The following is a 57,671-nucleotide window of genomic DNA, read 5'->3' as shown; positions in this document are numbered from 1 at the left end:
GCGCACGTCCTTTATACTCCGGTGCGACGAGAGCCGAGCCCATGGAAAGCGACAGAGCGATCACGAGTGCCCCACTGGCCGCTTCCAGCGCGCGGGCAGCCAGCAGCATTTCATAACTCGGACTGAACACAGCAAGAACATTACCGATCAGAAAGACGAATAACGCCCCGATATACAGACGCTTCCGCTCCCACTTTGCTGTTGCGGCTAACAAGACCGGAGCGGCGATAGCAAAAATAAGTGAAAAAACGGAGATTAACTGGCCCGCTGCACTAACCGAAACCTGCAGGTCCGCAGCAACCAGATGCAAAATCCCGCCAATAATTAATTCTACGGTTCCGACGACAAATGCCGAAATCGCAAGCATGTAAATTCTACGATCCATAGCAATCCCCCTAAAAAGTTACTACTATTATAGTAACCTTACAGAAAGATGACAAGAAAAATTTATTCACTTTCGTTCAAAGAAGAATACAAATGGTACCATTAATAGATTTATCGCCATAAAAAAAGATCCCCGCTCATGAAGCGAGGATACATTCACAGAATCACTCAGGATCGGATGTTGAATCATCCTTCTCTGGCCTGTCGTCATCTACATCATCGTCGCTATGATCGTCAGGATCGTTAGGATCATCGTCGTTCTCATCATCATGTTTCTTCCAAACGGTAGATGTAACAATGCCGCTATTGCTCTGCACATAGACATTGGCCGTTTCTTTTTTCCCGTTCACTGTCACTATATAATGCAAGCCCTTTTCGGTGGATACGGTGGAGATGTTTGTAATTTGACCATCGAGCTGCTTTAGGGCGATTGCCTTTGCTTCCTGCTTAGTAAGCGGAACCGCAGTGACACCGTTGTTCGTCAAATCATCTGTTATCGTATGCTTCTGTCCCGTCCTGCCAACCGCCTCCTCCAGCGTTAGAGGAGTGTCTTTTCTTTTGATCAGTTTTATATCGTAGATTTTCTCCGTATTGGCATCTACATGCAGTTCATACAATCCCCGGTCATTTTCTAAGGATATTTGATAATCGGCCTTGTTGGCTCTCGTTTCTAGTACTTTTCCTCCGTACAGTTTTGTGGCCACCGCTTCCGCCTTTTTGGCTGTAATGAACGTTGGATGCTCATTATAAACCATCTCAAACAATAGGAAAGCTACGCCCACTATACTAAGAACAAGAAGTGTAACCTTCACTTTCATTTATAGCGCCTCCAGCTTCGGAAAGATGACGGTAAACGTAGACCCCTTGCCTTCCACGCTCTCCAAAAGGATGTCACCATGGTGTTGTTCGACAATTCGCTTCGCAATGGAGAGGCCCAGGCCCGAGCCTCCCGTTTTACGGCTTCTTGCTTTATCTACACGATACATTCTGTCAAAAACGTGGGCTCCAGCCTCCAACGGAATGCCGATCCCATAATCCTTCACAGTAAGATGTACCATTTGCTCTTGCTCTTTTAGCCCTACCTCGATTCGGGAACGTCCGTACTTCTTGGCGTTGTCTATTAAGATGATGAGTACTTGAACAAAGCTTTGCTCATGAACTTCGATAAAAAAGTCCTGCTTCTCATGATGAAACTCGATCGTGTGGTCATACGTCCGCTGCAATCGTTGAATCGTCTTTTCAACGATCGGTACGATATTTACCACTTCTTTATAATCATGGATCATCTCTTCCGGTTTTGCCAATTCTAGTAATTGCTCTGTTACATATTTCATCCGGCTTGCTTCCGACCCGATCGCTTCGATCGCTTCCTCCAATACATCCGGCCGCTCTTTTCCCCACCGCTGCAAGAGTTTAATATAGCTGTCAATTACGGTTAACGGTGTTTTCAATTCATGAGAAGCATCCGAAACAAATCGTTCCTGCTTCGCGTAGCTTTCCTCAAGCTTTGCTATCATGCGATTAAACGTCATCGCCATTTCATGAATTTCATCCTTCTCTTGATTTGTAATATCAATTTGATCATACGTTTTCTTTTCTTCAATCGTCTTCATCGTTTGCGTCAGGCGCTGTATCGGTGACGAAATAACCTGACCTAAAAAACGACCTGTCACAAATAAAATTATAATGACGCTCATCGTTGCGAACACGATGACCCATTTTAAATCATTAATATTTTCATAGAGAGCGTTCGCGTTCTCAAAAACTTGTAAGTTAACGATCTCTCCATTTTCATAAATCGTAGGAACCGAAGCCATAATAAAGGTAGAGCCTTTATACACCACAACACCTTCAAACTGACCATTTTTGAACGTCCCCGGTATATTTCGGTATTCCTTGGATTCATTTGTTGTCTTCTGAATGAGCGGTACAGCCTTCGAATTAATGATATGGATCACCCCATCGCTCATTACATACGTCTGCAATATCTGCTCCATGCTTGTCTTCTTGTTCGTATTCAGCTCCTTAACAATGTTGCCTGCTGTTTGAGCGAGACGGCTTTGTTCAGAAGACACCACCACATTTTTAAATATAAAATAAATAGCGGTATTGGCAATCAGCAGCAGAACGATAGAAACAACCGTTGTGGATAACTGGATTCGGGCTTGTAATCTCATACCCTCATTCCTTTATCATATATCCGACACTGCGGACCGTTTGGATCAAGTGCTCTTCCTTTGAATCGGCTAATTTTTTTCGTAAATAACGGATATACACATCGACCACATTCGTCTCTCCATAATAATCCATGCCCCATACCTCGGTTAAGATTTGCTCCCGTTCAAGCGCCCTGTTTTTATTGTTCACTAAATAACGGAGCAAATCATATTCTCTTGGCGTTAATTCAATAAGCTGGTCATTTTTATACACTTCTCTCGTATGTATATGAATCGTAAGCGAACGGATTCTGAGGATATCCGATTCTCCCGCAGAAAGAACGTTCTCCTTCATGCGCAGGTGCGCTCGGATTCTGGCCAATAGCTCTTCAATTTCGAAAGGCTTGGTCATATAATCGTTCGCACCTGCATCAAGCCCATTCACTTTATCATATACAGAATTGCGTGCCGTCAGCATAATGACAATCGTCTCGTTGTCCTCCTGACGCATCCTGCGCAGTACTTCCATACCGTTCAACTCAGGAATCATTACATCTAAGATAACCAGGTCGATTTTCTCCTTAGCCAGAATAGCCATTCCCTCGCGTCCTGCATAGGCGATGCTGACTTCATACCCTTCATACTCCAGCTCCAGTTGAATCACCCGGGCAATTTTCTCATCATCCTCAACGAGTAAAATATGCTTTTTCACCTTGTCACCTCATGTGTAAGTCCATCCCCGTCCACTTCCAAAATGCGAAGTAAAAAACCATCATCACAATAATGTAGAGGGGCATTAGGACCGCACTTACTTTTATTAGCTGTTTTGCATCATAAGAAATGTTCCCGTCCTCATAAAATAGCAGCAAGGCCTTTGAACTGACAGGAAACGTTATGCAATAGTTCATCCCCAGTAAGCTTAAGAATACAACCGCCGCAGGATCAGCACCAACCGTCTTTCCAAAAATCAATAAGCTCGGGATAAAGACGACAGCACGTGTCGTATGGGAGGTAATGTATAAATGACTTGTGACTGTGATCAGCAGGATCACGAGGACCGTTAACCATTCCGGAGGATGAACGAATACATGCAGCGCACCAAACATTTCTGTTTCCATCCATTTAACAACTCCGGTATCAACCAGCACCTTGCCAAGTGCCGTTGCCGCCGCAACAAATACGATTAAATTCCAGGAAACCGACTGCAGTCCCTTTTTCCAGCTAATCACTCCATATGTGGGCAGCATCATCAAGATCGCCCCGCCCATTGTGACTAGCGCGGTATCATATCCGTGTATCCCTTCCGTCACCCAACCAATCATTAAAACGGAGATTAATCCGAGCGTTTTCTTTTCCTGCACATGAAAAGGCTGAGGGGATTGGGCCTCTGCTTTTCCCCTTAGATGTTCGATCTCTTCCGCTCCGTCCTTTGGCCACAGCATCTTTTTTATTATAACAAAGGTAAGCGCCGTAATGACAACAGCAAACGGCGCTCCCCACATCATCCACTGTAAAAAAGAAACCGATTGACCCGCCGTCTTTTCCAGTATCCCGATGCCAACAATGTGAGCCCCAGCACCAATTAACGTGGCGGATGTGCTCATTAAAATGATGACAGGCACCATAACGGCCAGCGCCCTTTTTTCTTCACCTGTAAAGGTTTGAGCCAACTGCTTGATGATCGGCATGGATAAAGCAGCCCTTCCCGATGTAGACGGGATAAAAAAAGCGGAAGCAACCAAGACGGAGGCAGTCCCAAAAAGCACCTGGCTCTTTTTCGTGGATCTACTCATGATAGATCGGCTGAACCGCTCGGCCAACCCTGACTGCTTCACAGCTTCTCCCATGATAAACGCGCCAATCATCAGCCAAACAACCTCTTCAGCAAGGGCATCGTACAGCAGCTCCGCCTCCGCCGCCCGCATAAAAACGATGAACACGAGAAGGCCAACAGCCACAAATCCAGCGGGAATCTTCGTACCCACCCACAGGGTCATAGCAGAAAGGAACGCGAATAAAGAAACCTTGGCCCGATAGTCCAAACCATCCGTCCACATGATCAGCAACAAGAACAGCACATGGACGCTGATGAGAAGAGCCATCTTAACCGCCGTTTGATCGAGCAGCGAATACATACGCTGCGTTTTCTGGACATTGCTGTGCATGCCTGTCCTCATTTTTGATAAACCTCTTGCTGACTGATATTTCGCTTCGCAACCTCTAAACCAATGAATACTTGCCGCAGGACGGATTCTATACTTTCCTCAATCCAGAGCGGAGCATTTTTCATCGCTGTTTCCAGCGTGGTTGGTTTTTGAATAATGCTGGCATATGCATCGATCCCGGCAAGATAATTTAACTCAGCCCCCTTGCCAATGGTGCCGGTTATGGCGATGACCGGAATGTTATTTTTTTTCGCAATCCGAGCGACCTCTGAAGGAACCTTCTCATTTGGTGTTTGAAAATCCAGAGCCCCCTCTGCTGTTATGACAATATCTGCTGCCGCAATTCTTTCTTCTATGTTAATGTAGTCGATAATAAGATGAAAACGCGGGTGTAAGGAGGCGCCTGCAAAAGCGATCAATCCTGCACCCAATCCACCGGAGGCACCACTGCCGGGTAAAAATCGGACATCAAGCGATACCGCTTCTTGAATTAGAGACGCATAATGCTCGAATGCCGCCGAGAGTTGCTCTACCTGCTCCGGCGTTGCTCCCTTCTGCGGACCGAACACTCGAGCTACCCCTTTATCGCCGCATAACACATTCGTCCAGTTGCATGCCACATTGATTACAGCCTGGCGTAAGCGTGGGTCCAGCTGCGTCGTGTCGATAAAGTCAACCTGTAATAAATCGCCTCCACCTTCAATATCCACGATGCGACGTTTCTTATCATAGAATCGTACCCCCAGGGCCTGGGCCATTCCTGCTCCTCCGTCTGATGTGCCTGAATCCCCGCAGCCGATTAAAATATGGTCAACCCCTAGATCAAGCGCAGAGAGAATCAGCTCTCCTACCCCATAGGTTGACGTTTTCAATGGGTTTCTTTGCTCACGGGGCACAAGCTTTAATCCTGCAACTGCTGCCATTTCAATCACGGCTGTTCGTTTATTTTTTTCTTCAAAAATACCAAAGTAGCTCACGATTTCCTTCCCGACCGGACCTGTTACCTCCCTGTAAATCAACTGTCCCCCCTTCAATTTCACGATCGATTTGGCAAACCCTTCTCCGCCATCCATCATCGGAATGACATCGAGTTCAATCGACGGGTCAAAGCGCCTTACTCCCCGTTCCATCGCTAACGCTACTTCCTCTGCGTCCAGGCATTCTTTAAATCCTGACGGTGCAATCACAATTTTCATTCTTAATCACTCCTCAAAACCTTCTAGTATTTTCTAGTAGAATAGCTTTACAAAACTAAAATCGGTTTAAAGAAACATTAAGAATTGATTAGAAACCACGGCCTATAGATCGCTAGAAGACACCGTAATGATAAAAGAATCCCCCGCCAGGACGTCTATAGTCCATCTGCAGGGGATTCATAAAACATCATTATATTATATTCAATGCAGGATGCTCAGCAGAATGGTAAGCGTGACAAAGCTTAACAGCGTCGTCACAAGCGTGCTGCTGGATACAAACTGCGGCTTGGCGTTAAACTGAATCGCATACATCGTCGTTGTTGCTGCGCACGGCATCGCAGCAGTGGTCACCAGTACGTTCTGAAGAAGCGGATCAAGCGGGAAGAACTGGCAGATTCCATAGGCAAGCGCAGGAGAAGCCACGAGGCGAATAATGCTCGCCAGGCTGATCCCCTTCCACTCAATGTAGGAGGTAGACACATTGGCAAGCTGCATCCCCAGGATCAGCATCACGACTGGGATCGCGGCCTCGGCCACCATATCAATCGTTTGATAGAAATTAATTGGAATCTCAATATGAAGCTGCTGCAGCAATACCGCCAAAACAACCGCATAGTTCGCAGGCATTCTAAGCACCGTCTTGATCGCGGCCTGCATGCCGCTTTGGCCTCGGGCGGCAAAATACACACCAAATATACTCATGATGATCGAATGAAACACCATCAGCGGTATTGAATAGGCAAAGCCCGCTTCCCCAAAAGCAAAAAGAATAATCGGCGCGCCGTAATTTCCGCTGTTCATAAAAGCGGTGGAAAGCATCAGAGCGCTTTCCTTCTGCTTATCGTATTTGAATATCTTGGCTGTCAGCATCGTCAAAAGTATGAGGCTCAGAAGCAGAAGAAGGGAAATAACCACGATGTAAAAAAGATTCTTATTTAACGGTGTGGTATAAAAGGTTCGAAATATGAGTGCCGGCGTCAAAATATAAATCGCCATGGCAGAGATCGGCTTTAAATCAAGATGAAAGACGCGCTGTAGTATATAGCCGCTTAAAAAAATAAGAATTACGGGCAAAATGACAGTAACAAAAATCATACGACCTCTCCCACCTATCTCATCCTATTCATACATGCATATGCCATTACGCCCCTGCTCTTTCACCTTATACAAGCATGTATCCGCCACCAAAACAGCTCGCTTCAGATCAAAGGGAGGAAGCAATTTTGCAGCTCCAATCGATACGGTTATCCGCGGCAGAACCACTCCATCCTCTGCTAGAAAAGTTGTGCTTTCAACCTCTTGACGCACATTCTCAAGAAAACAGGACACGTTCCTATCGTTGGGGGTGGATATGTACAAAATAAACTCTTCTCCCCCGTAACGCCCGACGAAGACAGGACATGCATCTCTATCAATCTCTTTGCATCGTTCACGAAGAATTGCGGCAAGCTGCTTTAATACAATATCGCCTGTGAGGTGACCGTATGTATCATTGATGTTCTTGAAATAGTCAACATCAAGCAGCACGATATAACCAGGTACTGCTGACTGTGATGCTTGTTGTGCACATTCGAAGAACTTGCGCACATTATACAGTTCCGTAAGCGGGTCCCGCTCAGCAAGGAACAGCAGCCGCTCCTGCATCTTCTGTTGTCGACATGAACTACGAATAAAAACATAAAGAATATACGCCGCCAGAAGAAATGATAGATATCGCACAGGAAAAATCGTCAGGAAAGCCCGCCATCCATCCGGAACGATAAAGATGATTGGCACATCAGAAATGGCCCAAACGGAACTAAAAAGCACAAACCTGCGCGCAGCGTTGAATCGTAGTGAAAATAATGTAGGGAGCACCATTCCAAACAGCACTCCCGGCACTGCCCCCTCGCCTCCCATCCCGAATCGCCAAGCAGAGACAAGAATAAGGGCAGGCAGCGCTTCCTTGCCACCGCGCAGAGACGCGAGAAAGACAAGGGGGATCGCACGCAGGTCAAAGCGATAGCCATTGTAGGTAATAGGAAGATACAGCATGGCGATGGAAGCGGCTGAAACGATCGCAACGATTCCTATACTCACCTGTATCGGCTTACTCCTTCTATTTCTGGCATACGCCTTGTAATTTTCAATACAAAAGTGCATGAGTAAAATAACAGCTATATTTGATAGTACGGATTGAATCATGACGCTACTCTTCCCCCGAATGGATGCGAAATACCGTTCGCCCGCACCCTCTCTTTCTCTTATTCTAATGCTCCATATTTATCTTTGAGATGTTGGGGAGACATTCGTACAATGCGCTGTAAGACAAAGGTTAGAACCGCCAGATCATCAACAATGCCAAAAAACGTTAAAAAATCTGGGATCAGATCAAACGGAAACACGATATAGCCAGCCAGAAGCAAAACAGAGACAACCTTTTTCTTTATCGGCACCTCACGCGAGGTAAAAAACGCACCCAGAAACGGGATAAAGCGTCGTACGTTCAAAATAAAGCGCAGTCTATTAATAAATTTCCTCAAGGGTAATTCCTCCTATAAAAGTAAATCATCTGCCGTCCATTACCACATATACAAAAAACCTTTACCTGTGATTGGCAAAGGTTTCTATACAGTAAAAACCTTTACCCTGTGGCAAAGGTCTCGCTAACAACAATCATGCTGCCAACCAAGCCGGAGATACAGATCCCGAGATGACGACTTGGCTGTCCTAGCTACTCCCCTTTGGAGAAAGCACAAATTTTATTGTGTACATCATAATGAATATTATACATCAAGTCAAGGGATACGCTGATCGTTCCTGAGGCTGCACTTTTTTCCGTCTACAGCCTGATTTTTCACTCGTCTCCCTTTTATACTAAGCAAAAGTATGATAAAAAGAGACAAGCATACAAAAAGGAGAGACTACGCATGAGAGCAACTCCCGTTTCCGGACACAGCCGTATTGTATCGTTAGATATTATCAGGGGTTTCGCCCTGTTTGGTATTCTGCTGGTTAACATGCCTGCCTTCCATTCTCCTGCTTTTATCCGGCAGATCTATACTTTGCCGCAGCATCTGTCTCCGCTCGATAATGGCATCCGCATATTTTTTGATATGTTTGTGCAGACAAAATTTTATACGATGTTCTCCTTTCTATTCGGACTCGGATTTTATATTTTTATGCGCCGGGCTGAACAAAAAAACATAAAGAGCGCTGGTTTGTTTGCACGACGACTGCTTATACTGCTTGTTTTTGGCTTATTGCATCTGATCTTCTTATGGTTTGGCGATATTCTACATACATACGCGCTGGTCGGTTTTCTCCTTCTTCTCTTCTATAAGCGCAGCAATACGGCGCTGATCGGCTGGGGCTTAGGGCTGCTGTGCAGCTATTATGCGCTGCTGGCCCTTCAATTGGTAGTTGAGCCTACTTCCTCGTATGCTGCGCAGCAGCAGGTCATCAGTGCAGCTAAACTAGAAGAAGCCGTACGGATGTATCAGGATGCTTCGTATACTGAATGGCTTGCGTATCGGCTTCAGGCAGAGGTAACTCTTATTTTAAGCAATGCTCCATTCTTGATACCGGCCATCCTTCCCTTGTTTTTGTTCGGTCTGTATGCCGGACGCCGCGGCATCTTCCAGCACCCGGAGCAGCATAGAACATTTGTTACACGCGTCTGGATAATAAGTCTGCTGATAAGCGCACCGCTTGTTGCAGCCGTCGCCCTGGTTCATATGGATATTCTTGCATTCGATGCCAATAAACCGCTGGCCATCCAGTTGTTTGTTACCATGAGCGGCGCGCCTTTGTGTCTGTTCTATATCTCATCTTTTGTATTACTGCTTCAAAAGCAAAGCTGGCAAAAGCGGCTGCGTCCGCTCGGCTTTGTCGGACAGATGGCGCTGACCAACTATATCATGCAGACCGCTCTGAGCCTTGCCGTTATTTATGGCTTTGATCTGTTCAATCGGATGAGCCTCGCCTTTGGCACCTTTCTCTGCGTAGGAATATATGGTCTGCAGATTGTGTACAGCCGTTTCTGGCTTACGCGCTACCGTTTCGGTCCGCTCGAATGGCTCTGGCGCTCGTTGACATACGGATATTTCCAGCCACTGCGCAGAGAGCACATTCGCTCAGCAAAATAAGATTCTGAAGAAAAAAGGGCTTTTGCTTTCTGTGATAAGAAAGCAAAAGCCTTTTTTGTAGAAGTACTATCGCATATCTTTTTTTATCAGTTCGTTTGAAGGAGAAGAGAGCTTTTCTAGAAAACAATTCAGCAAAGCGAAAGCGCGCTCCTTATCACACTCTCCCATAAAGGAGAACTGCATCCAGTTTCTCTCCAGCAAATAAGCACTGCGGTAGCTCACTATGTATCCCTCTTCTTCTAATTGCTCCCCCAATGTCCGCGAACACACAGAGGGAGGCAACTCAATCGTGAAGACTGCTGAAGAATTCTGTTCATCTGCACACAGGCTCCGTACGCCGCATGCGCAAAGATGCGAATGAAACCAAGCTGCAAATTGGGCGATGCGTACGAACGGTTCCTCCGTACGATAACGCACAAGCGCTTCTTTTAATGCGTACATGAGGTTTGAGGACTGCGTGAACGGAATACCATTATATGCCGCATACACGCCAAGGTCCATATACCTCGGCAGCATATCCGGCGCGGGGTGAACATCGTGATGATAGAATACCATGCATAGACCCGGATACCCTCCGAGCCCCTTGCCACTTACCGATGATGCTATATATACACCGCGTAGATCAACAGGCACTACACCAAGAGAGCTGATGCAATCCAAACATAACCGTATGTCGTATGTGGCACACAGTCGCTTCAGCATTGTGATATCGTTCATCATACCCGTCGAAGTCTCACAGTGCACCGCCCATATCCAATCAATGCTTGCATCACGTAGAAGCAACTCCTCAATCTCTTCGGCCACGAAAGCCTCCCCCCACGGCATATGCCATGTCTGAAAGGAAAGTCGCAGTCCTTCGGCATGCTTGATCAATCTTGCACCGAATTCACCATTACATAAAATCAGTCCCCGCTTCCCCAACCGTGAAAGCTGCCCGGCAACTACATCGTTGGCAAGCGTTCCGCTCCCAAGCATCATCTCTACATGCCGGGCATTCGTCAATTGGCATAACGAGCGTTTTACCTGCTGAACATCATGGACAAACTGTGCCGAGCGATGAGAGATTGCCGACTGCTCAAATGCTGTCCGCACCCGTTCCTCCACCTGAACCGGCCCCGGAAGAAAGCTGATTGGCGGCACTGCTGAATCTGATGCTTCTTTAGTAAGAACAGCAATGTTCTTCATCAACATCTCTCGTGTAGCATACATAGGCTGATACTGCGCCTCCCTCGTACCAACAAGGGAAGCAAATGGGACAAAACCCAGATGCCGATAAAGCTTCTGCTGTCGAACGGTGCCTGAGATCAGCGCCAGTTCATATCCCTCCTCTGTACAGTATGCAAGCAGTCGCTGTACCAGCCCGACAAAAACACGACCACTTCGATACATTCTCCTAACAGAGAGCAAGCGTATCTCACACATACGATATCCACGAGGCAGGTATGTGTCCAATGCTTCAAGTTTTCGGTCCAGCGAAAACGGTCTGCTTCCCCGCACCGCAATCATACCAGCCAATTCGCTGCCGCACAGAGCAATCATATACGTATTCTCCTCATGAAAAGCATCCACCAACCGCTCTCTATCATTTTCCGCGTGTTGAGGAATCTCTTTTACGAAGGTTTCATAGTTTAGCTTATGAATCTCGTTGAATTCCCACTCTTCCGTCGCTAATTTGAATGTATAGCGCGACACTGCCTATCCCCTCCTGTTCTTTTTTCTCTTATTAAGATCCGCCGCGATATCCCTGCGATGCGCAAAGACAACGACAACTGCGATGACAAGCAAGCTAACCGCCTGCACGTCATCCATTTGCCATATAAAGACGGCGAGCGGCATAAGAAGAAAACTCAGCAGGCCGCTTATCGTAAAATTGCGTACAAGCGGATACGATACAACACATAAAGCAAGCATGTACAGCAGAGCAACAGGATCATACATAGCAATGACACCGAGCGCGGTGGCCACACCTTTGCCCCCGCAAAACCTAAGCTGCACCGGCCAAATATGCCCACTGATAACTGCCAGCATCGAAAGCAGCATTCCCCAATCATCCATCCCTATTGATGATGCGAGCCATACGACAACCGCACCCTTAGCAAAGTCCAATAAAAAGATAACAGTAAACCAGCCAAAGCCAAACATTCTTCCTGCATTACGGGCTCCGGCATTTCCGCTGCCTACCGTGCGGATGTCACGGTGAAAGAGCAGACGGATCACATAGTATGCGGCTGAAAAGCAGCCGATTATGTATGCAGCGACTAGCATGAAGAGGTTCTGTATGAGCATCCGCCTCCTCCTTCCTTCTGCACCTTTCAATGCTTTGCGCAGGAAGTATACTCCTATATTGTAAACCATCCACCGTCATCCCGTATGAAAATCACTTCAAATTTGTAGTTGATTAAAACACAGCATGGCATTACAATCATTTTTATAGGTTCATTATACTAGTATTAATTACCCAAAAACTAAGGGGATAACGTATGAGCAAACAGCATTTACACCTTGAAATAACCGGCTATGCTTACCTGTCCATGCTGGAATTATTTCGCCAAGTTTGCCGATGTACCCTGCACAGTCTCATGCCCGAGAGGAGCGACAAAGTGCTCTTGGCCGTACATGAGCTTCTAATCAATTCAATCGAGGCATCCAAGCGTCTGTATGGAGCAGAGCATATGATGCCGTTGACACTGCGTATGATGCATATCGAGAAGGGACTAGAGATTACCGTGCAGGATCAAGCAGGAGGCATACCGCCGGAGAAGATTGAGGCCATGACACACACTACATTCGAAGAGATTATCTGGAATGAACGTGGACGCGGGCTGCTCCTTGTACAGGCCTTAGTCGACGAATGGGAATATACCAGACTTCCGGGGGGCGGCAGCAGCTTTACTATTCGAGTGAGGGAGGAAATGGAATGAACTTCTCTAAGCCAAATGAGACATCCATCCAAATCAAAACAGAGATGATAGGAGAGTTTCAAAAAATAGCGTTTATCGGAAAGCTTCTATACGGGCAGACGGAAAAAGCGAAAGCGCTCATTCTTGAACACATCACCCAGGCTCCCGGCTATATTTTCGATACACGGGATATGGAGGCGATCGACAGCACCGGTTTCGGCCTGCTCATTACGATCACAAAGCAAATCCAGACAGCACCCGGCTCGGTCGTAATCATCGTAGAATCTGCAAGCCTTCTTGAATATTTCACTATTGCTAAATTTGATCTGATCTTTCCGCTTGTCGACACTGAATTGCAGGCCGTTGCCTTACTTAAGAATAAACCAGAAACAACGCTGTTGCTTGAAGAATACTAGAACGGAGAGCTGAAGATATGAGCATTGTCATTGCTGAGCGTGATGAACACAGCCGTGGGGAACTAATTGGCATACTGCACGAAGCCGGGTATTCCAATATCGTTACATTTTATAATGCGGCACATGCTTGGACACACCTACAGCACATCGCTTCTACCGGAAGCTTAGCAGAGATTACACTCATTCTCCTTGATACGTCTTCCTTACAGGCAGCCCTAGAACACGGTTTGATCTCTGTTTCCGATGATTTACTGTTTTCTGATCTTCCTATTCTCATAATGGGAAAAGGAGATACCATGGACATTATCTACAGGTTTTCACCCAACCAAATCGTCGATTACATTCAGAAGCCGATCCATCCACTTGAGCTGCAAATGCGGGTATGTGCTCTATATAAAACAAGGCAATACATTCAACAACAAAAACAAAATCAGATGAAGCTCGAAGCATTGATAGAAGAACATCAAAGTCAGCTTGCGATCGCCAAAAAAGTACAGCGCAGCGTTCTGAGCGAGCCAATGCAAGGCAAAGATATCGCCATTTCGGCACTCTATCAGCCTTCTGAAGACTTATCAGGTGATATGTACTGCTGGTACGAAATCGGGCGGGGGCGCTACGGTATTATCTTAATCGATGTCGTGGGACACGGGGTGTCAGCCTCCCTTGTCAGCATGTCGCTGCGCGCACTGCTTCGCGGATTGATTGTTCGGGTAACCGATCCAGTTAAAGTCATTCATGAACTGAACCGGCATATTCATCATATTTTTCATGGGGAAGCCAGCCTTTGGTATTTTACCGCCTTCTACATGATTATCGATACGGAGAAACGCAGGATCGAATATACGAACGCCGGCCACCCTCCCGCCTTTCTTAAGCATGGAGATGGCAGCATACAAAAGCTTCGGAAGGGCTGCTGTCCGGTCGGCATTATTATGGATATGCCTGTGGAAAAAGAGGTGCTCTCCTTTAAGAAAAATACGGAGATTCTGCTGTATACTGACGGTTTGTTTAATCTCTTCGGCTCTCCTGAGCACACATACCGATACATTGAGGAGCAGATGACTTCCCGCTCGCAGATTTCTTTGCAAGAAAGACTTGCGAAACGAATCAAAACAGAAGAAGGAGTAGAATGCAGCGATGATATTTGTATCATCAGCATTCAATTATAGATAGAAAAAGGAGAGAGACGATTGAAAAGCATTCGCACAAAGCTATTGCTTTCTTTTACGGTTATTTTCTTGTTATTTGCCATGGTGGGCGGCTTTACCATTTTTGAGATTGAACGAAGCAAACAAAAAATTGAAGAGATGGAGAGCAAAGTGCTCCCGCTGGCTATGCATGCCAATGAAATGAAGCTTGATGTAATCCAGGTTCAACAATGGCTGACCGATATTAGTGCTACACGTGCGGCCAAAGGATTTGACGATGGGTTCAGCAAGGCGGAAGAATACGCCAAATCATTTGCAGCTACCGTCGAAAAAACCAAAACCATCTATCCTGAAAACCAGCAAAAATTACAGGAGCTGCAAACCGCCTTTGATGCCTATTATGCAATCGGTAAAAAGATGGCTGGTGAATATATTCAAGGCGGCCCGGAAAAGGGAAATAAAATGATGGGTGAATTTGACACGTATGCAGAAACGATCAACAAGCAAGTCGATTCGTTCCGTACCAAAGCTCTTGACGATATTCATCAAATCTCAAAGCAGGTCAGCGATGAAATCAAGCTTTTAAAGGAAACGCTGCTGATCTCCTTCCTTGTCGTCCTGCTTCTTGCGCTCGGCATCGCCTTAAAGATCAGTCGGGCTATCACGCTGCCGCTCTCCCAGCTTGCCAAAGAATCGCAGCGTATTGCTTCTGGAGACTTGACGCATGAAGTAGCAATCACAGCCACAGACGAGATCGGTCAGCTTGGACACTCTTTTGAACAGATGCGGCAAGAACTTACATCGCTCGTTCAAAATATGCAGCATCTTTCACACAGCCTGCGTGAAAGTAGCCATGATGTATCGATGTCAGCCTCCCAAACAGGAGAAGCTTCGCAGCAAATCGCCATCACAATTAACGAAGTGGCTGAAGGCACCGGCAGACAAGCAGATGCTACTTCAATGATCCTTGAAAAGATGGGGCAGGCCATGAATGAAACCAACGAAGGCGCCTCTCACGTACAGACGACCATGCAGCATGCCCTAGAAGCAACAGAAGCAGCACGCAACGGCAGCCAGTCCGTTAATGAAGCGATTGGTCACCTCGCCATGGTGAGCCGTACGGTTTCATTCGCCACGGACTCTATTCAAAAACTCGGACACCGCTCAGAAGAGATTGGCGGAATTATTACGACGATGACGGATATCTCCAATCAGACCAATCTGCTGGCACTCAATGCCGCCATTGAAGCAGCCCGCGCAGGCGAACACGGAAAGGGATTTGCAGTCGTAGCAGATGAAGTACGCAAACTTGCTGAAGCATCCAACATATCCGCCAAGAAAATTACCGAGATGATTCTTGATATTCAAGCTGAGACGGCCGTAACCGTACGGACAATGGAGAGCAATCTTGAAGCGGTCGAAAAGCAAGTGAGCATTATCGAGCATGGCGGAAGATCACTTGAGACAATCGTTACCAAGACGGAAGCGACAGAACATCAGGTGCGAAAAATTCAAGATATCTTCCATACAATCGAACAGAACGCACAAGAGATACTGCAGGAATTACAAGAGATCGCAAATATCACGGAAGAATCGGCTGCGGCAACGCAGCAGGTATCAGCCTCCACGCAGGAACAGAGCGCAACAGTAGAAGAGTTGGCCGCCAGCTCTTCCGAATTAGCTCATCTCTCTGAAACACTTCAACAGGAAATGAATCGATTTAAAGTGTCGAATATGTAGATTATGTACAATGCTGACGCCCCTTTCGTCTATACTGGTAGAGATACCAATTTATGAGAGGGGCGTTGTATGATGAAAAAAACTGCACTCTGCTTCATGTCGTTGGCAGCACTTACAGGATGCACAACTAGTCTGCCCGCTTCGTCTCCTGCACCGCCGCTGCCTACTTTGACGGTTGAGGATAGACCTGTATCCGCATTTCAAAGCAGCTATTGCTGGAGCAGTGACGGCAAAGACTCATGTGTTGACTTTATCCCGCCTGTTTTGCAAGTACGAACAGAGACCCCTACCGTTGTGCCGTCGCAGGCTACACTGAACATTCGATTTGCTACTCCGCCTAAGCCCGGTACACTGCATGTATACGAATGGATTGGTGATAACGAGACAAAGCCGGTTGAAGTACATGATTCCGCCTTCACCCTATCTAAAAACAAAGGTCTCCATATTTATTCGTTTTCCGCTGAATGGGAGGAAGGGTCGGCCTACTATGTTTGCAAAGTATACACACAATGATTGCCTATTCTATCTACACATACAAAAGGACGGTATGCTTCTACGTAAAGATAAGCACCCGTCCTTTTTTTATTTATCCAATAAACAAGCAAGCGATTAGGATAGTGTCTGCAGCGCCGCTTTCAGCGTATCGGCAATGAACGCCACATCCTCATCTGTTGCAGACAGCGGCGGAGACAAGGTCAGCACATTATTGAAGCCTCCTACGGTATCGCCGTTTTTGCCAATGATCAGCCCGTTGGCCTTGCATGCGGCAATCACCTGCCCTACCTTTTCAACCGATGCCGGTTCCTTGGTCACTTTATCCTCTACCAGCTCAATTCCAAGCAGGAAGCCGAAGCTGCGAATATCACCAACCATTGGATGGGCTTCCATCTCCTTCATATCGGCATACAGACGCTCTCCTAATATCCGTGCGCGCTCTACAAGCTGCTCACGCTCTAAAATCTCAATATTCTTAAGCGCCAGCGCACAGGCGGCGGGGTTGCCCCCGAACGTATTCACATGCCGCAGGTGGCTTTGGTCTTCTCCGCTTTTGAACGCTTCATATATTTCTTTGCGCACCGCCGTAGCTGACAGCGGCAGGTAACCGCTTGTAATGCCTTTGGCCATCGTCACAATATCCGGCTGTACATCAAAATGCATATGTCCAAACGGCTTGCCTGTACGCCCGAAGCCGCAGATGACCTCATCAATGATCAGGAGTACGCCATGCTTTTTGCAGATTTCCTGCACTTTCTGCATGTAGATCGGATGCGGGATAATAATGCCGCCCCCGGTGATCGCAGGCTCCATAATTACGGCAGCAACCGTCTCCTTCCCCTCCCAAATGATCGTGTTCTCAATGGCAAGCGCACACTGGATATTAAACTCTTCCACCGTCTGTCCTTCTGGGCGACGGTAGCTGTCCGGCGGCTGCACATGGATAAATCCGCCCCCAAGCGGCTCATATTTATATTTGCGCTGTGCCTGTCCGGTCGCTGCCAAAGCACCCATTGAATTCCCGTGATAAGCTCGATAGCGGGAGATGAATTTATAGCGGCTTGGCTCTCCGTTTTGCTGGTGATATTGCCGTGCGACTTTAAAGGCGACCTCATTGGCATCTGATCCGCTGTTGGAGAAGAAGATCACATAGTCTCCATTCAGCCATTCGTTCAGCTTCTCTGCCAGTTGGATTGCGGGAAGGTGGCTTTGTGTTAGCGGAAAATACGGCAATGTGCGCAGCTGTTCATATGCCGCATGAGCCAACTCCTCCCTCCCATATCCCACATTCACACACCATAGTCCGGCCATCGCATCCAGGTACTTCTTTCCGTTCATGTCTTTAACCCAGGAGCCCTCCGCTTCCGTTGCGACCATAGGCGGCACTTGTTCGTTATACGGTGAGATATGGTGCCAGAGATATTTGCGATCCTTTGCCACCATTTCCTCTGTGCTTCCCTTTACAATCGACATGCGTAATCCCCCTTACATAAATTTTAATAACGGGCTGTAAGCATTTTCTTACGCGTATAGAACTCAACCCCATCACGCCCATTGGCATGCAGGTCACCGTAGAACGAGTTTTTATAGCCTGAGAATGGGAAGAAGGCCATCGGGGCAGGTACGCCAACATTGACGCCAAGCATTCCCGCATCCATTTCATCCCGGAACTGACGCACAGCGCTTGCACGGTCCGTATACAGGCAGGCTCCGTTTGCAAATTCCGATTGATTCGAGAGAGCGATCGCTTCCTCCAGGCTCTTCACACGAACAACCGATAGAACCGGAGCAAAAATCTCATCCTTCCAGATCGACATCTCTGTCGTTACCTCATCAAAAATCGTCGGCCCGATAAAATACCCATCTCCCTCAACACCCGCATCGCTACGCCCATCGCGCACAAGGGTGGCTCCTTCCTTTGTTCCGGCTTCAATATAGTCAAGCGTGCGCTTTTTATGCGGCGCACGGATCACCGGACCTAAGAATACGCCCTCTTCCATGCCGTTGCCCATCTTGATTTGATCGGCCGCTTCTCTAAGACGCCGTACCAATTCATCAGCTACCTCACCTACGGCCACAACAACCGCGCAGGCCATGCAGCGCTCTCCGGCTGAGCCAAAGGCTGCACTGATAATGTTCTTTACCGCATCATCCAGATTCGCATCCGGCATGACGATCGAATGATTTTTTGCTCCGGCTAATGCCTGAACACGCTTTCCGTGTGCTGCTGCGGTTTTGTAGATGTATTCAGCGACCGGCTGTGAGCCAACAAAGGAGACTGCTTTAATATCAGGATGTTCAAGAATACCGTTCACTACATCATGGGCGCCATGTACTACATTCAGTACACCGTCTGGCAATCCGGCTTCTGTGAATAGCTCGGCTAAGCGATTGGCTAATAGCGGTGTACGCTCAGACGGTTTGAGCACGAATGTATTCCCGCAGGCAATCGCCAGCGGAAACATCCAGCACGGTACCATCATCGGGAAGTTGAATGGTGTAATGCCACCGACAACCCCCAGCGGATAGCGGTACATGCCTGATTCGATTCCTGTGGCTATATCCGGGAGCTGCTGCCCCATCATCAGCGTTGGCGCACCGGCTGCGAACTCTACGCACTCAATCCCCCGCTGTACTTCCCCATACGCTTCCTCGTAGCTTTTCCCGTTCTCTACTGTTATCAGGCGGGCCAACTCTTCCCACTGCTCCACCAGAAGCTGTTGGTATTTAAACAGGATGCGTGCACGGCGCGGAACGGGTGTCTTTCTCCATGTACGGAACGCTTCAGCGGCAGCTTCCACCGCCCCATCTACATCCTGGCGTGTGGATAGAGGAACGTGAGCGATGATCTCACCCGTCGCAGGGTTCGGTACGTCCTCATAGCGGGAAGCAGACGCTTCTACCCATTTCCCGCCCACAAAGTTTTTTACCTGTACGATTTTCTTTGTTGTCATTGTCATTGTGATCCTTTCCACCTCAATTGTTCGAATTTTTCTTATCACCTGGTTCTTTCCTTTACTATAAAACGAATAGTGAGCCCTTACATTAGACAATATGTAAAAATTCATGTGAATATTTTTGACTTGCTGTATAATTCTTAAAAAGAGTGTTCTAGCTTTTACTGTCTATCAAGATAACGCTTACGATAAACAGCTGCTGATATAGACACAACGTAAAATCTAAAGGAGAGAAGACGATTGCAATCCGAATTCACCTTCACGATCCATGATGCCCTCTCTCGTCCGCTTTTTCGCGGAGTACGTATCATTGCCGGAGCAAACGGCGTAAACCGCCGCATTCGCTGGGTTCACATTCTCGAAGTGTCCGATGCCGGGGAACTCATTCATGGGGAAGAGATGATCCTATCAACCGGGATGGCCTTCCGCGCAGGTCATGTCAGTCCTGCTGAGTACCTGCAGAATCTCATCAACTTAAACGTATCCTGTCTCTGCCTAGAGATTGTAGACATGGATGCCCACGCACCTGTCCCTGCTGAGATGATTGCGCTGGCAGAACAATATGATTTCCCCCTGCTCGTCTTTTTGCACACGGTTCGTTTTATTGATATTACGCATGATTTGCATTCATTAATCATTAATCAGCAATACAGCATGCTCCAGAACCTTGAGCGCATCTCACGGGAATTCCATCATCATACTCTTACCTCACAGGGAACAGAGAATGTATTAAAGGTGCTGTATAATTCAACGCAGGCCACAATCGCTTACCTGCCTTCCGATGAAGCACCACTTTTCATTCCGGATCTGCCGTCCGGTGAGAAAAAAGAATGGACACAGCTTCTGCAACAAAAACTCTCAGATACATCCTTAGGAGAAGAAGCTAGCGCATATCAATGGAGATGCGGGGAAGCTGTTATTCTCCTGCGGCCGATCGGGGCAATGGGACAAACATGGGCATACCTTGCGCTTCTCATCTTGCAGGAGCCTACGGAATATCACCATCTCGTACTTGAATCGGCCTCTCTCTCTCTTGCTCAGGATCTGCTGCGTAAACGTTATATGGAAGAGCGCCGATTGCATACCGAGAACGTCTGGGTTAATGAATTGCTGCATGAACAGACGCCGACAGAAGATCAGCTTCAAGCGCTCACAGGAGTTCATTATGCAAAGATGAACACGCTGCAGCAGCGCGTATGTGTCTTGGAGATTGAAGAGGAGCAGACAGGGAGCGATACCCGGGGAGATACTTCTTTTGAATCGACCGGCTTTCACCTCTCTCTCCTTCTCCGCTCAACATTAGAGAGGCAGGGTTTTCGCGCGTTCGTTACATTAAAAAATAACCGATTGGTCGTGCTAACAGTAGATGTAAGCTCTCATCCGAAGGCGGTACGGCATACAAAGGATACGAATGTGACGGAACGTTTGCAGCAGGCGTTTGTTTATGTGGACGAAACCCTGTTAAACAAAAAGCAAGGCGGATTTCGCCTTCACATAGGAATCGGCCAAGCATATACCGGATTTAAGCATGCACACATAAGTTATGAAGAAGCTGTAAAATCGCTGCTGCTGTGCGATCAGCTCAACAAGGCAACGCTATTCTATGAAAACCTTGGCGTATATCAGCTTTTAATTGATTTGCGCAGCGAGAATCGCCTGACCCACTTCGTAAATACGCAACTGGGCAGTCTGCTTCAAGAGGAAGAAGAGAAGCGAAATCTGCTTCTGTATACACTCAAGATCTACTTAGAGAATAATGGGTCGAAGAAAGCGGCGGCACAACAGCTGCATATCGTGCGGCAATCGCTTTATTATCGGCTCGAAAAAATCAAAATGCTGCTGGGAGATAATATAGAATCAGCCGACAAAAGAATCGCCCTGCAGCTTGCGCTCTATGCATATGAACTTCTGTACCCTAATACGTTCCATGCATGACGAATTGGATGTAGAAGTCGCTTATAGACGCACATGTTAAAGGGGATGTCTTAAAAGTCATATTGCAGCCGAAACCTTGATAAATGAAAAAGCCAAGCATGCTGGTACATCAACATGCTTGGCTTTTGATTTTGTGTGTATTTTATTGAATGTCTACTTGAATGTCTTTTTGCAGACTGGCTAACACAGGTGATTTCAATAACGCAGCATGCGCGATGCTCGCTATCTCTTCTTCTGCAGCATCCGCATCTACTTTTAATCTGATGACCGGATGTAAAATCCCTCCATCGCCTTCCTCAATACCTAGAAAGACTGCGGCATTCAAATCAGCTTCAATGGTCACATCCACACTTTTTAATTGAATGCCTCTCTGACTGGCCATGACCTCAAACGTAATAGCAAAGCAGCTTCCTGCTGCTCCTATAAAATACTCAACAGGATTCGGAGCCTTATCGGTACCACCTAACGTTGCCGGTTCATCTACAAGAATCGGGCTGAATTCTCGAATGGACACCTTATTTTGCACACCGCTCTCCCATTGGATATGGGCATGCCAATTTTTGATTTTCAAATCAGGATTTGCTTTGATTGCGTTTGCTGTTTGTTGGACTGTATCAAGTGGAATTTGATTCATGGTGAGCCTCCTTACTTGTTATATCCTGATACTACCGCAGTCCGAAGCAAACTGTATGTAAGGAGGCTTACATCCATCCAATTTTTTTATCATTTTTGAGCCATAGGCGCTGCTCTTCTTGCTTCACTTTATTTATTTGAATAAACTTATTAAGTAAAAATGTTACAGTTTCTCTTGTGGAGGCAATCATGCCTGCTAGGTTTTTATGTGTAATGAACTCAGGCAATGGATACCATTCTTGATCGCTCTCCGACTTATTTGCCAGCTTCTCTAACAGAAATAATAAGCGCTCCTCCACTTTTCCATAAGCGACTTGTTCTAAAATTTCAATGGTTTCCTGCAGCCTATTTGTAAAGTAATAAAGAAGCGTCATGGATAACTCTTTATTTTGTTGAACTTCATTTTTCACTTCACTTTTGGGAATCGATAGCACCTTAACATCCGTTAACGCTTTTGCGAAGAGTTGACTTTCTCTATCTGAAAAAACTTGTAGTAAATCAATGAAATCGCCTTCTGACAAAATACCTAATACACACTCTTTCCCTTCTAAATGAAGATGAAATATTCGAGCGTGACCTTCAACAATAAAATACACAGCGTCAGATCGTTGACCGGGTGTGCAAATAAAGTCACCTTTTTTGAAGGTATAATAATTCTTTTTAGACTTCCAGTTGTCAATTCGAGATGGGGAGAACAAATGAACGATGCTTGTTGGATATAAATAATGATCCTGCGACACGATTTCCTGCTCCTTTGATTTCTGTCCTTGTTTTGCCAAAAGGATTCTCTCTCCTGCAACGTCCCCGTTACTCTTTTTACACACTTATTTAGAATGAGGCCTTTTTGTTCTAAAAAGCGTAGAATGCAGACTCTACAAACTAAGCACTATTCCTCCATAATAAAAGAAAAAAACAGTGCTTTGGCGGCGTGGAAAACATACCCGAAGGGGAATGGTAACCGAACGAGTAACCCAATCATACACCCTTTCTTTGCGAATACAATGAGGATCCTCTGCCTTTTGGTGCCTTGCATACATAATTATTCCCCACTCTGCAAAAGCGATTCAGCTATGTACTGCATTCTTCTTTCCTTTACTGCAAGTCAGGGAGAACAATACATAGCTATGCATGCCTCTTGCTGCTTTGTCCCTCTTTTCCGGCACGATCATTTTTTCGATCAGGCCTACGGATGGCGGACATAAAGCAGCCAGCCTATTTCTATGATGAGCCGACAACCTTCTTGCCCCGCGGCTGCCTGCTGTATTGGTCTGGTTCAATGGTGATGCCGATTTGGTCAAAATGCTGTCTTTGCGCAAGCGGATAGGTTAGCATCCCTTTCCCGCTTCCATCGGGTTTAAACGTTCCGGCATTCTCCCGCATCCCATTGTTCAACAACCACACTTGATAGACCTCATCCCCGGCTAACGGCGGCAGATTATCGACTTGTATGACTAACTTTTCACTCTCCCCCTGCCGCAAAATAGAGGCATGGCCTTTTGCGTTACTGCTCGTTTGACCGACGCCCTGCAAAAAGAATGTGGATACAACCTCCATCGGTTTAGCCGTTACGGCTTCACCGTTCTTCCGTTCCTTTATTAATTGAATGTTATATATCGCCTGGAAAGCTGCCACACCCATAAAAAGCAGCAAAAGTCCAACAGTTAGCGGGGTAAACTGTTTTTGGAGAACATAGAGCCACTCTTTGAGCCAGCGTACGATGCTTCCCCTTTCTTTTTTATCATGTTCGAAAACATAATTCATTACGTCTGACTTTAAGGATGCAGGAACTTCTTTCTCTTCAAAGTCCCAATGCAATGAATGCCAGGCTTCTATCATTTGTTCATACTCCCTTGAGCATTCCAAACAATGCTGTATATGCTCAACAAATTTTCTTTTTTCTTTCTCATTTAACTCATCCGCTATGAATGAAAGCAGGTTTGTACACTCTCTTTCCATTTATACATCCCTTCTTTCCAGATGCTTCTTTAATTGTTTGAGAGACTGATGAAGCCTACTCTTGATTGTTCCTACCGGTTCGTTTTCGATTTCCGCAATTTCCGTTAAAGAATAGCCTTTCCAATACAGTAGATCAATCAATCTTTTTTGCGCTCTATTCAGCTTGCTTTTGGCATCGGCTACTTCGCTAAAGGCCACTCTTCTTTCAATTTCATTGTTCGGATCGGCTACTTCAATGGACCCGTGCGGATCCATTTGCCGGTTGTTTTGAGCATGAATGCTATCTTTGCGGATATAATCAACACAGACATTTCGCGTCACAGTTAGAAGCCAATTCGTAAATCTTCCTTTTGATGAGTCATAGCTGCTTTTTGTCGTCCAAAGCTTTACAAAAACTAACTGGACAATTTCTTTTGTTTTATCTTCATTGCCGTTAGTAAATGTATATGCAAAGCTGTACACCAATCTGATGTAGCGATCATAAAGCTCTTCTAAGGCAGGACGATACTTTTTATTTACTAATCTCATTAACTCTTCATCATGTTTTTTCTTCAATCGCACCTGCACTCCTCATCATTGGTTTCTTACTTCATTGATTCGATTTTATACCGAAACAGAAGAAAAGGAACGATCACCAGTGTGAAAGTTCCTGATACTCTTCCGTTTTATTTCCAACCCCATTTTTGAAAAATTTGATGCGACTCTTCTGTTTTTACATAATCAATAAACATTTTGGCAGCTTTTTTATTGCGAGAATTGTTTGTCATACTAATCGGCGTTCCACGGTATAGTTTGTCTTCCTCAGGAAGCTTAACTAGATCTGTCACGTCCTGCAGCCGATAGTGCCAGGATTCATATGTAATCCAGGCATCGTACTTTGAACTAGACTTCCAGAGTTCAATTGCTTCTGCACTTGTTTTCACTGACATAGCAATGTTTTTGTCAATGCCAGAAATCAGCCCTTTTCTTCCCGCCATATCTTCCCATAGCCCAAGTTGGCCTGCTCCATTTACATCAATGATGGCCACTCCATTTTTCGTCAAATCCTCTAAGGACTGAATGTTCTTTGGATTTCCCTTTCTGACTAAAATGCCTGCCGCTCTCGGATATAACTCTGTACGTGTTTTCTCATCAATCATTTCGGGATGATCGAGCATAAAGGTACGGAGCATATATTCAGATCCTCCATAAATGATGTCCGCATCCCGTTTGGCCTGATCAATCCACTTCGCTTCTGGACCAGCCGTTACATTGACGCGGATGCCCGTTTCCTTTGTAAATCGCTCTGCCAGCTCTTTTATCGGTCCCAAAGGTCCGCCCGGGCCGTACACATTCACAACCTGATTATCGTGTTGTACGATACGCGCCTGTCTTGAATCCGCAGCAGCCGAAAATCCCACCATAACCAGCACCAGAAGCAGCAGTCCAGCAGCATAAACCGTTTTTTTCATGTCTTCCCCTTCCTTTTTCCGAATTTTTACCTGCGTCACTATAAGTAACGAGAAAACTAGACAAACGGTTTGAAATTTTTCAAAAAAAGTTCCATCCATTCATTATTTAGCCATGTTTCCTCCATACTTTCTTCACCCTTCTCGTTTATCCTAAAGATGAAAGAAGAAAGGAGGACTATACGATGAGAAAGCTAACCATAATCGGACTCACCGCTGTTCTTACTTCCATGCTCGGTATTGGGGCAGTTCTGGCGGCAGAAAAACCTGTGGTTCCTTCTTCCCCAAATGGATGGGCCTTTGAAGACATGCTTCCGTATATGAAAAAGATGCATCCGGGTACAAATGATGACACACTGAAAGATATGTATAATGCCTGCCACGGCCCTAATGGAATGATGGAAAACGGACCTCAAACATCACCGATGAAGTAGCGTATAATAAACAAAACCCTCCTTTTTCCTTACGATAAGGAACGAAGGAGGGTTTTGTATTGGCTTACTTATTATATGCGGTTAGGAAATCCGTCTCCTTAAAAAGCTTATAACAACGTAATCTTCAATGTACCGATCTGTGAAACCACCAGTTCCTCATACGCCTTCTCCGCCTGGAATCTGACTTCGGACGCAGCAGCTTTCGGATTCTGCTCCTTGGCTTTTTCCATCATATCATACTGCACACGCTGTGAAAGCTGCAGCAGGCGGCGCATCTTTGCCTCGTCTGTCCAAAATTGTTTGGCACCATATGCTTCGATGATCTTTGCTGCGGTCGGATGCGCTTCGTACTCCTTTTTCATCGTTTCCGTTTCCTTTTTGGCCTGTTCCGCGTCAAAGGTGTAGCCCTTCTCTTCCGCAAGCATCGCCACTGCATGCAGTCGAATCATTTGCGTAAGCAGCATATTTTGATTCGCTGCCTGCTCGCCCATTTTTTCCTGAGCCATAGCCAGCTCCAATTCATTCATGGCCTTGAGAAAGGCAAGGCTTTGCTGCGTGATTGCCTTCTCATTCACATAGACGAGCACCGCCTCTTGCCTGGGGGTGCATGCAGAGAGCAGCAGCATGCATACCAGAAGCAAACCAAACAGCCTTATGCTTTTTTGTCTGTTCATCACTTCTGCATCCCTTCTATTTTAAACTGTACGGTTTGCTCCTGACTGTTTCCATCTCCGCTCATTTTAACGACCGCTTCCCATTCTCCACCCATCGGGAGCAGAGCAGCACCTTCATACGTTCCGTCTCCTTTATCCTGAAAGGCAATGTCAATCGTTCCGTGGTCCATTCCCTTCATCTCTACCTGCGCCTCTACCTGCAGACCGGATACAGGCTTTCCATTCTCCGTAATGCTGACCTCAATCGGACATGCTTCCCCTACGCTAAACGAAGGGGGCACTTTGACCGTTGCCTCCCACTGCGCATGCGAGGTGCAGCCGACCAGAAACAGCAGCATAAAAAGGGAACTCAGCATCCAACGTTTCATATCCATTCACTCTCCGAATTGAAATTGTTTGCAAAACGTATCCATTTCATATTTTTCGATGCGACCGTTTTCTAAGTAAGCGACATGCGTGCACACCTGACGAATCTCATCCATATGGTGGGAAGAAAAGAGGACTGTCTTTCCGGTAAGCGATTTTAAAATCGAAAGGATTTCTTTTCGTCCCATAGGATCCAATCCGCTCGTCGGCTCATCAAGAATCAGAATTTTGGTTTCATAGTACAGCATGATGCCCAGTCCCAAGCGCTGCAGCATTCCTTTCGAGAATCTTTTAATTACCTCATCCCGATGCTCCCATAGCTGCACCATGCGCAGCTTTTCTTCTATTTTTTGTTCGTCCACCTCCATGCTGCTTAAGGAGGCAAAAAAGGCTAGATTCTCCCGGCATGTCAGGTGGGGATAGAGTTGGAGCTTTTCCGGCAAATAGGCCACATCCTTTTTCCAGCCTTCCTTATGGTTCCAAATGCCGTTCAGGCGAATGGTTCCCTGTTTAAGCGGAAGCAGATGCAGCAAACAGTGGATAAGCGTGGATTTTCCCGAACCATTCCGGCCTACCAGCGCACATATTTCATTTTCATGAATCGTGACATCAATGTGATCAAGCACTTTTTTATGACGATAAAAGTGGGTTACACCCTGTATCTCAATCATGCTCTCTCCCCCTTCGAATGCAGCAACACCGCCATTTCAAATGAAAGAACAACCCAGATCAGAAGATCAAGCAGCAGAAATTTCGCCGGCGAAAGCCAGAGCATATCTTCCATCAGCCTGGAGAGATGGTCCAGCGGGAAAAGATCGAGCGACGTTTCCAAATAAAAGCGCAGCGTATGCAGAGGATCCAGAAAATAAAATACAGAAAACAGCGTGACATTCTCCTTCGATACGCCAGGAAGGCTGTATAAAAAGATAATATCGGCGAGAAAAAGAAAGAAAAACCAGACGAAAATATTGGCGCCGATCAACTGCATTCTTGTCGTGCACACGCTGCCCAACAGCAAGCCCAGCTGCGTAAAAATCACGAGCAGTGATAAGGTGGTTACCAAAAACGTGAGAAACGCACCTGGATCAAACGAAAGAAAAAACTTTACAAACAGCGCAAACAGAAAGTACCAGCCGATGAACAAAAGCAGGGTAACACACTGAACAGCCAGACTCTTTTTCAAAAGAAAGGTTCGATACGATTCTTTCTTTGTAAGTAAAATAAACAATGTCTTTTGCTCTTTTTCCTGCATGATGGCAAATGAGGCAACAAACAGGCTGAGCAGCGGCAGGAAGAAAACCGTCATGTCATATAAGGACATAAGAAATACTTGAAATCCCTGCTCGGATGGAAACGAACGGGATTGTAAAAGCAGAAAGAACGAGATCAGAATGATCATGCTTACTGCAAGCCAGATCCCTTTGCTGCGGGATTGTTCTTTCCACTCTTTCCATACATAATTCATACCTTTCGCCCCCTACGCATCCATACATATCCAATGAATACTATGCTGAGCGCAAGCCCGATCATACTGAGAGGCAGACGCTTTTCCGCATGCACCAGCGGATGCTCATCCTCAAACATAAGGCTTTGCTGGTGCAGAAGCTGGTTCATTTTTTCGTAGATGGAAATGGCCGGGCTGTGCAGGAACAAATAGGTAAGTTCATTTTCCTGGATAAGCTTATACAGCGCCGATGTATACTGAATGGGATGGTCTCCAATGCCGTCCTGATTGGCATCCAGCAGCGGGAATTCTCCGCCCCAATCGTTTCCTTTGCCATTTTTGCTCCATTGGTTCGTTACGCTCCCGCCCACCGTCATGACAGGAACGGTATTTTTAAAGAAGCGATTTTGCGTAAATACCTGGTGCGTTGCACTTGACCACAGTTCAACGCCAACCCGATTGTACAAGAACTGATTGTCAGCGATCTCATTTCCGACAGAATCATCAATATAAATGCCCCGCAAATTTTGATAGAAGCAGTTATTAGTAATGCTGACCTCCTCCGCCGACTTCAGGAGAATGCCAAAAGCTTGTGAGCCATCATGAAAAGAAAAATCATTGTTTCTAAGATACAGACGCTTCGATACCATGATGGCAGCCCCGCCATTGTTGTTTGAAAAGCGGTTATCTACGAAGGTATTATCGTTAGAATACATGTAGTGTAAACCGTATCTTGTCTCGCTAATTTGATTTTGTTCGGCCTGATTATGGTCGGAGTAATCAAACGCAATCCCGTCTCGTACCTTTTCAATTACGTTTCCAACGAGCCGTGTATGAGCGGCATGTATTAACTGAATTCCGTTTCCCTGACTGGCTACAATATTGCGGCCGCGGCCGGTAATTTTCACATGATGAACCTCGCTGTGGTGCGTGTTTTTTAAATACACACCGTGGTAACAATCAGCAATCTGCAGATTCTTCAATACTGCGTAACTAGCCACAACCTTTACCCCGGCGTATTCTTCCTGCGAATTCATGCTGAGACTGCCGTGCTCAATCTTCAGATTTTCTATGCGAACATGGGGTGCCTTTACCGTAATGACATTCCCGGTGCCTGATCCTCGAATGACCGTACCCTGGACTCCTTTAATCGTGATGGGCTTCTCAATGACGATATCTCCTTCATACATTTGGCTTTTCAAAAGCAGCACACCGTTGGCAGGTGTGTGGTCAATCAAGGATTGGACGGAACTATCTGCAAGGGAAACCGAAGCGCCTGCAGAGCAGCCGCCACTGCCAAACAGATGCCCGATACGGTCGATAACCTTCTGGACATATGTGTTCATCTCCTCTACTACTCAATAGTAAAAGGGGCAAAGGGTACGCTATGCCGCCCTCTGCCCCCTTTCTTTCTGCTTCTCTTATTTCGGTTTGACTAATAAGTATCCGTTCATCTCCTGGTGAAGAGCGGAGCAGAAGTTCGTGCAGTAGAGCGGGAAGGTCCCTGCCTTATTGGCGACAAACTCCAATGTTTTTGTCTCGCCCGGCTGCACCTCAATATCCTCGTCATAGCCGTTGATACCAAAACCATGGGTGATGTCCTCATCAAAGTTCACATTCGTAAGATGAATGACAACTTTATCGCCTTCGTTTACTTCAATGGTGTCCTTGCGCTTCGCTTTATCGTCAAAGATAAATTTCGAGCGCATCGCAATGCCATAGACATGAACTTCGTTTCCTTTACGTTCAATACGCGCATTCTTCTGCTGGTATACTGCATCAGGATTGGTCTCATCCTTCGGGTATACTTCAATTGTTTTAATCTTATCGGCCTTGATCATCTGCGCATAATGCGGTTCCGGGTCCACCGGAGCGGACTGAATGACTTTCATCTTATCACCGGCCAGGTCAATCAGCTGCATGGACTCCGGATGGGAAGGCCCTACCGATAAGTAGGTGTCCTTGGCTAACTTGTTGAGCGCGATAATATAGCGGCCATCCGGACTTACACTATCTCCTTCAGCGGAAACCGCGTGGCCCGGCGAATACTGTACCGGAACACGATCCACTGTTTCCCCGGTGTTCGGATTCCATTTTACGATCTCAGACGAGATAAACATGGTTGTATAGGCCATGCCCTTATCATCAAACTGTGTATGGAGCGGCCCGAACGCATTTTCCGGATTCACTTCACGTTCCATCACGGAATTGTAGTCGAGCACGGGGATCCCTTTTACCTTTTCTGTGACTTTATTATTCTTAATCGCTTCAAAAGCTTTTTCAAAGGAGAAGACCGTCATGGCCGGCGCAAGCTTACCGGAAGCGATAAAGCGCTTGCCATCCGGGGTTACATCGACACCATGCGGAGATTTGGCCACCGGTACCAGATAGAGACCGCTTTTTACTTTTAGCGGGTCAATGATTTTCACACCGTTGACGGTATCCGCCTTGCCTTCCTTCACCATCTTCTCAAGCTCTCTCCAGTTGAAGAGCAATATGTAATCCCGGTCTTTTTGAGAAGCGTTGATCTCCAGATTGGTGGTAGCTTCTTCCGTATTGTACGTCGTCACAACCGCCCAATCTCCGGACGTTTTCTTGCCTGCATCCGATAGATCGTACGACCATGGCGGAAGCTTCACCTGCCATGCTACCTCCATTTTTTTTGTTTTCTCGTTCATCGTAACCGCGGACATAAAGCCGTTGTATTTTGCTTTATAATCATCAAGCGACGCATACTGCTGTCCGATAGGTGCTGAAAAACGGGTTGGCAGGAAGAGATATTCTGAATTCTGCGTTACAAAAGCTGCGCAGTGCGGACCAACCGTATTCGGTACTTTCAAAATGTCTTTTACAGCGAACGTCTTTAAATCCATCACAGCAACACGGTTGTTGGCTACGTCAGTGGCAAACATATACTTTCCGTCATATTCCCCATCTTTTTCTGAGAAGGCTGGATGGTGAAAATCGCCCCAACGGAATCCGCCCAGCATTGCTTTCGTTTCTTTATCAAATCCGTATCCAGTCGCTGAATCCGGAGAAAAGACCGGCACGGTGCGAATTCTTCGCATGGATGGAACGCCGTAGACGAAGAGCTGTCCGGAATGGCCTCCTGATGCAAACATGTAATACTCATCCTGCTGTCCAAACGGAACGTATACTTTCTCAGCATCGCTTTTTCCGTTCGCCGGCTTGGCTGACGTGCTGGTTCCCTGTGTAGTAAAATCAGCAAAAAATACGGTGGCCGCTAAAAAACCGGCTACGATACCAGATATTGCAGGCACCACTTTTCCCATATGTGACTCCCCCTATTTCTCTGAAGCGGTCTTTAATGCCGCGATAATCGCCTTGCGTTCATCCTCTTTGAGCGGACTTTTTCCGATTACGCCAGACATCACTGCAGACGTCGGCTTCTTCAAAAACTCGTCAATAGAAACGCCATGTTTATCTAAAACGGTTGTGTATGCCTTGGATAAATCCAGACTGTAGTTTCCCAGCGGATACTTGTTGTACAAAAGTTCCTCTTTGCCCGTATAGCCTTCGGGCGGCTACTAGGCGGAATGAGGTTATGAAGCAATGTGTTCTGGGCGTTGATTTGCTTCTTTTCCTCACCTTCCGCATCTCCTTCCCCCTCGACCGAAATCTCGGGAAGATCCGTACTTTCTAAATCTTGACTACGTATAGAGACGGGGGAGCCGGTGAAGAATCAGCAGCAGGGGTATCTGCTTTTTCTTCTTCAGTAATCACTACAACAGGAAGAAGGAAGAAAAAATACAAAAAAGCCCGCCTCAGGCTATTATCCACCTGTGCGGGCATCTCACTTCTCCGCTCTCCGTCACGCAATCACCTTCCACCTCTCACACTATATCAAGCATGCCCTCTACATGAAGAACATGTCATCCGAAGAACCGTCTGTGAACAGCGCAGCATCCATCGTACGTAGCATTCTATTCTTATCACCTCCTTATTCTCACATCATGCATGGTTCACGATTGCTTCAGCACCAGATCTACCAGATCATCAATCAGGTCATCCAGCACCTGACCGATTACATCACGAGATTCATCCCCTCACCTCTTCTCTGTTCGCTGTGTTTTTATTGTAAGCTGTTCAACAGGATAGAAAAACAAACAAGTATGACAACTTTTTGTGAAAGCGGATGATTTTGTTTCTGCGTGCTGAAAGAAGCAGGCCAAAGGGGGGGCAGAACAGAAACTGAAAGCACATATCCAGGCGATCCACAAACAGCACCCGTACTACGGCTATTTGCGTATGACGGTCGCTCTTCAAAAGACGGATATCGAGTCAATCATAAGCGTGTTTATCGCCTAATGAAGGTCCTTGGCTTTTTCTGCTTAATATCATCAGACCCCTAAGTACTTCACCATATAATATCGATCGGACCCTTCTCCATACTCTGATTTTCTAGTTTCTATAATCTTATAACCTAATTTTTCATACAATTTTACAGCGGCTGTATTGTCAGGGTCCACTGTCAGACTCGTTTTTTCAAACCCGTCTTTACGCATCATGTCAAATAAATAATCAAAAAATATTTTTCCGTATCCCTTTCCCTGCTTATCCGGCCGTACATAATATCCAAAGATATATACCATGTCTGGTTCTTTATAGTCCCTCAACATTTCACATACAGCCACCGGGTATTTATCTCCCTTTTCACAAAGCAGTGCAATCCGTCCGTGTCTTGCAAGCGGAACCAGTGATTGCTCATCAACAGCTCCCTTGACGGGAAAGGCGTTCTTCTCAAGTTCACACAAGATACGTAATTGTTCCGGTGTTAAAAACTCGGGAACTTCAAAGGAAAGATGATCGATCAATCATATCCCTCCCACTATTCGGTTCATAGCTCTCCATATCATCAAGAGGCCAAATGGGGCGTGGAATACGATGATACGTGAAGTTCTTTAATTGATTAGAAGCAATTCCCGGCGCATCTACATAAATAATGTGGCTAACAAGCGGATCAAATGCTGCTCGAAAATGATTTTTCACTTTTAAACCCAAAATTTTTTTCTCGGTAGGCTCGATGCCAATATGGCGGAACATCTCCGGGTCATTCGCGGAGAGTGCTCTACCCGTTAGCAGAATATCAAGTCCATGCACACGAAGATGTGCCGCCCCCTTCATATCGATAAGCATGCCAGTGTTCATGGGACCTTTATTTGTAAATCTTCCGTCGGTAAGCCGAATAATCTCTGCCGTTACCGGAATCGGTCCTCCAAATTCGGGTGTACACTTACCGCCTAGAAGCAGCGAAACTTCCTTTCCTTCACCTGCCTTCATACAGATAGCAAGAGATATCGGATCATATAGCATGCCAAACAGAGCGTCCTTTACGTTTTGCTGCAGCATTTCACGTAAAAGTGAAGTTGTATCTCCACTTCCCCCGCTTAACGGATTATCTGAAATATCGGCTAGCACGACCGGCTTCTCTTCTTTCATTGCAAGGGCTGTTGACACCGCTTCTTCTACCCCAGGTAAATCGACGAGAAAGCGATGCCGCTCTCCCCAGAACTGCTTCGCTAGAGATGCAGCAGCCATGTCACCTTTTTCTTTATGTGTGGCAACCACAATAATGCTTGCACCCACCTCTTCAATATCAGCGTAAGGAAACCCCCCGAACACATTAACACTAACAATCCCTTCTTCACGCTCCCAGCGCTTCCCGCTTTCTATCAATTCATGCATCGGGCCTTCTTCTGTCCGCATATTAATACTCGGAGGCATCATCGGCAATTTGATAAAGGAGGCCGAGCAGCGATGATTTCCCTCCAGTTGCTGCAATAAAGCAGCGGCAGCTCGACAGCCCTGTTCGTACATATCTACATGGGGATACGTTTTAAAACCAAAATGTAAAGGCGTTTGCGCCACCAGCCGATGACTTACATTTGCGTGCATATCAAGCGTGGTCGCAATTGGCAGTTCATCTCCAAAAACTTGCCGTATGCGAACCAATAGCTCTCCTTCCGGATCTGACATTTCTTCCGCAACCATGGCACCGTGAAGAGCCAGCAGTAATCCATCTAGCCTGCCGGCTTTTTGAATGTGTTCTATGATTTCATTTTGAACCTCTCTACAGGCAGCATCCGTCACTATGCCTGAAGGAATCGCTGCTGCACAAACAAGCGGCACAATGGTCGCTCCTTCCTCCTCCAATACATGGATGAAGCCACCAACTTCTGTTTTTGTTCCTTTATATGCTGCAATGATTTCGCCGCCCTTGTAGTATCCCTCGTCACGAAAGGATTGAATATCTGTCTTCACCGAGCTAAAGGTATGTGATTCATGATAAAAAAAAGCGATACCAACACGTTTTTTATTCATATGCTCTCCTTTCTATAGAAACATAGGTATCCCCTATACTACGCATATAATGAAATCGATGGATCGAGAATTTTCTCCTTTCGTTCTTTCTCCCATAGTTCATCTAGACGCGCTCGCGCTGCTTTAATATGCGGATGAAATTGAATATCCATTGTATCTCGAACCTGTTTCACTTTGTTGACGGCAGCCTGTATGTCCTGATCCGTCACATTTCCGATACCAAGTCGTTGGCACATGCTTTTGCCTGCCGCCTCTCCTTGCACCATAGCGATCTTTGCACCTTCAATTCCGGTAATATTCCCTGCAACAAATAAATTCGATACCGTCGTTTCCATCGTAGGGCCGTGCAAAGGAACAGCTCCGTTTAATCCGTTAAGCCGGGCAAATCTGCATCCAACGGCTGCTGCTAATTCAGCCAGCGGCGTTAAACCGCCGGACAAACATACAGCATCTACCGGCAGCACAGTACTTGTTCCATGAATGATCCGGCCATCAGCATCAATAGCAGAAACCTCCGCTCCTGTCACCTGCTCTTTTCCATGGACAGCGACAAGCACCTTTTTTAATTGAATAGGGATGCCCCATACTTTCATCCCGCTTTTCGGATAAAAACGAGCCGCAAGCTCTACTCCGACATCGCTGTTTAAGACGGCTCCCCCCATTCGAAGCCACCGATTGGGTGCAAGATGCGTCATTGTTTTTAGCTGTTTTAACACCTCTTTAGGCAGGCCCTTTTCTTCATTCCATTCGCTCTGCTGCGGAAGAACAATGCCAACCACTTCAACGCCGGCTAACGTCAATGACCTTGCAATGGTGAGCGATAATACATCGATCCCGGCAACCAGCACTTTCTTCCCCGGCCTTACTCTGTATACATTGGTGAGCACCTGTGCCGCTCCAATAGTCATTACGCCAGGTAAGGTCCAACCTGAAAAAGGAAGGGGTTTTTCTACAGCCCCGGTTGCAAGCAGCACAGCTTTTGCACGTATGCACCCGACAGAATTGGAACGATTTAATGCATGAGCTATATGAACAGTCCAGCCTTGCTCCAATCCCCATACAACAGTTTCTGGAATGAGCTCTACCCCAGCCGACACGGCTTCCTTCACCAGCTTTTCCGCAATCTCCTTGCCCCTCCACCAATGTCCTTCGGCAGGATCTTCATGCAGTTGACCAAGCAGCTTGCCGCCCCATTGACTATTTTCATCCAAGACTGCAACCGAACCGCCTCGTTCGGCAATTTCTTTGGCTGCTGTAAGACCTGCTGGACCGCCTCCAATTACGACCACATCTACATCCACCGGAAGACCTCCTTTTACGGATGTATATTCATCCCTTGTTGAACAAGTGTAACGCAGGCGCGGACGCTACCAACTCCCCGAACATAAACACGACATTCATAGCAATGTCCAATTCCACAATACAATCCTCTCGGCTCTCCAGTTTTCTCAGCATATCGAAGGGAACGGACACCGTTAGCAAGCAGTGCTGCTGCAATACTTTCTCCCTCCAGCGCTTTGTATTCTTTTCCGGCAAAAGTAAATGATACTTCTTGTGCTTCACATGGTGCAAAAATCGGATGATGAATAATTCTCATGATCCACCACGCTCCGTTAGCTGAGCAATATGAATAGGACGAACCGGATGATGGACAGTCAACCTGCTCATCTGTTCACATATTCCTTCCCGCTCTTCTCCTGTCACCTTTTCCAACAGGCTCCGGCAAATTCGCCCCTGACACGCTCCCATTCCTGCACGTGTTTTCATTTTGATTTCCTGCGAAGTACGCGCTCCCTGTTTCATAGCCGCTTTAATTTCGTTATAATCTACTTCTTCACATCGACATATATAATAAGTTGCTTTATCCATAAAGATTCACCTCGCCTCCCTTCTCGGCTTCACCAGGAGATGAAAAGCGAGAAGGTGAAAAATGGTGGATGATCTCTTTAATGCTATAAGGGAGCTCCAGATCATGGTCATCAGAATAAACCATAGCGGCAAGTAAATTCCCCATAACCGCTGACATTCCGTACCCATGCCCATTGAAGCCACCTGAAACATAAAGATTATGATACGCAGGAACAGGCCCGAAAATCGGAAAATGATCCGGAGTAATCTCTACCGTTCCTGCAAACGCTCGAATCAATTGCCTGTTACGGTATGCGGGAAACAATTCAACAAAGCGTGTGGATAAAAGACGCATCGCTTCCATTGAATTGGTCACATCAAACCCTGTTATCTCCCAAGGACCTCCGCCACCGTATAGCACATTCCCCGCATGCGTCTGCCTACTATAAAGGCCATTTCCGGAAACAAACGGATCCATACGCCTGCTTTCTAGAATTTCGGTCACCATAATCTGTGAACGACGAGGAATGATAGGTAGGTCAAGATTCAGAAGTCTTCCGGTACACTGTGTCCAAGGCCCTGTACATAGAAGAAACGTGTCTGCCGCAAGCTCCCCCTGATTGGTAGAGACCGATGTAATTCGATCCTGTACGACAGAGAAGCCTTTTACCTCACACTGACTGTAAAATGTAACACCTCGAAAGCGTAACCATTTCATAAGGTTTGCGATTGCCAGAAAGGGATAGCTTTGCGCATCAATGGGACTATACAACGCCCCTTTATTCTCAGGACAAATATCAGGCAGCATTTTTTTTACTTGATCCGTCTCTAAAAATGTCGTATCCAGACCCGCTCGTCGATATAATACCTGTGCTTTCCCCAACTTCTCCGCCTCAGCATGATTCATCGCTACCATCGCATGACCCGGGCGAATGAAATGACTATCAATTCCGTAGTCTGATAACTGCTCCCACAAATCCATGGATACCTTAACAAAAGGAATTTCCTCCAACTCACGCCCAAGCGCAAGAATTCCTCCACCATTTCTGCCTGAAGCAGCTCCACCAAATGAGTTCTTTTCGAGTACGGTCACCTGATATCCCTTTTGGTGTAAATAAAAAGCCGCCATCACGCCGATGATCCCGCCACCTACAACGATGATCTTTCTAGAGTTAGGACGTATGCTTGAAGAAGATAACTGGGAAAAAACATAATGATAGAGGGCATCGTATACCTGCTCGATTTTGTCAGCGGTCTCTCCTTTTATTTTTTCGACATCCAGGCTTAGTAATGTCAATCGATCCATCACTTCATCCATAGGAAAACGCTCCTTAATAATTGGTATAGACTGTTTTCCATTCTGTCATCACATCAAAAGCATGATAGGAAACCTCTCGATGCCCATTTCCAGATAACTTCATTCCACCAAATGCCATGCCTGTTTCAGCATTGGAGGTGCCGTTGTTAATATAAACAAGTCCGGATTCCAGCTCGCGCGCAGCCCGATTCGCATAATGGAGGCTGCTTGTGTATATCGCGCTTGAGAGTCCATATTCGGTGTCATTATTAAACGCTACGGCTTCATCAAAGTTTTGCGCTGAAATAATCGCAAGTACAGGTCCGAAAATTTCTTCTCTTGCAATACGATGCTCCTGCCGCACATTCGTAATGACCGTCGGCGCGTAATAGAATCCCTTACGATGCTCTTCCGTTTGGAGTGCATACCCCCCGGTTAAAATATGGCCTCCTTCTTCCTTTGCAATCTCTACATATTCTTTAACCGTGTTCATTTGCGCGGCATTGGCCAGCGGACCGATATCTATCCCTTCTTCTAAGCCATTTCCAATACGTAGTTGTTCGGTGAGCGCCACAATCCGCTTCTCTAATTCCGCTCGAACGGATTCCTCTACAATGACACGACTGGCTGCCGTACAGCGCTGTCCTGTCGTGGTAAATGCTGCTTTTACAATGCCGACTGCCGCTGCCGAAAGATCAGCATCTGCCAGCACAATCACCGCATTCTTCCCACCAAGTTCAAGAGATATTCTCTTAAGTGAACGACTCCCACTTTCGGCTAGCTTCATTCCAACTTCCGTTGACCCGGTAAACGCGATGACTTTCACATCCTGATGCTGGACAAGCACATGACCCACCGTACTACCTGAGCCAAACACTACATTCAATACACCTGCAGGCAGATTGGCAGAAGCAAACACTTCCGTAAAAAGCTTAGCGGAAAGAGATACGTTTGATGCCGGTTTCCACACAATGGTATTCCCGGAAACAAGCGCGGCAAAAATTTTATACGCTGCCAACGCAACAGGAAAATTCCATGGTGTAATGCAAGCGACAACCCCTAGCGGTTCGCGAACCGTCATGGCCATTCGTTCAGGGGAGGATGTGGGGATTGTTTCCCCAAACATTCTTCTGCCTTCCCCCGCCATGTATTTACAAGAAGCAATCACAGCTTCCACTTCACCCAGTGATTCCGCATACACCTTGCCCATTTCTAATGTCATCATGGTGGCCAATTCATTTTTTCTCTCCTGTAAAATATCCGCTACCTTCCATAAGTAATCGGCGCGCTCAGGAGCAGGTACTCTTCTCCATACGGCATATGCCTCTTTAGCACCTTGCACCGCCTCAGCAACATCCTGTTCGCCAGACATTACACATGTCCCTATCACTTCACCTGTAGCCGGATTCATGCTTTGTAATGTACCGGTACTTCCTGCATCCTTCCACGTTCCATTAATATAATTTTTTGCCGTTGTCGCTTCTCCCATTTTCCCCGTCCTTCCCTCTGCATTATTTAACGAGCCGCAAGAATCCTTTTAATCTCTCACTTTTTGGATTCGTAAGGATAACTTTGGGATCTCCCTGCTCCTCAATCATTCCGTTATGCATATAAATCACCCGATCCGCTACCTCACGAGCAAAGGACATCTCATGTGTCACCACAACCATCGTCATTCCTTCAGTTGCCAGCTGTTTCATTACGCTGAGAACCTCTCCGACTAATTCAGGATCTAGCGCGGACGTCGGCTCATCAAACAGCATAATTTTTGGCTTCATCGCTAGTGCTCTTGCAATCGCCACTCGCTGCTGCTGTCCTCCAGAAAGTTTTTTAGGGTACACATTTTTCTTATCCAACAATCCGACTTTCTCAAGAAGAACCAGTCCTTCTTTTTCTGCCTCTGCTTTTTTCAATTTCAGAACACGAATGGGAGCTTCAATTACATTCTCAAGCACGGTCATATGGGGAAAAAGGTTAAACTGTTGGAAGACCATTCCTACCTCTCGACGAATCTGGCTAATATTCTTTATTGATTCATCGAGTACGATATTATCAATAACAATCCGACCGGCAGTATTTGCTTCTAAGCGGTTGAGGCATCGAAGGAGTGTGCTTTTTCCTGACCCACTAGATCCGATTAAGGAAACAACCTCTCCTTTGAAAATCGTCACATCAATTCCTTTGAGTACCTCTAGTTCACCAAAGCTCTTGTGCAAATTTTCAATCTTTATTATCGGTTCTGCTGCCTTTGTTTTCATGGCTTTCATTTCCACACCTTTCCCTCCTATCGGTCGCTTACTGAGAGGCGGTATTCAATTTTATTAAGAATGAATGTGAAAATGGTGGTCAAAAACAGATAGAAAAGCGCCGCCGTAATATAAAACTCAATAAAAGCATAATTTGTGGAAGCAAATCGTTGAGATACCATCATTAATTCCGATACTGTCACAAGAGAAGCCAGGGATGAATCCTTTAACATCGAAATTGCCTGATTTCCTAATGCCGGAACACTGACACGAAAAGCTTGCGGTAGAATGATACGCTGCATAATGGTTCCATAGTTCATTCCTAAAGATTGAGCAGCTTCCGTCTGTCCCTTCGGAATGGAAAGGATGCCTCCCCGGTAAATTTCCGCAATATAAGCGCCCGCATTGATGCCAAGCGCAATTACGGAGGAGACAAACGGTCCCAATTCTATTCCTAATTGCGGAAGACCGAAGTATACAAGAAACAACTGTACAAGCATCGGTGTTCCTCGTATCACCCAAATATAAAAATCCGCAAACCACTCCAGTGGTTTTATCTTCGAAATCTTCATAAGTACAATAATCAAGCCGAGGAACAAACCAAGCAAAAGAGAAACAATAGAGATTTCTAGTGTAATGACACTCGCTTTTAACAAAAAGGGGATGTACTCTGTTACTAATGAGAAATCGAGCATCGTACTCCTCCCTTATCGAATGTCTTCGTTAAACCATTTTTTACTTATTTTTTCATAGGTTCCATCCTCAAGCATGTCTTTTAAATGTTTGTTTAACTCATTTTTAAATGCTTCTTCTTTTTTATTGAGAGCAATCCCTGCCTTGTCTTTGTACAGCATGTCACCGATCGGTTTAAAGGGGTAGCCTTTTTCTTTAATCATGCGCGCTCCTACCCCTTTATCTGTAATAACTCCATCAATGCGGCCATTAGCTAAATCTTGAAACGCTAACAAGTCATTTTTGTACGTTACCATTTCAGCACCTAACTCGTTCGCTTTTTTCTCAAATGTGGTTCCGATTGAAACCCCGACCCTTTTGCCATTGATTTTGGTTGGATCGGTAATGTTTGAAGAAGATGGAGCAAACAACTGTGCACCTGTATGATAATATGGCTCAGTAAAGTCAACTTTCTTTAACCGCTCCTCGGTAATTGCCATGCTAGAGAGAATCATATCGTATTTTTTTGATAGTAGGCCCCCAATGATCGTGTCCCAAGGTGTCGCAACAAAATTGGCTTTAATGCCCATACGCTTCGCAATTTCATTGGTAATATCAACATCAAATCCTTCTAATTCATTTTTATTATTAAAGTAGTTGAATGGTGGATAGGCGCCTTCGATCCCAACATTCATAACACCGGCCGATTTAACCTTTTCAAGAACTCCAGAACCTTCAGCCTGCTTTTGCGCCCCTGCCTCTTTCGAATTCATTCCGTTGCTGCCGCAGGCAGCCAGCAAAAGAATAAGAAGAGCGGCAAACACCCCTAACATTCCTTTCATCTTACGCATCATCTAGTATCCTCCCTTTCCTTTTTTTATTGTTCAACGACTTTCATAATCGCTCGCTCCAAAACCGTTAATCCTTTATTCAAGTCCTCATCTGGGATATTCAATGGCAGCATCAGCCGAATGGTCTGCCCGTATACGCCACAACCGGTAACCAATACGTGATTTTTTATTGCCTCTTCTCGAATAGCTGAAACGATATCTGTTCCGGGATTTCCCTCTTCATCCTTGAATTCAATGCCGATCATCAGCCCTGTGCCACGAATTTGGGCAACCGACGGAAGGTGAGCAATTGATTGCTCAAGGCGATGGACAATCAATTGACCCATACTTGCAGCCCGCTCAACTAACCTCTCCCGCTCAATGATGCTAATGCTTGCGTAAGCGGCTGCGCAGGATACCGGGTTCCCACCGAACGTAGAGCCATGACCTGCCACAGGCCATTTTTCATGCAATTCTCTTTTAGCTACAATAGCACCAAGCGGCATACCGGAAGATAATGCTTTGGCTAAAACTAAAATATCCGGGGTAACCTGTGCATGCTCTGCCGCAAACATTTTTCCTGTTCGGCCAAACCCTGTCTGTACTTCATCAAATATCAATAAGATGCCGTGCTGCTCCGTAATCTCCCGCAATGCCTGCAAAAAACCAGGCGGAGCCGGAACATACCCTCCTTCTCCCATACAAGGTTCAATAATAATTGCTGCGACACAGGAAGGATCTACCTTCAATTCAAAAACACTTTTCAGCTGCTTCAGACAATAATCAACGGATTCCTGTTCATTCATTCCTTCGCCCAATTGAAGCGGATACGGATACGGAACGTGGTAGACGCCACCCATGAGCGGTTCATAATGTTTTCGATATTTAGCGCTTGAAGCCGTTAATGTCGCAGCTCCAATCGTACGACCATGAAAAGAGCCTTCAAAAGCAATCAAAGCCGGTCTGCCTGTAGCTGCTCGCGCCAGCTTAATCGCACCATCAATGGCTTCCGCCCCCGAATTGCTGAAAAAAACCGTATCCAAATCACCAGGTGTAATCTCAGCTAATTTCTCGGCAAGATGGACAGCGCTTTCATAATAACCGTAGTTTAATCCCAGGTGAATAAGCTGGATTGCCTGATCTTGGATTGCCTTTACAACCTCTGGATGTGTATGGCCCACTGCATTCACCGCAACACCGGAAACAAAATCGATATATTCCTCTCCATCAACAGTCCAAAACTTTGCGCCGTGTGCCCTTTGTATCACAAGATCCGTCACCCTTGTCATAACCGGTGATAAATGACGGGCTGCCTTTTGTTGAAGCTCATATGTCTTTTCCTTCGTACTGCTCATAGTCACCCTCCTCTATTTTTATCTGCTCTTCAAAGGAATACAGGGCCTGATCTAGTATCAAGATAAACTCATCAACTTCTTCACGCTTGATACCTAATGGAGGACCAAGCAATATATGATCACCATGTGTCCCATCGATGCTTCCTGTTCCTGGATATAGGACAACCCCTCGTTTATACGTTTCTTCATACAATCGCTCAGCAGCTCCGTATAGTGGAGGAAACATCGTATCTTTTGTGCGATCGGCTAAAAGCTCAAACCCGAGAAGCAGCCCTCTTCCTCGAATCTGTCCCATGCAGCGATGTTTTTTCTGAAGTTCAGAAAGCCGTTGAAATAAATAGGCTCCTTGTTTTCTGCAATTCTCTAAAAGCTGTTCCTGTTGATAATACTGAACGGCAGCAAGACCAGCAGCAACGGATACAGGATGACCGCTAAACGTGGAGCCATGAATAAAGCGACCCTTCCCATTTTGGATTAAATTTTCGATAATAGTATCCGAAACAATCATCCCTGCCAGCGGAGCATAGCCTCCTGATACCCCCTTACCAAACGTTAAAATATCCGGCTCAATCCCAAATTGTTCAATAGCAAAGTCTGTGCCCGCTCTTCCGAAGCCTGTCATCACCTCATCAATAACCAACACGATGTCATATTTATCGCAGATGTGTCGCACGCGTATAAAATAGTCATCAGGCGGAACAACTGCCCCTTGCTGGCTCCCTACAATCGGTTCACATATGAACGCGGAGATGAATTCAGGACCAATCTCTAAGATGCGCCGTTCAATATCCTCCACACAGGCCAAGCGATTCTCACTTTTGCATCTTTCTTCTGTCTTATTGTAAGGGCAGCGCAGGCAATACGGTGAATATACATGCTCAAATGCCGCTAGGTTTGCAGTATAGGGCTGACGTCGTTTAATATCGCCGCCTGCTGACAAAGAACCAAGGGTATTTCCGTGATATGCCTGCCAGCGCCCGATAACGATATGCTTTTCATGCTTACCTCGATCCCGGTGATACTGACGGGCAAGTTTTATGGCGCTCTCATTTGCTTCTGAGCCGCTTGAAGTGAAATACACCCGGTTTAGCGAGGGGGATGCCATGGTTCCGATTTTCGTCGCTAATTGATGCAGCACTTCTGTTTCAAAGCGTAGAGTGTGCACAAAAGCAGCTTTTCTTGCCTGCTCTGCCATCGCTTCTGCAATTTCTACAACTCCGTGACCGAGATTAGCTGCAATCGCACCTGATGAAGCATCAATGTACTTCTTACCAGTGTCATCATACAGATACACCCCCTCTCCATGTGTAATGATTGGATACGTTTTTGTAAAATCACGATGAAACACATAGTCCTTCGTTTGTGTTATTGTTTCCATTTTTCGATCACCGTCGCTATTCCTTGGCCTCCTGCTACACAGAGCGTAGCCAACCCATATTTCGTGTCCCGCTTTTGCATCTCATGTGTAAGAGTGACCAATATTCTTGCTCCGGAGCATCCTAACGGATGTCCCAACGCAATGGCACCACCATTTACATTGACGTTCTCATGAGAAATTCCCCATTCCTTAAGAACCGCCAAGCTTTGTGCGGCAAAAGCTTCATTTACTTCAATAAGCTGCATATCTTTTAGCGTTAATCCGCCCATATGGAGGGCTTTTTTCGAAGCAGGAACAGGGCCGATCCCCATTTCCTTTGGGGATACCCCTGCTGACGCAAAAGAACGAATTTTTGCCATAGGCGTTAAGCCGAGTTTCTTTGCCTTTTCTTCTTTCATCAACAGCAGCATGGCTGCTCCGTCATTTCTACCGGAGGAGTTGCCCGCTGTGACGGTGCCATCCTTACGAAATACCGGAGGCAATGCTGCCATTTTTTCAATTTCTGTTTCTCTCGGATACTCATCTACAGCGAATAAACGAACCCCCTTTCTCCCCTCCTTTACTTCAATGGGTACAATTTCATCGTTGAACCGCTCTGACTGTATGGCTTTTCTCGCTTTGCTCTGGCTGTGATAAGCGAATTCATCCTGCTCTTCGCGAGTGATTTCGTATTTTTCTGCGAGTATTTCCGCTGTTTCGCCCATCGTAAAGGTTCCGTATCGTTCGTGCGGCTGGGAGCGCGGCTGACTTTCTGTATTTGAATCATATACTGCCATGTTACCTACAGGCATACCAAACCGCTGACCTACAAAATAGTAAGGAGCTTGCGACATCACCTCCACGCCTCCTGCCAGTACAATCTCTGAGTGTCCTGACATAATCGACATGCAAGCATTCTGAACGGCCTGCATTCCTGAACCACATTGCTGGTGCACCGTGTATGCAGGAACCGATTCGGAAAATCCTGCTTTCAGCAGGGCAACACGCGCAATATTAGGCGCATGCGCGCTCTGCTTTGTCTGACCTACAATGACTTCATCGATAATATCCGGCCGAAAACCTGTATGCGCTAAAATATTATTCATTACACTCGCAACCAAATCTTCAGGTGTCGTATTTGCTAGTGATCCCCCATATTTTCCTATGGGCGTGCGTAAGGCGTTGACGATAACAACCATTTTGTCACCCCGAGTTCTTGTTTATCTTTCCAGTCTACATCCACTTGAAAATCAGCTTCTGTCCTCTCCCTTACTTCCTCTAATGTTACGTTGGGTGCCAACTCCTTCAAAACTAACCCCTGCTCTCCCACTTCAAAAAAGGCGAGTTCTGTGACAATCACATCCGCTTTACGCATAGAGGTTAACGGGTAGGATGCTTTCTTTACCAGCTTGGGCTGCCCATCCTTTGTGTTATGTGTCGTTGCGACAATGACCTTTTGCGATCCCTCCAATAAATCCATCGCTCCTCCAACGCCAAGAACACTCTTACCAGGCACAGCCCAATTAGCAATGCGTCCCTGTTCATCTACTTGAAGCACACCTAGGATGGACACATCAACATGACCGCCACGAATCATCGCAAAGGAAGCCGCGCTATCGAAATAAGAGGCACCCGTAAGAACGGTAACGGGAAGCTTTCCCGCATTGACTAAATCCTTGTCTATTTTATCGGGCATTGGCGTAGGGCCTACCCCGAGAATGCCATTTTCAGAATGAACAAACACATGCATATCGGTCGGTAAAAAATCGACAACCATTGTTGGAATGCCAATACCAAGATTGACAACATCTCCATCTTTTAATTCTTGAGCTACACGTGCTGCAATACGCTCCTTATGGTTCATCTTTATGCTCCTTCCCTATCGTGATGTAATCTACGAATAAATGCGGCGTAACAATCTCTTCCGGTGACAATTCACCGACCTCTACAATTTCCTCGACCTCAGCAATCACCAGCTTAGCTGCCGTCGCCATGATCGGATTAAAATTTCTTGCCGATTTACGATATACGAGATTCCCCAGCTTATCAGCCTTATGGGCTTTAATAATGGCGACGTCTGCGCCAAGCGCCTCTTGAAATAAATACGTTTTCTTCTGGATCACCTTCACTTCTCTGCCTTCTTCCAACTGTGTTCCAACTCCGGCCGGAATATAGAAACCACCAATCCCAGCCCCGCCTGCACGGATCGCTTCTGAAAGCGTACCCTGTGGCAGCAGCAGAACTTCTAATTCTCCTGCCTGATTGGCCCGTATTACATCTGGGTTTGAAGTGAAATAAGAGCCAATCGCTTTCTTTACTCTCTTCTCTACGACAAGAACGCCTAGTCCTTTTCCCTTCTCACCAAGGTTATTACTGATAATCGTCAGGTTCTTAACAGGGGACTTTGTCAATTCTTCAATAATGGCCAGCGGACTTCCAACCAGACCAAACCCACCAACCATCAGACAATCCCCATCTTTTATAAAAGAAGCTACCTGCTTGACATGAATATACTTTTCCATGCATACCTCCCAAAAATAAAAAACCGGGCATAAGGCAACAAGACCGTACCAAGAATCCAGAATGATTCTTGAGAGTCATTACCTAGCCCGGTTCTGATGAGAACATGGAAAGGGGATGCCTTTCCACTTCAAAAAAACCAAGTACTATTTAATTTGTAGGATGCACATAACTCCAGTAGCGCTGAATCGCAGACTGCAGCGCTACGATAATAGCTTGCTGCGAAGGCGCAAAGTAATGATCTTGAATTCGTTTGATCAGCGGGTCTATCCCCTCGCTTATATCATATCCTACAATCAACCTTCGAAAATAATCTTTCGATAACTCTGCCACAAAAGTGAATTCTACGCCGACGACTTTGTTTGTCTCCAAATGCACTTCCAAAACAATCCCCGCATGCTTATACACTTCATACATGGAAGTTCCTTGGGGTGCTTTTGAATAGCCAGTAACTAATACAGTTTCTAATTTCTCCATAGGCAACGTCCTTTGAGTAGTACTTGGCGCTACGTCCTGTAAGCATTTTCTATAGTGTAAATAGAAACGATTTCGCTGTCAATATGATTAGACAAAATAATTAGAATTTTCTATTTACCGGTATCGTTAATGAGTATGGTATTACTTAGGAATACGATGGTGATTTACTCTAGCATTATTCTCCCTGCTCTTGAATATGGATATAAACTCAACCAACCCTTCAATAGCAGCAGCAAGCAGTTTTTCCCCTTTGTCTCTTGTAGCAACGCTCGGATCTCCAAGCGTTCCTGTTTCAGAAATCGAACTCCAATACGGCATCATAACAACCGCTCTTCCCTCACCCCGCCCGACCAAATCGAGCCAAAAATACTTAGAGGTCTTGAATTTGTCTAAATCCCTTACTGCTTTATCCATTTGCACCAATTCCTCATGGATAGCCAAATACATAGACGTTTCTAACTCACAGGCGTGATTCATGCCTCCAGGATTCTCAGACTCACGTATTTGTTCAGCCATGTCAATAACAGGCTGCAAATCCCAATGAGAAATGGATGCACACATTACATCTGGGTATTCAAGAATGGTCTGTCTTGCAACGACTTGAAGCAGGGAAACATTGCTGCCGTGCCCATTGAGCAATAAAATCCTCTTAAACCCTTGGTGTGCTAAGCTTCTACATACATCCGTAACATAGCTGATAAAGGTTTGGTAACTAATCGATATCACACCTGGAAAGTCCATTTGGTGGGGCGCATATCCATGGTTAATCGGCGGAATGACAACCATCTCATGCGGTATTTTTTTTGCAGCTCGAACACAAACTTCATTAGCCAATACCAAATCAGTATCTACTGGCAAGTGGTACCCATGCTCTTCGATCATAGCAACCGGAACCACGGCTACACGATCCTCACTAATAACCTGTTGAACCTCTGGCCATGTCATTTCTGCAAATAAGTACTTATTCATCTTGGTCCTCCCTTTATAGTCATCTACATTGCTAGCTGCAGGATATTCTTAATATCTTCCAATTCAACTGTTCGAGGATTTGAAGCAATATAATAATGATCCTCAAAAGTCATTGCTGCAAGCTTATCAATTTTTGTATGATCCACACCAATTTCACGTAAGCGAATAGGAAGAGTAATCTCTTGTAAAAAGCACTGGAGGTTCTTCACCAATTCTTCCCTCTGATTTTCTACTGACATGTTTATTTCCCTATGCCCAAGCGCTTGTCTTATTTCGGCGTACTTATTGGGGTTTGCATCCCAGTTGAACTTTATGACATGCGGCAGCAAAATGGCATTAATCTCTCCATGAGAAACGTTGTAATATCCCCCTATCGCATGTGAAATGGCATGAATAAGTCCTAAAGAACAATTTCCCGCCCCTATACCTGCGACTGTACTAGATACCAATAGATTATTCATGCTGTCTATATCTCGATCTGCTACACCCTGTCTAATAGAGGAGGCGATCGTTTTAATAGCATATAGATTAAGAGCATCCGTAATCAGGTTTGACTTTTTTGAAACATACCCTTCTATCGCATGAGTCAAGGCATCTATTGCTGTTGCTGCGACGAGCTTATTCGGCAGCTTAGTCACTAACTCTGCATCAAGGAAAGAAACCCTTGGCGCTAATGACGGCCCCCCTACGATTGTTTTCCTATGTCTGTTATGATCACTGATTACACATGCTCTGGTCACTTCACTTCCTGTACCTACAGTGGTGGGTACAACAAACAGGGGAAGCGCAGGAATCGTAAACCTCCCCCTCCCTTCATAGTCGAGTATCTCCCCTTGATTCGTTTTCAAAACAGCAAGTGCTTTTGCTGTGTCAATAACACTTCCGCCTCCCACCGCTAGAATAGAATCATATGTTGTATCTTTAATAGAGTGAAAGGCTTGATTAATTTGCTTAACATCCGGATTAGGATGAACGTTATCAAAAACATCATATGAGAAGGAACCTACATGTAAAATCTTCTGTATCCGATCGAAGATTCCTGAGGTGATAATCCCTTGATCTGTAACAACTAAGAGATGTTGAACTCCTTGGCTCTCCAATTCTTCTTTTATTTTTTCTATACAACCAGGTCCTAGAACAAGCTTCGTACCCAAGGAGAATTCTAAACAATCAGCCACAAAGTCACCTCCCATTTTTGTTTTTTCCTTTGTCCTGTTTATTTTTCAAGCCAAACATTCCACAGTCTTGGATATCCTGCACTCCATGATACGTATCCTTTTACATGAGATCTGCTTCCTTCAATAACCGGATAATAATACGTAGACATAAAAGATAGATCTTCACGCAGAAGGTTCTGTACATCGTTATAAATTGATTTTCGTTCATCCTGATTTACAGTCGTTAATCCTTTTTCTAATAATCCATCCATTTTTGGATTATTGTATCCATTAAAGTTAGAATTGCTATGCAAATACGCATAATAGATCTGGTTTGGATCCGGGCGAGGTGTGATATGACTTACAGCCAAATGATAATTCCCGCTATTGGCCCTCTCGGAAATAAAAGAAGCCCATTCAAGCATTTCTACATCTACATTCATCCCAATTTTTTTCAACTGATCCTGAAGTGTTAATGCTGCTTTTACATGATGATCATAGGCCTTAGACGTAGATATCGTAATTTTTTCTCCATTATAACCAGCTTCCTTTAACAGTTGTTTAGCCTTGTCTACGTTTTGCTGATAGTCTTTAGCATGAGCATCAGAGTACCACTCCATATCTGGATAAACAGGCGAGCTTGCTGCTTGGCCAAGACTCCATGTTGCCACGTCCACTATCTCTTTTTTATTTATGGCATAAGCTACTGCCTGACGCATTTTACTATTATCAAATGGAGGTTTTTTAAATCCGAAGAATAGGTATCCCCAGTTCATTGATGGTTTTTGAGAAATTACTAAGTCTTTGTTCTTTTTCAATCTCGCCTCATCTTTAGGAAGAATATCCGTCGCTACATCAATTTCACCTGTCTCCAGAGCGGTAACACGGACGCTAGCTTCAGAAATTGGCTTAAAGATTACTTGATCAACATACGGTTTTTTTTGCCCGCTAAACCCACTAGCTTCTCCGCTGCTTGATGCGTACTTATCAAATCGTTTAAGTACCAGCTGTTTTCCCTGTTCCCATTTTACAAATTGGAACGGACCTGTTCCTATTGGATTGGTGACTCGATCCTTTTGTTCCTCAGCCATCCTCTTGGGAATAATTACTGCCGGATTATATGGATTGGCTAGAGAAGCTAGAAGAACACCTGATGGCTGCTTGAGATTGAACACCACCGTATGATCATTCGGAACGGTAATGGACTTCACCATCGAAAATTCGCCTTTACGCGCTGCCACTTTCATAAATCTATCTATAGAATACTTCACATCCTCGCCTTTCATCTCTTTTCCATTATGAAAGAAAACACCCTTACGCAGTGTAAACGTTACTGTTTTACCGTCATCGCTTGTCGTCCATTTTTCGGCAAGCATTGGGGTAATATTCATCTTCTCATCAATTGTTACTAGCATCTCCTGCACATGAAGCAAAGGAATTCGGTCTGATAGTACAGTAGAAGTATGAAGATCAAGCTTTGTTAAATCTGCACTTGTTCCTACTGTCAGCACACCGCCCTCTTTAGGAGTTCCTGGACTCCCCTTTTCAGAGCTTCCTTGGGAATTCGCTTCTTTCCCACTGCTCCCACAACCGCTAATCACCAAACTAAAAGTCAAAATAAATACCATCAAACAAAATATTTTAAAAAATTTCAAAAAATTCATTTTATATCCTCCTTCATTTAATAAGATGGCAGGCTACACTATGTCCATTTTGACTTTTGAATACAGGAATTTCTTTTCTGCAGACATCTTCTACATATGGACAGCGAGTATGAAATTTACATCCCTGTGGTGGGTTGGAGGGGCTAGGAACCTCCCCTTTTAGAAAGATGCGTTCCTTTCTCATTTTTGGATGTTCTACCGGGATGGATGATAATAAAGCACGGGTATACGGATGCTGTGGATTTTTGAATAACTCATCCGCCGTAGCAAGCTCGACGATACTGCCTAAATACATTACACCTATGCGCTGGCTAATATGCTTGACTACTCCTAGATCGTGGGCAATAAATAAATATGACATCCCATAATCCTCTTGAAGTTCTTCTAATAGATTAATAATCTGTGACTGGATGGAAACATCAAGTGCAGAAACCGGTTCATCACATACAATTAGCTCTGGATGTAATGCGAGTGCTCTCGCAATACCAATACGCTGCCTCTGTCCACCGCTGAATTGATGAGGGTAACGATTTCCCTGTTGCGGATTTAAGCCGACTCTTTCTAGCAAGCCAATCGCTCTTTGCTCTTTCTCCCTTGCATCAAGTTCCAAGTGGATAGCAAACGGTTCCTTTAAAATATCAATGACTTTCTGCCTTGGATTTAATGAAGAAAACGGGTCTTGAAAGATCATTTGAACTTCTCTTTTAAATGCCTTCTTCTCTTTTGTATCCATAGCAGCTACATTTTTTTGTTTAAATCGCATTTCACCCTCTGTCATTTCCAATAACTGCATAATCATGCGACCTAATGTACTTTTTCCGCAGCCGCTTTCTCCTACCAATCCAAAGGTTTCTCCGGGGGCTATCTGCAAATCAATCCCATCAACAGCTTTCACACTTCCCACCTGCTTTTGCAGAAGACCCCGCTTAATTGGGTAATGTTTCTTTACGTTATTTAGTTCTAATAATGGAGCTGTCGTCATTTGTTCATTCCTCCACTATTCATTACTTTACTCTTATTTAAAACTTCATTCGTATTCCAGCACTTTACCCGGTGTCCTGCTTCAATTTCGATAAATGGCGGATCTTCTTCTAGACAATGAGGAGTGACGTATGAACACCTCGGATGGAACCTGCAGCCTTGTATAAGATGCCCCTGGGTAGGAACACTGCCCGGAATAGAGTATAATTTCGTCTTATCTCCCGTAACTTTAGGTATAGACTTTAACAACCCTTCCGTGTATGGATGCGCCGTTTTATCAAACAATTCCTCGATAGGTGCTTCTTCTACGATTTGTCCTGCATACATAACCAGCACTCTATCACATGTCTCCGCTACGACTCCCATATCGTGAGTAATGATAATGATTGATGTGTTGAAGTTCTCGCACAGCTTCTTTAACAACTCGAGAATTTGGGCTTGTACAGTCACATCTAAGGCAGTAGTCGGTTCATCTGCTATAATCAGCTGCGGATTACAGGCTAAGGCGATCGCAATCATGACACGCTGCCGCATTCCCCCTGACAACTGATGTGGGTATTCATGATACCTCTGCTCCGGATTAGAGATCCCTACTATTCGCAACAATTCAATAGACCTTTCCTTTGTCTCAGCAGTACTAATCTCCTCATGGAATTGAATCGCTTCATTAATTTGACTGCCAATGGTAAAGGCGGGATCGAGAGAACTCATGGGATCTTGAAAGATCATTGAAATCGCATTGCCGCGTATTGAACGAAGATAAGCTGGAGATTCTTTGAGTAAGTTCTTCCCTTGAAAGAAGATTTCTCCTTTCGTGTCCCTGGCTGGCGGGGATGGCAACAATCCCATAATCCCCAAGGAACTTACACTTTTTCCACAGCCGCTTTCTCCTACAAGACCTACTGTTTCCCCCTTGCCAACATAAAAATCAATACCGCTAACAACCTCAACAATACCGGACGGCGTATCAAATTGAATTGTTAATCCCCTTACATCTAATATTTTTTCATCCATATTTTGCGTCACCTCTTTACTTAGGCTGTAACATTTATATTTCCAGTATTACTTCATCCTAGGATCTAAATAATCTCGCAATCCATCACCCAAAAGATTGAGCCCCATGACAGTAATACCAATTGCTAGGCCGGGAAAAATGGTAATCCAGGGGGCTTCTATCATGTATTGCCTTCCGTCATAGAGGATATTGCCCCAACTTGGTTCTGGTTGCGGTACTCCCAATCCAATAAAACTTAAAGAAGCCTCTGCTAGAATCGCGTATGCAAAATAGGTCGTCATTTGGATCAATAATGGAGATAAGCAATTCGGCAAAATATGCTTGAATAGTATTCTAATATGTGATCCTCCTAAAACTTTAATAGCATCGACAAACTCCTTCTCCTTTATAGACAGAACCGTTCCACGAATGAGCCTTGCAAACAAGGGAGCATACACAATTGCCAGCGCAAGAATAATATTGCTTGTATTGTTTCCCAATGCAGCCATCAGAGCGATCGCAAACAAAATAGGAGGAAAGGACATTAATCCATCTACTATTCGCATCAATATATTATCAATGAGCCCTCCATAGTACCCTGCTACAAGTCCAACGACAATGCCAAGCAGTGCAGAAAAGGCTACTGCAGACGCTGAAATAACTATGGAGACCCTCGCTCCCATAAGCACCCGGCTGAAAATATCTCGGCCAAATTCATCCGTTCCAAACCAATGAGTCATTGTTGGGGAGGCGATTCGATTTCCATAATTGACATCTTGAACAGGGTCAAAAGGTGTAAGAAACGGAGCAAGAATGGCAATGAAAACAACTAGACTTACAACGATTAATCCATACATAGCCGCTTTTCGTTTCGAAAATACAACCCAAAAAGCCCTTATACTTTCACCAAACCTCCTTTTTTCTTTATTTTCAGTTTTTTGATGAGCTATTTCCATTTTTCTCACCCCTTATTGTAGTCAATTTTTGGATCAAAGTACGTATAGAGTAAATCAACAACAAGATTGATTAAAACGTAGATAAAGGCTACACAGAGGATAACCCCCTGTATCACGGGATAGTCTCTATTAAATACCGACTGAACAAGCAATTGCCCGATACCTGGAATACTAAAAATTATTTCAACAACTACTGTCCCCCCGAGCAGTAAACCGAAGTTAATACCCAAAATTGTAATGATAGGGATCGCTGAGTTTTTGAGTGCATGCTTAAGAACAACTACCTTTTCAGAGCCTCCCTTGGCTCGAATGGTACGAATATAATCCTGCTGCAATACCTCCAGCATGCTTGAGCGTGTCATGCGGGTTACAATGCCAGCTTGCAGGAAACCCAAAGCAAAAGCAGGCAATAAAAGGTGCTGCAGATGCTCCCATACATTTTTAGTCATATCTACATATCCGGTTGAAGGCAGCCACCCCAGTTGCAATGAAAATACCATAATGAGTAGTAACCCTGCCCAAAAATTAGGGATTGAGATTCCTATTAATGCAAAAACCATTGCTATATAGTCCCAGCGGGTGTTATATCGAATAGCAGAAATAATGCCTAATGGAATCGCAATAACAACTGAGATAAGCAATGCATAAAAGATTAGCATAAGGGTTGCAGGTAACCTCTCCCATATAAGCGTTGTTACTTGTTTTTCTGACACGATAGAATAACCTAAGTCACCTGATAGCATATGAAGAAACCAACTGGTAAACTGCTCTAGCAACGGTTTGTTTAATCCGAGTTTTTCCTGAAGCTCGGCAAGCTGTTGAGGGCTGGATTCTGCTCCTAACATAACTGCAGCAGGATCACCCGGTATGAAGTGAATCAGCAAAAAGACAATGACAGAGACAACGAACAGCACAGGAATAACAGACAGCAACCTTCTCGTTATATAAATCCCCATAAAATAAATTCTCCTTTCATATAAGTTTTATTCCTTACTTTTCGCTATACCTGAACCTTGCTTTCAAAAGCCTCCTTCGAACCAATTTCGAAATTCAGTCACTTGTAGTACGCAAGAAAATGCAATAAAAAAACCGAGCATAGAGCAATAGAAGTTGCAGAAATCTTTCTCGATTTCTGCAAACTCTTGCTTGAGCTCGGTTCTATTGAGTCCATGAGAAGAGGTCGTCTTCTCACTTCAAAAAAACCAATCATATTATTTTTTCATATAAATCTTAGACTATATTCTAGTGTGGTACTTTAACATAATCTGTTACAAGATTTACATCATTATATCTTCTCTATTATAAGTCTGTCAATTTAAAATATTAAAAATATAGGAATAGTTGATACTGTAAGAAGTTAATTGGAACAAAATCCGCACTCCCTTTGTCTCCATATGCGCATATCGTGTCACGACTCCACTTCCATGATCGATCTCTACCACATTGCCATACCCACCTTGAAAACCTGAACGTACAACGACACCTGCTCCGGCAGCCCATCTTCATTCAATTCTTCATACGTATTTCATCTCAAAATAATAGTGCAGACGAAACTCACATATCTCTTTTGTCCATTCAAATACTTGTTCCCTTTCTGCAGGAAGAAGTTCAAGCCGAATAAAAAACGCATCATCCTCCGTACAAGCAAATCCTTTTGAACTTCCGCTCCACTTAGCGACAGGTTGATTCTTCAGCAGTTTTATAATTTCCTTTTCATGATAGTCCCCTAGTACTTTCTGGGATGAACCTTCTTTTCCATCTCTCGTTTCAATACGATAGCGGTATGGCTCCGCTGTAAGGTAGTCATAGAAAAAGCGGGCGGCTTCTTTTAGCTGAATCGGCCGCTCCCATTCCTGTGCGCCACGCTGCAACATTGCCAGGAGTAATACCATTTTATAGCTTTTATTCATTACCGTCTTTTCTACTTCTACAAACCATTCTTTATATTTCAAAAAAAGTTGAGCTTCTTCGTCCGTCAGCTCATGAGCCCAATACAAAAATCCAAGGTAGGAGCCAAACTCCTGCCGATAGACCGCCCCATCGCCTCCACTCTGCAGATGCGCTTCCACATATGTGGGACGACGACCCATTTCCTGTTTTGCTAGTAAGAACGCTTCCAGCATGCGTTCCTTTCTCGGCTGCCGCTTGCGCGCTAACTCCTTCAACAGATCAATCACACGAAGGTCTACATTCACCTCACAGTTCGCAGGCGCAATTATACTTACCGCTTTCTTCTTTTTCTCATGTCGGTCCTTATCAAAAAGCTGAAGCTTCACGTCTGCATTTCGATAGTTCCCGATGAAATCAATAATTACACACTTTTCCTTACCCGGATGCAGGCGAAGTCCACGTCCTACCTGCTGGGTGAAGATGGCTAATGATTCTGTAGGACGCACAAATAGAAGCGTATCCAGCGACGGAATATCTACTCCTTCGTTAAATAAATCAACAGTCAAAATAATCTCCAATTCTCCCGCTTCTATTCTGCGAATTGCTTCTGCACGGCTTATATCCGTTGATCGTGAATGAAGACTAGCTGCTTTGACCCCATGCTGCACAAAATATTTCGCTAAGAAAGTAGCTTGCGCAATGGACGAACAAAATCCCAACGCCCGCGTTTGTCGGTGCTGCATGTACGATTTGAGAATACTCTCAGCCATACCTTCTCGAAGTTGGGCTGATAATAATTGTTCTTCGTCATACCGATTCCCCAACCAGCGGATAGCGCTGTAGTCTGTCTCATCATATACGCCATAATAATGGAACGGTGCCAGCCACCCGCGCTGGATCGCTTCAATAAAATGGATTTGATAAGCAACATTCCCATCGCATAGTGCAAATACATCTTTGCCGTCCAGACGATCCGGCGTCGCTGTGATCCCCAATAAAAACGAAGGCTGAAAATATTCAATCACACGCCGATAGGAAGCAGCAGCTGCATGATGAAATTCATCAACCACAATAAGATCAAAATCTTTTGGCTGAAACTTGGCTAAGTGCTGTTGGCGAGATAAGGTATAAATTGACGCGTAGACACACCCTGCACTTTCTTCTTTTATTTTTCCGTTATACATTCCATGCGTTCTCTGGGGCATAACACGCTTCCAAGATTTCATGGCCTGCAGCAGAATTTCTTCTCGATGCGCAATGAAAAGAATACGCTGAAAGCTTTGCGCGAAAAATCCTGCTAGATATGTTTTCCCAAGCCCTGTTGCCATGACAACCATCGCCTTGCGATAGCCCTCTTCCTGCCGATTATACAGCTCTTCTAGAGCCTTAACCTGCGCTTCTCTTGGCGCTAACGTCTGTCCTGTTATGTATGTTTCCGCTGTTTCAATTACTTTTCCGGGTTCTGGCGGCAGTTCCGGCGTAAACATGACATCCAACGCTTCCTTCTCTGTCCATGTACCAGCCAGATTCGGATATTTTCGA

At 45.3% G+C, this 57,671-nt stretch carries 58 protein-coding genes and 2 pseudogenes (2 of these 60 cut by a window edge); 9 read left to right on the top strand and 51 right to left on the bottom strand.

Annotated features, from left to right (window positions below; translation table 11 throughout):
• The 9 genes from AB3351_RS04355 to AB3351_RS04315 form a co-directional block, all read right to left on the bottom strand.
• On the bottom strand, window positions 1-385 hold the 5' portion of the coding sequence (locus AB3351_RS04355; RefSeq protein WP_371145903.1) for an MFS transporter. Its footprint begins 803 nt before the window's first position; 385 of the gene's 1,188 nt are visible here — the first part of the coding sequence; the start codon lies at window positions 383-385; the stop codon falls past the left edge of the window.
• 163 nt (window positions 386-548) lie between these two features.
• Window positions 549-1,202: a PepSY domain-containing protein gene (locus AB3351_RS04350; RefSeq protein WP_371145902.1), complete on the bottom strand. Its 654-nt coding sequence runs from the start codon at window positions 1,200-1,202 to the stop codon at window positions 549-551.
• Window positions 1,203-2,561 (bottom strand): sensor histidine kinase, encoded by a 1,359-nt coding sequence (locus tag AB3351_RS04345; protein ID WP_371145901.1) that lies wholly within the window; start codon window positions 2,559-2,561, stop codon window positions 1,203-1,205.
• A 4-nt stretch (window positions 2,562-2,565) separates the two neighbouring features.
• Entirely contained in the window at window positions 2,566-3,252 is a 687-nt protein-coding gene (locus tag AB3351_RS04340; RefSeq protein WP_371145900.1) for a response regulator transcription factor, read from the bottom strand.
• Window positions 3,253-3,256: 4 nt separating this feature from the next.
• Window positions 3,257-4,705, bottom strand: a complete 1,449-nt coding sequence (locus AB3351_RS04335) for an SLC13 family permease (RefSeq protein WP_371145899.1) — start codon at window positions 4,703-4,705, stop codon at window positions 3,257-3,259.
• 8 nt (window positions 4,706-4,713) lie between these two features.
• A complete protein-coding gene (locus AB3351_RS04330) occupies window positions 4,714-5,901 on the bottom strand; it encodes a glycerate kinase family protein (RefSeq protein WP_371145898.1) in 1,188 nt (395 codons plus the stop codon).
• A 201-nt stretch (window positions 5,902-6,102) separates the two neighbouring features.
• The gene (locus AB3351_RS04325; RefSeq protein ID WP_371145897.1) at window positions 6,103-6,996 is read right to left on the bottom strand and encodes an AEC family transporter; all 894 of its coding nucleotides are present in this window, start codon (window positions 6,994-6,996) and stop codon (window positions 6,103-6,105) included.
• A 24-nt stretch (window positions 6,997-7,020) separates the two neighbouring features.
• Window positions 7,021-8,043 (bottom strand): diguanylate cyclase, encoded by a 1,023-nt coding sequence (locus tag AB3351_RS04320; RefSeq protein ID WP_371146261.1) that lies wholly within the window; start codon window positions 8,041-8,043, stop codon window positions 7,021-7,023.
• A gap of 101 nt (window positions 8,044-8,144) precedes the next feature.
• Window positions 8,145-8,423 carry a YkvA family protein gene (locus tag AB3351_RS04315; protein WP_371145896.1) on the bottom strand — a complete coding sequence of 93 codons (279 nt, stop codon included), beginning with the start codon at window positions 8,421-8,423 and terminating at the stop codon, window positions 8,145-8,147.
• Window positions 8,424-8,810: 387 nt separating this feature from the next.
• Between AB3351_RS04315 and AB3351_RS04310 the strand changes: the two genes are divergently transcribed.
• Window positions 8,811-10,028, top strand: coding sequence for a DUF418 domain-containing protein (locus AB3351_RS04310; protein WP_371145895.1), 1,218 nt, complete (start codon window positions 8,811-8,813; stop codon window positions 10,026-10,028).
• A 66-nt stretch (window positions 10,029-10,094) separates the two neighbouring features.
• Here AB3351_RS04310 and AB3351_RS04305 read toward each other — a convergent pair whose 3' ends face one another.
• Together AB3351_RS04305 and AB3351_RS04300 are read right to left on the bottom strand one after the other, a co-directional pair.
• Window positions 10,095-11,720: an aminotransferase class V-fold PLP-dependent enzyme gene (locus AB3351_RS04305; protein ID WP_371145894.1), complete on the bottom strand. Its 1,626-nt coding sequence runs from the start codon at window positions 11,718-11,720 to the stop codon at window positions 10,095-10,097.
• A gap of 3 nt (window positions 11,721-11,723) precedes the next feature.
• On the bottom strand, window positions 11,724-12,314 hold the full coding sequence (locus tag AB3351_RS04300) for a glycerol-3-phosphate acyltransferase (RefSeq protein WP_371145893.1): 591 nt from the start codon (window positions 12,312-12,314) through the stop codon (window positions 11,724-11,726).
• 194 nt (window positions 12,315-12,508) lie between these two features.
• Here AB3351_RS04300 and AB3351_RS04295 point away from each other — a divergent pair, with 194 nt between their 5' ends.
• From AB3351_RS04295 to AB3351_RS04275, 5 genes are all read left to right on the top strand, one after another.
• The gene (locus AB3351_RS04295; protein WP_371145892.1) at window positions 12,509-12,949 is read left to right on the top strand and encodes an ATP-binding protein; all 441 of its coding nucleotides are present in this window, start codon (window positions 12,509-12,511) and stop codon (window positions 12,947-12,949) included.
• Window positions 12,946-13,344: an STAS domain-containing protein gene (locus AB3351_RS04290; RefSeq protein WP_371145891.1), complete on the top strand. Its 399-nt coding sequence runs from the start codon at window positions 12,946-12,948 to the stop codon at window positions 13,342-13,344. The genes AB3351_RS04295 and AB3351_RS04290 overlap by 4 nt, the downstream gene beginning before the upstream one ends.
• Before the next feature lie 17 nt (window positions 13,345-13,361).
• Complete coding sequence (locus AB3351_RS04285; RefSeq protein WP_371145890.1) at window positions 13,362-14,513, top strand: PP2C family protein-serine/threonine phosphatase; 1,152 nt, start codon at window positions 13,362-13,364, stop codon at window positions 14,511-14,513.
• Between the two features lie 21 nt (window positions 14,514-14,534).
• The gene (locus tag AB3351_RS04280; RefSeq protein WP_371145889.1) at window positions 14,535-16,232 is read left to right on the top strand and encodes a methyl-accepting chemotaxis protein; all 1,698 of its coding nucleotides are present in this window, start codon (window positions 14,535-14,537) and stop codon (window positions 16,230-16,232) included.
• A 69-nt stretch (window positions 16,233-16,301) separates the two neighbouring features.
• Window positions 16,302-16,745 carry a hypothetical protein gene (locus tag AB3351_RS04275; RefSeq protein WP_371145888.1) on the top strand — a complete coding sequence of 148 codons (444 nt, stop codon included), beginning with the start codon at window positions 16,302-16,304 and terminating at the stop codon, window positions 16,743-16,745.
• 96 nt (window positions 16,746-16,841) lie between these two features.
• On the opposite strand, the gene AB3351_RS04270 is transcribed toward AB3351_RS04275, so the two are convergent.
• Complete coding sequence (locus AB3351_RS04270) at window positions 16,842-18,200, bottom strand: aspartate aminotransferase family protein (RefSeq protein WP_371145887.1); 1,359 nt, start codon at window positions 18,198-18,200, stop codon at window positions 16,842-16,844.
• 23 nt (window positions 18,201-18,223) lie between these two features.
• Complete coding sequence (locus AB3351_RS04265; protein WP_371145886.1) at window positions 18,224-19,687, bottom strand: CoA-acylating methylmalonate-semialdehyde dehydrogenase; 1,464 nt, start codon at window positions 19,685-19,687, stop codon at window positions 18,224-18,226.
• 237 nt (window positions 19,688-19,924) lie between these two features.
• Between AB3351_RS04265 and AB3351_RS04260 the strand changes: the two genes are divergently transcribed.
• Window positions 19,925-21,619 (top strand): PucR family transcriptional regulator, encoded by a 1,695-nt coding sequence (locus AB3351_RS04260; protein ID WP_371145885.1) that lies wholly within the window; start codon window positions 19,925-19,927, stop codon window positions 21,617-21,619.
• 142 nt (window positions 21,620-21,761) lie between these two features.
• Here the strand turns inward: AB3351_RS04260 and AB3351_RS04255 are convergent, their stop codons facing one another.
• The 5 genes from AB3351_RS04255 to AB3351_RS04235 form a co-directional block, all read right to left on the bottom strand.
• A complete protein-coding gene (locus AB3351_RS04255) occupies window positions 21,762-22,253 on the bottom strand; it encodes an OsmC family protein (protein WP_371145884.1) in 492 nt (163 codons plus the stop codon).
• A 67-nt stretch (window positions 22,254-22,320) separates the two neighbouring features.
• Window positions 22,321-23,031 (bottom strand): Crp/Fnr family transcriptional regulator, encoded by a 711-nt coding sequence (locus AB3351_RS04250; RefSeq protein WP_371145883.1) that lies wholly within the window; start codon window positions 23,029-23,031, stop codon window positions 22,321-22,323.
• Window positions 23,032-23,470: 439 nt separating this feature from the next.
• Window positions 23,471-24,208 carry an anti-sigma factor gene (locus tag AB3351_RS04245; protein WP_371145882.1) on the bottom strand — a complete coding sequence of 246 codons (738 nt, stop codon included), beginning with the start codon at window positions 24,206-24,208 and terminating at the stop codon, window positions 23,471-23,473.
• A complete protein-coding gene (locus AB3351_RS04240) occupies window positions 24,209-24,763 on the bottom strand; it encodes an RNA polymerase sigma factor (protein WP_371145881.1) in 555 nt (184 codons plus the stop codon).
• A 110-nt stretch (window positions 24,764-24,873) separates the two neighbouring features.
• The gene (locus tag AB3351_RS04235) at window positions 24,874-25,659 is read right to left on the bottom strand and encodes an extracellular solute-binding protein (RefSeq protein WP_371145880.1); all 786 of its coding nucleotides are present in this window, start codon (window positions 25,657-25,659) and stop codon (window positions 24,874-24,876) included.
• 182 nt (window positions 25,660-25,841) lie between these two features.
• On the opposite strand from AB3351_RS04235, the gene AB3351_RS04230 reads away from it, so the two are divergent.
• Window positions 25,842-26,090, top strand: a complete 249-nt coding sequence (locus AB3351_RS04230; RefSeq protein ID WP_371145879.1) for a hypothetical protein — start codon at window positions 25,842-25,844, stop codon at window positions 26,088-26,090.
• A gap of 107 nt (window positions 26,091-26,197) precedes the next feature.
• Here the strand turns inward: AB3351_RS04230 and AB3351_RS04225 are convergent, their stop codons facing one another.
• The 8 genes from AB3351_RS04225 to AB3351_RS04190 all read right to left on the bottom strand — a co-directional run bounded on the left by AB3351_RS04225 (window position 26,198) and on the right by AB3351_RS04190 (window position 32,414).
• Entirely contained in the window at window positions 26,198-26,764 is a 567-nt protein-coding gene (locus tag AB3351_RS04225) for a hypothetical protein (protein ID WP_371145878.1), read from the bottom strand.
• Complete coding sequence (locus AB3351_RS04220) at window positions 26,764-27,132, bottom strand: FixH family protein (RefSeq protein WP_371145877.1); 369 nt, start codon at window positions 27,130-27,132, stop codon at window positions 26,764-26,766. The genes AB3351_RS04225 and AB3351_RS04220 overlap by 1 nt, the downstream gene beginning before the upstream one ends.
• A gap of 6 nt (window positions 27,133-27,138) precedes the next feature.
• Window positions 27,139-27,801 (bottom strand): ABC transporter ATP-binding protein, encoded by a 663-nt coding sequence (locus AB3351_RS04215; RefSeq protein WP_371145876.1) that lies wholly within the window; start codon window positions 27,799-27,801, stop codon window positions 27,139-27,141.
• Complete coding sequence (locus tag AB3351_RS04210; RefSeq protein ID WP_371145875.1) at window positions 27,798-28,595, bottom strand: ABC transporter permease; 798 nt, start codon at window positions 28,593-28,595, stop codon at window positions 27,798-27,800. Before AB3351_RS04210 ends, AB3351_RS04215 begins: the two co-directional genes overlap by 4 nt.
• On the bottom strand, window positions 28,592-29,920 hold the full coding sequence (gene nosD / locus AB3351_RS04205; RefSeq protein ID WP_371145874.1) for a nitrous oxide reductase family maturation protein NosD: 1,329 nt from the start codon (window positions 29,918-29,920) through the stop codon (window positions 28,592-28,594). The genes AB3351_RS04210 and nosD overlap by 4 nt, the downstream gene beginning before the upstream one ends.
• Window positions 29,921-29,995: 75 nt before the next feature.
• Window positions 29,996-31,867, bottom strand: coding sequence for a Sec-dependent nitrous-oxide reductase (gene nosZ, locus AB3351_RS04200; protein ID WP_371145873.1), 1,872 nt, complete (start codon window positions 31,865-31,867; stop codon window positions 29,996-29,998).
• Window positions 31,868-31,879: 12 nt separating this feature from the next.
• Window positions 31,880-32,086, bottom strand: a complete 207-nt coding sequence (locus AB3351_RS04195; RefSeq protein ID WP_371145872.1) for a hypothetical protein — start codon at window positions 32,084-32,086, stop codon at window positions 31,880-31,882.
• Window positions 32,087-32,234: 148 nt separating this feature from the next.
• Window positions 32,235-32,414: a hypothetical protein gene (locus AB3351_RS04190; RefSeq protein ID WP_371145871.1), complete on the bottom strand. Its 180-nt coding sequence runs from the start codon at window positions 32,412-32,414 to the stop codon at window positions 32,235-32,237.
• 375 nt (window positions 32,415-32,789) lie between these two features.
• Between AB3351_RS04190 and AB3351_RS04185 the strand changes: the two are divergent.
• A pseudogene (locus AB3351_RS04185) lies at window positions 32,790-32,932 on the top strand (IS3 family transposase); the annotation flags it as partial.
• 3 nt (window positions 32,933-32,935) lie between these two features.
• Here AB3351_RS04185 and AB3351_RS04180 read toward each other — a convergent pair.
• The 25 genes and pseudogenes from AB3351_RS04180 to AB3351_RS04060 all read right to left on the bottom strand — a co-directional run.
• Window positions 32,936-33,409, bottom strand: a complete 474-nt coding sequence (locus AB3351_RS04180; protein ID WP_371145870.1) for a GNAT family N-acetyltransferase — start codon at window positions 33,407-33,409, stop codon at window positions 32,936-32,938.
• On the bottom strand, window positions 33,387-34,916 hold the full coding sequence (locus AB3351_RS04175; RefSeq protein WP_371145869.1) for a M81 family metallopeptidase: 1,530 nt from the start codon (window positions 34,914-34,916) through the stop codon (window positions 33,387-33,389). The genes AB3351_RS04180 and AB3351_RS04175 overlap by 23 nt, the downstream gene beginning before the upstream one ends.
• A gap of 38 nt (window positions 34,917-34,954) precedes the next feature.
• Window positions 34,955-36,217: an NAD(P)/FAD-dependent oxidoreductase gene (locus AB3351_RS04170; RefSeq protein WP_371145868.1), complete on the bottom strand. Its 1,263-nt coding sequence runs from the start codon at window positions 36,215-36,217 to the stop codon at window positions 34,955-34,957.
• A 14-nt stretch (window positions 36,218-36,231) separates the two neighbouring features.
• A complete protein-coding gene (locus AB3351_RS04165) occupies window positions 36,232-36,513 on the bottom strand; it encodes a (2Fe-2S)-binding protein (RefSeq protein WP_415708682.1) in 282 nt (93 codons plus the stop codon).
• Complete coding sequence (locus AB3351_RS04160; RefSeq protein WP_371145867.1) at window positions 36,510-36,785, bottom strand: (2Fe-2S)-binding protein; 276 nt, start codon at window positions 36,783-36,785, stop codon at window positions 36,510-36,512. Before AB3351_RS04160 ends, AB3351_RS04165 begins: the two co-directional genes overlap by 4 nt.
• Window positions 36,778-38,082, bottom strand: coding sequence for an NAD(P)/FAD-dependent oxidoreductase (locus AB3351_RS04155; RefSeq protein WP_371145866.1), 1,305 nt, complete (start codon window positions 38,080-38,082; stop codon window positions 36,778-36,780). The genes AB3351_RS04160 and AB3351_RS04155 overlap by 8 nt, the downstream gene beginning before the upstream one ends.
• 13 nt (window positions 38,083-38,095) lie before the next feature.
• Window positions 38,096-39,550, bottom strand: a complete 1,455-nt coding sequence (locus AB3351_RS04150) for an aldehyde dehydrogenase family protein (protein ID WP_371145865.1) — start codon at window positions 39,548-39,550, stop codon at window positions 38,096-38,098.
• 22 nt (window positions 39,551-39,572) lie between these two features.
• Complete coding sequence (locus tag AB3351_RS04145; protein ID WP_371146259.1) at window positions 39,573-40,328, bottom strand: amino acid ABC transporter ATP-binding protein; 756 nt, start codon at window positions 40,326-40,328, stop codon at window positions 39,573-39,575.
• A gap of 17 nt (window positions 40,329-40,345) precedes the next feature.
• A complete protein-coding gene (locus AB3351_RS04140; protein WP_371145864.1) occupies window positions 40,346-41,002 on the bottom strand; it encodes an amino acid ABC transporter permease in 657 nt (218 codons plus the stop codon).
• Between the two features lie 12 nt (window positions 41,003-41,014).
• The gene (locus tag AB3351_RS04135; protein ID WP_371145863.1) at window positions 41,015-41,833 is read right to left on the bottom strand and encodes an ABC transporter substrate-binding protein; all 819 of its coding nucleotides are present in this window, start codon (window positions 41,831-41,833) and stop codon (window positions 41,015-41,017) included.
• A gap of 23 nt (window positions 41,834-41,856) precedes the next feature.
• Window positions 41,857-43,164 (bottom strand): aspartate aminotransferase family protein, encoded by a 1,308-nt coding sequence (locus AB3351_RS04130; protein WP_371145862.1) that lies wholly within the window; start codon window positions 43,162-43,164, stop codon window positions 41,857-41,859.
• Window positions 43,136-44,542, bottom strand: a complete 1,407-nt coding sequence (locus tag AB3351_RS04125; protein ID WP_371145861.1) for an aminotransferase family protein — start codon at window positions 44,540-44,542, stop codon at window positions 43,136-43,138. Before AB3351_RS04125 ends, AB3351_RS04130 begins: the two co-directional genes overlap by 29 nt.
• On the bottom strand, window positions 44,530-45,720 hold the full coding sequence (locus tag AB3351_RS04120; RefSeq protein WP_371145860.1) for a thiolase family protein: 1,191 nt from the start codon (window positions 45,718-45,720) through the stop codon (window positions 44,530-44,532). The genes AB3351_RS04125 and AB3351_RS04120 overlap by 13 nt, the downstream gene beginning before the upstream one ends.
• Window positions 45,684-46,385, bottom strand: coding sequence for a 3-oxoacid CoA-transferase subunit B (locus tag AB3351_RS04115; protein WP_371145859.1), 702 nt, complete (start codon window positions 46,383-46,385; stop codon window positions 45,684-45,686). Before AB3351_RS04115 ends, AB3351_RS04120 begins: the two co-directional genes overlap by 37 nt.
• Window positions 46,375-47,043, bottom strand: a complete 669-nt coding sequence (locus AB3351_RS04110) for a CoA transferase subunit A (protein ID WP_371145858.1) — start codon at window positions 47,041-47,043, stop codon at window positions 46,375-46,377. Before AB3351_RS04110 ends, AB3351_RS04115 begins: the two co-directional genes overlap by 11 nt.
• A gap of 148 nt (window positions 47,044-47,191) precedes the next feature.
• A complete protein-coding gene (locus AB3351_RS04105; RefSeq protein ID WP_371145857.1) occupies window positions 47,192-47,518 on the bottom strand; it encodes a DUF3870 domain-containing protein in 327 nt (108 codons plus the stop codon).
• Window positions 47,519-47,659: 141 nt separating this feature from the next.
• Window positions 47,660-48,487 carry a creatininase family protein gene (locus AB3351_RS04100; RefSeq protein ID WP_371145856.1) on the bottom strand — a complete coding sequence of 276 codons (828 nt, stop codon included), beginning with the start codon at window positions 48,485-48,487 and terminating at the stop codon, window positions 47,660-47,662.
• A gap of 23 nt (window positions 48,488-48,510) precedes the next feature.
• On the bottom strand, window positions 48,511-49,665 hold the full coding sequence (locus AB3351_RS04095; protein ID WP_371145855.1) for an iron-containing alcohol dehydrogenase: 1,155 nt from the start codon (window positions 49,663-49,665) through the stop codon (window positions 48,511-48,513).
• 38 nt (window positions 49,666-49,703) lie between these two features.
• Entirely contained in the window at window positions 49,704-51,308 is a 1,605-nt protein-coding gene (locus tag AB3351_RS04090; protein WP_371145854.1) for an ABC transporter substrate-binding protein, read from the bottom strand.
• A gap of 13 nt (window positions 51,309-51,321) precedes the next feature.
• The gene (locus tag AB3351_RS04085; RefSeq protein WP_371145853.1) at window positions 51,322-52,290 is read right to left on the bottom strand and encodes an ABC transporter ATP-binding protein; all 969 of its coding nucleotides are present in this window, start codon (window positions 52,288-52,290) and stop codon (window positions 51,322-51,324) included.
• Window positions 52,287-53,303 (bottom strand): ABC transporter ATP-binding protein, encoded by a 1,017-nt coding sequence (locus AB3351_RS04080; protein ID WP_371145852.1) that lies wholly within the window; start codon window positions 53,301-53,303, stop codon window positions 52,287-52,289. Before AB3351_RS04080 ends, AB3351_RS04085 begins: the two co-directional genes overlap by 4 nt.
• A 48-nt stretch (window positions 53,304-53,351) precedes the next feature.
• Window positions 53,352-54,239 (bottom strand): ABC transporter permease, encoded by an 888-nt coding sequence (locus AB3351_RS04075; RefSeq protein WP_371145851.1) that lies wholly within the window; start codon window positions 54,237-54,239, stop codon window positions 53,352-53,354.
• 5 nt (window positions 54,240-54,244) lie between these two features.
• Window positions 54,245-55,195, bottom strand: a complete 951-nt coding sequence (nikB, locus tag AB3351_RS04070) for a nickel ABC transporter permease (protein ID WP_371145850.1) — start codon at window positions 55,193-55,195, stop codon at window positions 54,245-54,247.
• 354 nt (window positions 55,196-55,549) lie between these two features.
• Window positions 55,550-55,723, bottom strand: a pseudogene (locus tag AB3351_RS04065) (M23 family metallopeptidase); the annotation flags it as partial.
• 30 nt (window positions 55,724-55,753) lie between these two features.
• A protein-coding gene (locus AB3351_RS04060) for a DEAD/DEAH box helicase family protein (protein ID WP_371145849.1) crosses the window boundary here: on the bottom strand, window positions 55,754-57,671 show its 3' portion. Its footprint extends 521 nt past the window's final position; the window shows 1,918 of its 2,439 coding nt (coding positions 522-2,439); its start codon lies beyond the right edge, outside the window; its stop codon occupies window positions 55,754-55,756.

The organism is Aneurinibacillus sp. REN35 (genome assembly GCF_041379945.2).
Taxonomy (GTDB): domain Bacteria; phylum Bacillota; class Bacilli; order Aneurinibacillales; family Aneurinibacillaceae; genus Aneurinibacillus.
This window is presented reverse-complemented; position numbering and strand designations above follow the sequence as displayed.

Excerpts from the sequence above, each read along its gene's own strand:
- AB3351_RS04310 (WP_371145895.1), top strand. The coding sequence starts at position 8,811 with ATGAGAGCAACTCCCGTTTCCGGACACAGCCGTATTGTATCGTTAGAT.
- AB3351_RS04075 (WP_371145851.1), bottom strand. The coding sequence starts at position 54,239 with ATGGAAATAGCTCATCAAAAAACTGAAAATAAAGAAAAAAGGAGGTTT.
- AB3351_RS04300 (WP_371145893.1), bottom strand. The coding sequence starts at position 12,314 with ATGCTCATACAGAACCTCTTCATGCTAGTCGCTGCATACATAATCGGC.
- AB3351_RS04105 (WP_371145857.1), bottom strand. The coding sequence starts at position 47,518 with ATGGAGAAATTAGAAACTGTATTAGTTACTGGCTATTCAAAAGCACCC.
- AB3351_RS04100 (WP_371145856.1), bottom strand. The coding sequence starts at position 48,487 with ATGAATAAGTACTTATTTGCAGAAATGACATGGCCAGAGGTTCAACAG.
- AB3351_RS04290 (WP_371145891.1), top strand. The coding sequence starts at position 12,946 with ATGAACTTCTCTAAGCCAAATGAGACATCCATCCAAATCAAAACAGAG.
- AB3351_RS04155 (WP_371145866.1), bottom strand. The coding sequence starts at position 38,082 with ATGGATGAAGTGATGGATCGATTGACATTACTAAGCCTGGATGTCGAA.
- AB3351_RS04335 (WP_371145899.1), bottom strand. The coding sequence starts at position 4,705 with ATGCACAGCAATGTCCAGAAAACGCAGCGTATGTATTCGCTGCTCGAT.
- AB3351_RS04350 (WP_371145902.1), bottom strand. The coding sequence starts at position 1,202 with ATGAAAGTGAAGGTTACACTTCTTGTTCTTAGTATAGTGGGCGTAGCT.
- AB3351_RS04320 (WP_371146261.1), bottom strand. The coding sequence starts at position 8,043 with ATGCACTTTTGTATTGAAAATTACAAGGCGTATGCCAGAAATAGAAGG.
- AB3351_RS04120 (WP_371145860.1), bottom strand. The coding sequence starts at position 45,720 with ATGGTTGTTATCGTCAACGCCTTACGCACGCCCATAGGAAAATATGGG.
- AB3351_RS04140 (WP_371145864.1), bottom strand. The coding sequence starts at position 41,002 with ATGCTCGATTTCTCATTAGTAACAGAGTACATCCCCTTTTTGTTAAAA.
- AB3351_RS04165 (WP_415708682.1), bottom strand. The coding sequence starts at position 36,513 with ATGAGAATTATTCATCATCCGATTTTTGCACCATGTGAAGCACAAGAA.
- AB3351_RS04270 (WP_371145887.1), bottom strand. The coding sequence starts at position 18,200 with ATGTCGATTGTAAAGGGAAGCACAGAGGAAATGGTGGCAAAGGATCGC.
- AB3351_RS04130 (WP_371145862.1), bottom strand. The coding sequence starts at position 43,164 with ATGAGCAGTACGAAGGAAAAGACATATGAGCTTCAACAAAAGGCAGCC.
- AB3351_RS04215 (WP_371145876.1), bottom strand. The coding sequence starts at position 27,801 with ATGATTGAGATACAGGGTGTAACCCACTTTTATCGTCATAAAAAAGTG.
- AB3351_RS04225 (WP_371145878.1), bottom strand. The coding sequence starts at position 26,764 with ATGAACAGACAAAAAAGCATAAGGCTGTTTGGTTTGCTTCTGGTATGC.
- nikB (WP_371145850.1), bottom strand. The coding sequence starts at position 55,195 with ATGGGGATTTATATAACGAGAAGGTTGCTGTCTGTTATTCCTGTGCTG.
- AB3351_RS04245 (WP_371145882.1), bottom strand. The coding sequence starts at position 24,208 with ATGGAAAGAGAGTGTACAAACCTGCTTTCATTCATAGCGGATGAGTTA.
- AB3351_RS04175 (WP_371145869.1), bottom strand. The coding sequence starts at position 34,916 with ATGAATAAAAAACGTGTTGGTATCGCTTTTTTTTATCATGAATCACAT.
- AB3351_RS04080 (WP_371145852.1), bottom strand. The coding sequence starts at position 53,303 with ATGGATGAAAAAATATTAGATGTAAGGGGATTAACAATTCAATTTGAT.
- AB3351_RS04210 (WP_371145875.1), bottom strand. The coding sequence starts at position 28,595 with ATGAATTATGTATGGAAAGAGTGGAAAGAACAATCCCGCAGCAAAGGG.
- AB3351_RS04085 (WP_371145853.1), bottom strand. The coding sequence starts at position 52,290 with ATGACGACAGCTCCATTATTAGAACTAAATAACGTAAAGAAACATTAC.
- AB3351_RS04295 (WP_371145892.1), top strand. The coding sequence starts at position 12,509 with ATGAGCAAACAGCATTTACACCTTGAAATAACCGGCTATGCTTACCTG.
- AB3351_RS04330 (WP_371145898.1), bottom strand. The coding sequence starts at position 5,901 with ATGAAAATTGTGATTGCACCGTCAGGATTTAAAGAATGCCTGGACGCA.
- AB3351_RS04275 (WP_371145888.1), top strand. The coding sequence starts at position 16,302 with ATGATGAAAAAAACTGCACTCTGCTTCATGTCGTTGGCAGCACTTACA.
- AB3351_RS04285 (WP_371145890.1), top strand. The coding sequence starts at position 13,362 with ATGAGCATTGTCATTGCTGAGCGTGATGAACACAGCCGTGGGGAACTA.
- AB3351_RS04150 (WP_371145865.1), bottom strand. The coding sequence starts at position 39,550 with ATGGGAGAAGCGACAACGGCAAAAAATTATATTAATGGAACGTGGAAG.
- AB3351_RS04115 (WP_371145859.1), bottom strand. The coding sequence starts at position 46,385 with ATGAACCATAAGGAGCGTATTGCAGCACGTGTAGCTCAAGAATTAAAA.
- AB3351_RS04345 (WP_371145901.1), bottom strand. The coding sequence starts at position 2,561 with ATGAGATTACAAGCCCGAATCCAGTTATCCACAACGGTTGTTTCTATC.
- AB3351_RS04135 (WP_371145863.1), bottom strand. The coding sequence starts at position 41,833 with ATGATGCGTAAGATGAAAGGAATGTTAGGGGTGTTTGCCGCTCTTCTT.
- AB3351_RS04125 (WP_371145861.1), bottom strand. The coding sequence starts at position 44,542 with ATGGAAACAATAACACAAACGAAGGACTATGTGTTTCATCGTGATTTT.
- AB3351_RS04230 (WP_371145879.1), top strand. The coding sequence starts at position 25,842 with ATGAGAAAGCTAACCATAATCGGACTCACCGCTGTTCTTACTTCCATG.
- AB3351_RS04265 (WP_371145886.1), bottom strand. The coding sequence starts at position 19,687 with ATGACAATGACAACAAAGAAAATCGTACAGGTAAAAAACTTTGTGGGC.
- AB3351_RS04220 (WP_371145877.1), bottom strand. The coding sequence starts at position 27,132 with ATGAAACGTTGGATGCTGAGTTCCCTTTTTATGCTGCTGTTTCTGGTC.
- nosD (WP_371145874.1), bottom strand. The coding sequence starts at position 29,920 with ATGAACACATATGTCCAGAAGGTTATCGACCGTATCGGGCATCTGTTT.
- AB3351_RS04145 (WP_371146259.1), bottom strand. The coding sequence starts at position 40,328 with ATGAAAGCCATGAAAACAAAGGCAGCAGAACCGATAATAAAGATTGAA.
- nosZ (WP_371145873.1), bottom strand. The coding sequence starts at position 31,867 with ATGGGAAAAGTGGTGCCTGCAATATCTGGTATCGTAGCCGGTTTTTTA.
- AB3351_RS04160 (WP_371145867.1), bottom strand. The coding sequence starts at position 36,785 with ATGGATAAAGCAACTTATTATATATGTCGATGTGAAGAAGTAGATTAT.
- AB3351_RS04235 (WP_371145880.1), bottom strand. The coding sequence starts at position 25,659 with ATGAAAAAAACGGTTTATGCTGCTGGACTGCTGCTTCTGGTGCTGGTT.
- AB3351_RS04325 (WP_371145897.1), bottom strand. The coding sequence starts at position 6,996 with ATGATTTTTGTTACTGTCATTTTGCCCGTAATTCTTATTTTTTTAAGC.
- AB3351_RS04255 (WP_371145884.1), bottom strand. The coding sequence starts at position 22,253 with ATGAATCAAATTCCACTTGATACAGTCCAACAAACAGCAAACGCAATC.
- AB3351_RS04110 (WP_371145858.1), bottom strand. The coding sequence starts at position 47,043 with ATGGAAAAGTATATTCATGTCAAGCAGGTAGCTTCTTTTATAAAAGAT.
- AB3351_RS04090 (WP_371145854.1), bottom strand. The coding sequence starts at position 51,308 with ATGAATTTTTTGAAATTTTTTAAAATATTTTGTTTGATGGTATTTATT.